Below are 57,671 nucleotides of genomic sequence, written 5' to 3'. Positions count from 1 at the left end.
GAGTGAACACTATGTCAACGCAAACAAACACTAAAGCGGATTTTAGCGAGCTGGATTGGGACAAACAGGATGGACTTATTCCTGCCGTGATCCAAAATCACTTATCGGGCAAGGTATTAATGCTCGGTTATATGGATAAGGCCGCGCTGGAAAAAACCTTAAGCACAGGTGATGTCACCTTTTTCAGCCGCTCAAAACAGCGTTTATGGACTAAGGGTGAAACCTCGGGCAATACCCTAAAGTTGGTGGCTATCGATAAGGACTGCGATAACGACAGCCTGTTAGTGCAAGTGATCCCTAATGGCCCAACCTGCCACAAAGGCACCGAAAGTTGCTGGTTAGATGACAATGCGCACCCATTTTTGAACAATCTCGCCAGCTTAATCACCTCGCGTAAAGGGCAAAGTGCCGATTCCAGCTATACAGCGTCTTTATTTGCGCGCGGCACTAAACGTATCGCCCAAAAGGTCGGGGAAGAAGGTCTTGAAACCGCCCTTGCCGCTGCGACACACGATAAGGAAGAACTGGTTAACGAAGCCTCAGATCTTATCTATCACTTGCTGGTATTGCTTGAAGATCAAAACTTAAGCCTCAGTGATATCACAGCAAACTTGCTGGCAAGACATGAAAAGGCGCTGCAGAGCAAAGCATAAACAGCTTACTGACTCTGATTTCATGCTAGTCACTGACATCTAGAAATGCCGCACACTTAAGCCAAGTCTGCGGCATTTTTTATCTTGCCATAAATCTAGCTAACTCCTCTTTACTTCCTCTCGTTGACCATAAACTCAGTGTGAGTTAGGCATGTCTTTAAGCTTAGTTACATGACAAAAAACAAACAAAATACTGTTGTAATGGTTGACAAGTACACCTCAACTCCCTATGGTAGCCTCCGTTGCCGTTAGGTTATTAAGGCAAGGCATGAAAACACTTATCCGTTTTTACTCAACACACGCTAAGGCAAGTTTTATGTGTTTCACAGCATTTTATACTCCCTATCTGTAGCCGCAATGGCATAGATAGGCACCTCGCCTGACCTTCCATTGTGGCCATATCCTTTCGGATCCGCTTAGCGCCACTGTCTCATTTGCTTAAATCATTTTGTGTTTGAATCGTTTCACATTGAATCGAATCAAAATATTTTAAGACAGTGACTTTCGGATCAAATCTTTAGCTCTTTTTCATCCGACACGCTTTTGAGATTATGTTATGACACAGAATAAAATTTTCGGCAGTTTGCTGCTTATCGCAGGCACCACAATTGGCGCGGGTATGCTGGCTTTGCCTATCGCATCGGCGGGACTTGGTTTTGGCACGTCCTCCGCCATCATGTTGATCCTGTGGGCGCTAATGGCCTACACGGCACTGCTTATGGTGGAAATCCATCAATTCGCCCCCAGCGATGCCAGTCTTAATCACTTAGCGCAACGCTTATTGGGCCGTAAAGGCCAGTTGATCGCCAATAGCGCCTTGATGTTTTTACTGTACGCCCTTTGCGCCGCCTACATTGCCGGTGGTGGTGAGCAAGTGAACCAAAAGCTGAGCACTTGGCTAGGGCTAAGTTTGCCACCACAGGCGGGCGCCATCCTGTTTACCCTGCTGATTGGGGCGATTGTGGGCATGGGAACTCACTGTGTGGACCTTATCAACCGCGGTTTGTTTGCCCTTAAGCTATTGGCATTACTGCTTATGTTGGCCTTGTTACTGCCGCAGGTAGAAAGCCCACATTTACTCGAACTCCCACTTAACCAAGGTTTAATTATCACGGCTATTCCGGTGATTTTTACCTCCTTTGGTTTCCACGGTTCGATTCCATCAGTGGTGCGCTACTTAGGCGTTGAGGTCAAATCCCTGCGCAGGATCATGCTGCTCGGCTCGGCCTTACCTCTGGTCATTTACCTTTTGTGGCAAATAGGTAGCCAAGGCGTACTGAGCCAAAGCCAATTGCTCGAAAACCAAAGTTTATCGAGCTTTATCAATCAACTGGCAAGCGTACTACACAGCGAATACTTAAGCAGCGCGATTAGTCTGTTTGCCGATCTCGCTCTTGCGACTTCGTTTTTAGGGGTGAGTTTAGGTTTGTTTGATTTTATGGCCTCAACCTTAAGACGAGAGGATAATTTTTCTGGTCGTAGCCTAACCGCTGCCATCACCTTTTTACCGCCCTTAGGTTTTGCCCTCTTCTACCCCCAAGGTTTTATCACAGCCCTAGGTTACGCGGCGATTGCGCTGGTGATCCTCGCCATCTTTTTACCTGTGGCCATGGTGTGGACACAGCGCCAGACGCGAGATGTGGCCAATATGCCGACGGGATATCGGGTCGCGGGCGGCAAGTTTGCCTTAATGCTCGCCACACTTTGCGGAATAGTGGTTATCGCAGCGCAGATGTTTAGCTAGCTCCAATTCACTAACCAAAAGTTAGTTAGCCCTATTCGCTAGCTCGAATAACAGATTAGGTACAAGAGCCTGTAAAGCTTCAACTATTGACAGCAGGCTCTTGTCTATTCGATGATCCTTTCACATTAGTCAGCTAAGCCCTTGGGTGTTAAACTGCCTCTGATGCTCGTGCACGCTGCGACAGCGGCTAAGAAGACGGCTCCTAGAGTCAGTGACTAAAGACGGTTACTAATGTCAGTTACTAAAGTCAGTTACTAAAGTCAGTTGCTAAAAAAGTACCTCAGCAAAAATGCCGATGCAAAGCAGGCGTGAGTGTATTTGTGCAATGCTAAGGCACGAGTTTGATCAGGGCTCAGTGAATAAGGAAAGAAGTCGAACCCAATGCCAATCCACAACAAGCCAAGCCGTAGCAGTGCTTCTGATAGCGAGACACCTCAACACGAGGCAACGGAGACTTCCGCTGGCCCTCCCAGTGGTGCTGCAGGTTCTGGAACGGATGCCACTGTAGCAACACAAAGCCGCCGTAAATTCCCCCTAAAAAAAACCTTATTGGCGACCAGCTTAACGGGCATCTTAGCGGGCGTGGCGTTAACTGTGTGGATTGTGAATACCCAGGCTGAAAAACTGATTATGCAGGCGGCAAACTTTGCCCTCGTAGGCATGGACAGCGAACTGATTGACATTGAATTAGGGAAAAGTCAGTTAGAACATTGGCGCATTACCTCTGCCAATCTTAGGGTGCATGACAGCCATATCACGCTTAATGATGTGAATATCAAGCTAAAACTTGACTGGCCGCAAAGTTTTGCCGAGCTGAAACAGTTCAGCCAAATCGCTTACCTCACTCAAAAAATCACCCAAATCTCCACAGGTGATATTGAAGTCGAGTTAGGGCAATCGCTATTATTACCCAATCGAAATGCCATCGATGAACAAGGCCCCGCCTTGGCCTTAGATATCAAATCATTACCCCTCATCGATATCGGTAAAACCAGCCTTATTCTCAAAGCTCACCATCTCGACACCCAAAACGATTTACCCGCCTATCGTTTGGTGATGGACAAGTTGAGCCTTAACGGCGCGGGGGAAATCAACAGCGAGTTTAGCCACGAAGGTGAAAGCATCGCCAAACTCAAAGCCACACTCGCAGCCCAACAGTGGCAACTGGCAAGTCAAATTGCACTCGCGCCGCTGCTTGCGAGCTTGCATCAAATCAGCCTGAGGCAAACACAAGACAGTGTGCTGAGCCCGTTAACTGAGCTTGATAAAGAGTGGCAAGCGTTAGCGATTGAGCTACAAGGTCAATTAGTGTCCGACAGCCGTATTACATTAACTTCGGGCGAGCTTATCAGCCAGCACCAGTTAATTGATCCTAAGCTGACTTTTAATCGGTTGGCGGCGCTAGAACTTGCGCCAAAACCTGCTCTCGAATTTCAAATTGCCGGACATTTAGCCGAACTTGACCTAAGCCTTGAACCCTTTACCTTAGCCTTGACGCCAAATGCCGCGCAGCAACAGCGATTGATGCAGCTGCTCGATGAGACGCTGGCTAAGCCTTTAACTCAGCCATTATCTCAACCTTTAACTGAGTCGGCAGCCAAGCCCGCTTCGGAGCAAGCGCCTGATCAGACAGCGGGTCAAATCGCTAAGCTTCTGTCAGGGCTCAAAAGCACAGATGCACCGATAGGATTATCACTGACATTGGCTGAAACCCTGCATTATCCGCTAACTCAAATCCAGCAGGATGCACAGAGCCAACCGCTTAAGAATGATCCACTTGAAAATGAGCCGCTTAGCTTTAAACTTCCCCGAATTGAGCTAAAAACCTTAGGCAGTAAGCTCGATACCCAAATCGATTTGGCCAATGTTGAAGTAGTCAAGTCCGCCGAAGCGCTCTCAATTAACACAGATTGGCACCTTAACGCTAAGCAAACCAGCTCACTACAGTTATCTGAATTGTGGGCGAATACTCCCCAAGATCTCAGCTGGAATAGTAGCCAGTTAACCACCGCGGGCAAATTGAGTTTTAATCAGACACTAAGCTCAACCAACTGGCAATTGATCACTGCGCCTATCGACGCTACAACCCAAACACAGCAAAATGCCTGCGACACGCTGCAGTTCACTGTCGGCGAGCTTAAACAGTTAAGCGCTCAAGATAACAATGCGGCTAAACACGCCGATGTGAGCCTTGGCAGTATCACAATAAACGCCCTTGCACCGCTTACCGTAAGCTCGCAGCGCAACTCAAATACCAGCTCAAGTATCAGCTCAGGACAAACTTCAGTGCCCGCGTCCGATACTGCAAACCAATTAACACTGGCCTTACCGCCTTTGACCTTGGCACTGGAGCAGCTGCATTTTTCGCAAACCACACAGACGGTTGTTAGTGAAACAGCAGCTGTTGATACAAAAAAAGCTGAAACGACTGCTGTTGAAACGAAAGTGGCAGAAGCTAGCGCTGAAAAAAGCACAAACACGAGCATCACAACTAAAACCGACATGAGCGCGGGCAGTTTCTCGATTGCATTACAAAAAGCCATGTCATTTGAGTTTAAGCCCGAGGTCGAAGCCCCACTCGACTCGCTGCTCACAGCCACTTGGCAAAATCAACTCGCATGGCAAGCCAATCAGCTCAATATCGAAAAGCAGCTCAGCAGCAAAGGTCGCAGCCGCAAAGAAACCGTACTCAAGCTGGACAAGTTAACGCTGGCACAAAGCTTAAATTGGAAAAATAACACGCTCTTTGGTGATGAGCACTGGCAAGTGGGCACGGTTGAGCTGCAAAGCCAACACAAGCTGAACCTTGCCACTGCGAGCAAACCTCTAGTACTGACGGGGCAATGGGTTGTCGACACTAGCATGACCGAGGCGCTGTCCTTGCTCAATCAAACCCAACCCTTGCCTGCTGAGCTTAATGTCACGGGTCATAACCAATTACAGGCACAGTTTAATTTAACCCAACAGCGCGATCAGACCCAATTTACCATGCAAATTACCCAGTCGATGACCGAACTTGAAGGTTTTTATAAGGACACCACCTTTGAGGGGGGGAAACTGCAGGCGCAATGTGAGTTTAGTTGGGGTCAATCTTATAAAAAAGAGTCTCATAAAAAGCCGCAGGATAAAGGCTATTTTAGCAGTCTCAGTAAGCTCAATTGTCCGCAGACACTGATGACCTTTAACCTGTTTGATCCTGGCTTTCCACTGACCGATATCGAAGTGGAAGCCGATATCGCCCTAGGTAAAGATGCCGAGAAGCTGCCCGACAATTGGATACAGCAACTCACAGGCTTAAGTGATACCGATGTTTCCATGACCGCCAAAGGTAAAGTACTCAGCGGCCAGTTCCTGCTACCAGAATTTAATCTGAAATTGCAGGATAAATCCCATGCGTATCTGCTGCTGCAGGCCATGAGTCTGGAAGAGGTTCTGCGCATTCAACCGCAAATTGGCGTCTATGCCGACGGCATATTCGATGGCGTATTACCCGTCGATTTAATCAACGGCAAAGTCTCGATCACAGGCGGTCAACTCGCCGCCCGCGCCCCCGGCGGCCTAATCGCCATTTCGGGTAATCCGGCGGTTGAACAGATGCGCCAATCCCAGCCATACCTCGATTTTGTCTTTTCGACGCTAGAACACTTACAATACAGTCAATTATCGAGCAGCTTTGACATGGACCAAGCCGGTGATGCTAAGCTACTCGTCGAAGTGAAAGGCCGCAGCCAAGGGGTTGAACGTCCTATTCACTTGAATTACTCTCATGAAGAGAACATGCTGCAATTATTTAGAAGTCTGCAAATTGGTAATGACTTGCAGGACAGAATCGAAAAATCAGTGAAGTAACAAGGAAACCTCAGTGAAGATAATTCAATTACAGCAAGTTAGCCTAGGTGCCCGCAGTGCGCTTGTCGCATTGTTCGCACTCGCCGCATTGCAGGGCTGTGCGCCCACAGTAAAAATAGAACCGCCGGATAAACCTATCGTTATCAATCTCAATGTGAAAATTGAACATGAGATACGGATCAAAGTGGATAAGGAATTAGATCAACTCCTGTCAGACGATAAGCTGTTCTAATTGATTAAGAATTGAGGAATCACCATGAAATCAATCCGACTAAAAACAAAGTTATTATTGCTATTAACCCTCAGCTTCTTAAGCCTAAGCGCCTTTGCCATGTCACTTCAAGACGCTAAATCACAGGGCTATTTAGGCGAACAAGCCAACGGCTACTTAGGATTAGTGCAAGCCAATCCCGAAGCCAAAGCCGTAATGGACGACGTAAATAACAAACGTCGCGCCCACTACGAAACCATTGCCAAGAAGAACAAACTCTCCCCCGCCGACGTCGCTAAACTCGCCGGCGAAAAAGCCATAGCCGCCACAGATAAAGGCAACTATGTACAAGATGCCAAAGGCAAATGGATTAAAAAGTAGTCCGCTATTTAAGACTCTAGCGCATAAAAGTAAAACGAATAGACATAAACAAAACGCCTGCAATAGCAGGCGTTTTTATTTGTACGATTAAACAAGTGACGTAACATGATATCCGAATATTTTACTCTTCTAGAACTGAAGTCTTTAGCTTGCTTTTCTTGGAGGAGAAACGATGTAGGGGATTATCGATTCACATAAAAAAATCCATTCAGACTTTAAATATTCATCAATATCATTAAAGTCAAATTTCTCTTTTTCAAGATATTTAACTGCACACTTCAATAAATCAGTACCTAAACCATCAATTAATGAACATTTACATGTTTTAATTGTTTGGCAATCATTAGATTGATTGCAAGCCTTTAACAAACCAGCCTTTATAAATGAATCACTCCAAAATTTATTAGTATCTTGACAGCTTGTTTTAATAGTTTTAAGCCGCATACCTTTTTTAAAGTCAATAAATTTTACAGGATTACGCTCATGATCATCAATTAATTGCTTTATTTTACTAACACTCTGCCTAATTAACTTATTTTCACTCGCAAAAAAATCAAGAATTATAGTTGGTATAATATTTTTCGCCTCTCTTGACTTTGTCGTAATATAACGCGCAAATGGGAAGTTTGGTATAATATCAATAACACCTTTAGCTGTGTCGCCATATTCACACCAAGGAGTTTTAAAATCACTATCCAATATGCATAATGAAACACCATTATTATTCTTAAAATGGCTACTTACAACGTCTTTGGTTGTATGCCCACCACCATTAACTTCATTATAACATAATCCAATAACTACTTTTCTATAATCTAAATATGATTTTGATATTCTAACGTAAAACTCGATATCAGTTAAATTCTCAGCAATCAGTGATGCTCTATCATCTAATTTATAAAAAAGAATATCCTTTAATGGTATTTGAAGAATCTCGACACTTCCTTCTGAATGAATAGAAACTTGCTGGCCGGAGCTAACAACTCTTACTCTAAAGTTAAATGAACTCAATAAATTCTTCCATTGAACTTGATCAGAATATACTTTTCTATATGTAGAAATAGCCAATGCACCTATATCATTCAACGAAATTAGAGCATGTAGTAAACTTTTGCTGGCAAGTATAAAATTATAACCTCTAGATCGTGAAAGTGCCAAACCAATAAGTGCACCATGTTCCTCATCTGTAAGGTTTTGTAAATCCAAAGCCAAAGAGTCACAAATTTCTATGATCATATGTCAAACTCCGGATCAAAAAAACCCCATGGCCAATCTCTTAAATTACCTTCAGAGTCATAACTAGAAAATGTAACACTTGTGGGCTTGCTAGCATTTGCTTTATCAAAGATAACAATAGAAACATCCTCTTTATCTATTGTACTTAAAATTTTAGATGTTTTATTTGATTCATTGTATCCATCTAATATCTCATCAATACTAATTGGTACCTGCCTAATTCTATGACCTATTTGATTTATTATAGTTTCACTGTGTGTCTCAATTATAATCTTCAAGTTTATACCATTGATATCAGACTTCAAAAGATTGATCATCTTTATAAAAACATCAACAATTTTCGCTTGTAGCCTTGGATGTAAATGTAACTCTGGCTGCTCAATTACCAAGTACTTAGTGTTGTGGAAAACTTTATTTATATCATGTGTTGTATTTGTATCTTTAATACTAGTAAACCACAACTGAGTAATAATAGGTAATATTTGAGAAAACCCAAAACCCATATCAGTTATATTAAATGATTGTTCGGAATTTTCATATGTAATTCTTAGCGAAAGATGACCTCCATCTGATATTACATCGATTGAAAACCCGAAATTAACTGATAACCATTGCTTATATTCCTTCTTCTTTGTATCACTCAAATTAAAAATAAACATAGCAAGATTTTTACCCTGAAAATCCACTTCATTAACACTAAGATCTTGATTACGGTAATATCTTTCAGCAGTTGCTCTCAATGGTGCAATATAATTTAAATTTTTAAACTCACCAGTAATGTACACATTAAGAATCAAGCAATACCAAGCAACTCTAGATGAAAAAATAGCAGCATGAATTTGCCTAATATTACTGGATTCCTGATGTAAAGATGATGTCTTTTTTTTCCAAGTATGTGTTGGAGAAATACCTGAAAACTTTTCAACAAAATCACTCAGTGACATAGTTTGTTGTCTAAGCATTCTTTGTGTAAGATCAGCTAAATTACTTTTACCATGAGCATATTCTGCGACACAGTTATTAATTAGTTCTTTTACATTAGGATTATCATAATCATTAAATCCTGCATAAGTAGAGCTGCCACTTGGAAACTTAATATGAGTAAATAAAGAGAATCTTGACTTTTCTTGCGCAACAATTACCGAACCAAAATAATCAGTTAAATTAATCCCATTACTGATGACACTAATTAACTTATCACCTTTACCATAAATTATTTCAATTTCATTTTCATTATGTTTAATTTGAACTGAACGTACGCGAGTTTGACCATTTCTACCATCATTAACAACTTTAAGCGTAGCCTCAATATCCCCTGATAAAATACCTGCTTTACTAGTAACTCTTTTTGGCGTTACACTTAAAATAGATTGAGATTTAATTTTAAAAGAGAAACTAATTGACTTATCATCGGAGTAATTTGAAAGAGCATCATCAAATGAACCGAAATCAACATACGATCCATACCATAATATAGGACCTCTTGTATGTGATTCAGTACTTTGCCTTAGAAGTGGAAAAGTCCTTAGGAAAGTACTTTTACCTGAACTGTTTTCACCAAGGAGTAAAGTTAATGGCTTAATATCAACAAAACCACTATTTTTAAGACTTCTTAATCCTTCAACTTTTATGCTTTCCATGATACCACTTCATACAATAGTAAATGTCATTTATTGTAGTCATTTAATGGTATTTAAATCAATGATTAGCGTGTTGTAACAGCATATTTTTAGCATGATTTTTGCTTATGCTAGGCAATGGACCACCCATATACTGAATATAATTATCTGTATTGGATGTCACAAAATTGAATGTTTAAATAAAAGTTCATTCAAGAATCATTAGAACAACGATTAAGTTATAAATTGCGTGAGTCGGAAAATGGATACCAAGCTAGCAATCACAGAAAATGATCTGGCATCCACAACTCTTCTTTACTTTTTAGAGAGCTACAAGCAACACTACAAAATCAGGGAAAATTATGCCAAATGCAAACTCTCACCTTTGAACCTACCACTACGCAAATGCCTGAAAGGTGTGCCATGGTGATTGGCGAGACGACCGTCCGCCCATGGACGGGGCGGTCGAGCATCCAAGGACGGACTCGCTGCGAGTCGACGAGTGAATACCATGGCAAACCAGACTGCGTAGTGAGTTTAATACTAAAAGCAGGGCCAAATAGAGAAAACTAAGACTCACGAATTATCGGCAAGTGGTTACAAAAACCAATGATGAGCTATGCCGCAACCACATGGCGCTGTGCACGCAGTGGGTGTAAGCGATTATGCATCACTTTGATGGTTTCAAACTGCACCATAGTTTTCGCGCCCGACAAAACACACTCGGGTGACAATAACATCACTAGCGCGGACTGTAGGGTATTTTCAACCACGAGGGCGAGCACTCTTTGCTTTTGGCATTTAAGCTCAAAGACTTTACCCACATCGCTATAAACACAGACATCACTGGTATCAAAAAACCATGATTTAGGCATTTGCGGCGTCAGCATAAAATGGGCAGCGGTGGCATTGAGGGCAATTTGCACAATTGCAGCATCGGACAAAGACAGGGTTTTAGGTAATCTATCGAGTAAGCTCATATAGAATTTGGCGTGCGCAATATTAAATTCCATGCTTGATAAGGCATCAGGAATGAGTAATTTTGCTTTATAAGACGTCAGAAATTCAATCTCGGAACCTAACGATACGCCTAAAACACCATACGAATCGTTATATTTCCATTGCCAATCTTTTTGTGGCATTAATAACATAACGGTGACCCAATATTTGAACACTGGGACATAATAGTAGATATTTTATCCAATATCAAAATAAAAATAATAAAATACAAATTATTTAACAGTTACTTAGTCGATCTAATATAGGATCTTAACAGCGATCTAAGGATCCTTTTAGATCGCTGTTAAAGAATAAGATCTTATTTTAGATCGTTATCTTGATCTTAAGATCATTATTTTAAGCGGTATGCATTCACTATTTCTTTAATTAACTTCGGACCTTGATAAATAAAACCCGAATAAATCTGCACCATAACGGCGCCCGCATCAAATTTGGCTAAGGCATCTTCGGCACTATTGATGCCGCCCACACCTATGATCGGGATCTGCCCTTTCAAGCATATCGCTAACTGCTTGATCACTTTAGTAGACAGCTCAGTTAAGGGTTTACCGCTTAAGCCGCCGCTTTCATTGGCGTTGGCAAGACCGCTAACACCATCACGCGTTAAAGTAGTATTAGTCGCAATTGCGCCATCAAATTTGTTTTTAATCAGCGCCTCTGCGATATTTTCAATTTCTTCGATGGTTAAATCTGGAGCAATTTTAAGCGCGATGGGCACGTATTTTTTATGCTTTTCGGCCAGCTCAAGTTGCTTAGTTTTAATTGCGCTCAATAACTCATCTAATAGATCGCCATATTGTAGCGATCGCAATCCTGGGGTATTGGGTGATGAAATATTAACCGCAATATAAGCTGCATGGAGATAAACTTTATCCATACAGATCAAATAATCGTCTTTACCTTGTTCTACTGGGGTGTCTTTATTTTTACCAATATTGACACCAACCATAATGTCGGTCTTTTTAGCGATCAAATTTTTGACCAGATTATCGACACCTTTATTATTAAACCCCATGCGATTAATAATGCCTTTAGCAGGCTTTAATCTAAATAGGCGGGGTAAATCATTACCAGGTTGTGGTCTTGGGGTCACAGTGCCCACTTCAACATGACCAAATCCCATCGCATGAAAGGCATCAATCGATTCGCCGTCCTTGTCCATACCCGCAGCGAGTCCCACTGGGTTAGGAAAAGTCAGTCCCATAACGCTCACGGGAGCCGGTGCAATCGTTTGTCCGTACAGACACGTTAACGGGCTATTGGCGGTCATTTTTAGACTGCCTATAGCAAGATGGTGAGCTCGCTCAGGATCCATCTGAAACATGACTTTCTGTGCGATTTTATAAAACATGTACTTTCCTCGACCTAAAAAAAGCCCCGGCGATCGCCAGGGCTTCTGATTGTTATAATAAGTTTACTTTTGGCCTTCGCAGTGAAGGATCAGAAGGTTAAGTTCACGTAGGGCGACAGAGAACTTAGCAAACTCATGGCTTTGCGACGTTTTGAAGTCAGCTAGCATGTGGAACCATCTTTCCAATAAGCCTTGATTGATCTCAATCCACTGAGAAATCACGCTTTCGGCATCACAGGTTGCACTGCAGGTTCTTAGTACCACTGAACTTAATGCACGTTGTTGCCAATCCAACTCTTCCCTAAAGGCGGCACGAGCCAGTGCTTGCCAATGGTTAGCCACAGGTTGAGCGCTGATCTGTTCTAAGAACCAGTGCAGCTCAACGCGGGCGCCGAGTTTGAAGTAAGTTTCAGCCACTAGCGCAACTGTCTTATCTTCTGTTTGGGCAATTTGGGCAATGTCTAAGGCAGAGAACAAGGTGCTCATGTTAGCCACAATGGTTGCCACAGCTTGTGGTACGTTTTCTTTGACCAAAGCATTGATCTCAGATTGGATACCTTTAGCTTCTTCTTCAACCAGATATAAATGAACATTATCTTTAATTTGTTCAAATACAGGTTTGAAGAAGGCAACTGTCTGTTCGATGCTACCAGTGCGGTTACGGTGACGGAGGAACCAGCGGCTAGCACGACGCATATTGCGGCGTAACTGATGCAGCATTTCACCTTGAACCACAGCAGGAACTATGCCGTTTAAGTCAGTGATCGATTTAGTTAATTCAGCTAAACCAAATACTTCGCGGGCCATAGTGTAGCAAATTGCCGCGTCAGCAACTGAGGCACCTGTCTCATCTTGCATACGTTGAACAAAATTCAAGCCCATGTCGTTAACGAGTTCATTGGCGAGTGAGGTCGCAATGATTTCGCCACGCAGTGGATGGGTTGCCATTTTGTCGCTGTATTTTTCCTGAAGTTTTTTCGGGAAATAGGCGATAAGCAATTGGCTTAACAGCGTATCTTCAGTGATTTCTGGCGTCACTAATTGCTCTTTCAGCACCATCTTCGCATAGGCAACCAGTACTGATAGCTCAGGACGTGTTAACGCACGACCACTGGCTAAACGCTCAGCCAATTCGTCGTCAGACGGTAAGAACTCTAAGGCTCTGTCTAACTTGCCTTCTTTTTCCAGATACTGGATAAAGCGGATCTGCTCTTTTAACTGCTCAGCACCACGCACTTGAGTCACAGAGATAGTACGCGTTTGATCTTTACAGTCTTGCAGTACGATGTGGCCGACTTCTTCAGTCATTTCTTCCAGTAAACGGTTACGCTGCTTAAGCGTCAGTTCACCTTCAGTCACCATAGCGTTCAGCAAAATCTTGATGTTCACTTCGTTATCTGAACAGTCCACACCACCCACGTTATCCACGAAGTCAGTGTTGATACGGCCGCCGTTAGACGCATATTCAATACGACCTAACTGAGTACAACCTAAGTTACCGCCCTCGCCGACTATCTTAGCGCGCAGTTCGCCACCGTTGACACGCAATGCATCGTTGGCGCGATCGCCGACTTCAGCATGGGTTTCGCGTGCAGATTTCACATAGGTACCGATACCACCGTTCCAGATCAAATCAACTGGCATTTTCAGCAGTTCTTTCATCAGCTCAGTTGGGGTCATAGAGGTTTTCTCTGTGGCCAACATTTGCTTAATTTCTGCCGATAACGGAATAGATTTAGATGAACGTAGGAAAATACCGCCACCTTTAGAAATCAACTTGCTGTTGTAATCTTCCCAGCTTGAACGTGGCAGAGCGAATAAACGCGCCCGTTCATCATAACTTAATGCCGTATCCGGATTTGGATCGATAAAGATATGCATGTGGTTAAAGGCTGCAACCAGTTTAGTGTGCTTAGACAACAACATACCGTTACCGAATACGTCGCCCGCCATGTCACCTATACCTAAACAGGTAAAGTCTGTGGTTTGGCAATCAATACCGACTTCGCGGAAATGACGCTTAACCGATTCCCAGCCGCCTTTAGCCGTGATACCCATTTTCTTATGGTCATAACCGTTACTGCCACCCGATGCGAATGCATCACCGAGCCAGAAGTTATATTCGAGAGAAATCGAGTTTGCGATATCAGAGAATGTCGCTGTGCCTTTATCGGCTGCAACCACAAGATATGGGTCATCTTCATCGTGACGAACCACATCCAATGGGTGGACGATTTCACCGTTCAAAATGTTATCGGTAATATCGAGCAAGGCACGGATAAAGATGCGGTAGCATTCTTGACCTTCAGTGAAGAAAGCTTCACGGCCGCCTTCGGTTGGCAATTGTTTACAAACAAAGCCACCTTTAGCACCCACAGGCACGATCACAGTGTTTTTCACTTGCTGTGCTTTTACCAGACCTAATACTTCAGTACGGAAGTCTTCACGACGATCTGACCAACGCAGACCACCACGGGCCACTTTACCGTAACGTAAATGCACACCTTCAACCCGAGGCGAATAAACGAAGATTTCGAATTTCGGCAGTGGGCGTGGCATTTCAGGGATCAGTGAAGGCATGAATTTAAACGAGATATAACTCTTAGATTCGCCTTTAGCATCCTGTTGGTAGAAGTTGGTACGCAGAGTAGCGTTAATCAGGTCTAAATAACGACGAATAATACGGTCATCATCTAAGCTAGACACTTCGTCTAAACGTAAATTGATTTGTTCCATAAACTTGCCCAGCGTACGGGTCTTGAGTTTTGGATTGAACTTACGGATAAACATCTTCACCAACAAATCAGCAATTTGTGGGTAACGACCGAAGGTTTCTTCGATATAAGACTGACTGAATGTCGCATCGATTTGACGCATGTATTTAGCATACGCGCGCAATACCGAGACTTCACGGCCCGTTAAGCCAGACGCTAGAATAATGCGGTTGAAACCGTCATCTTCTAACTTCTTTTGCCACACTTGTGACAGTGCGGTTTGGAATCTGTCTTGGCTATCGGCGATGTTGTCTGTGTTAACCACTTTGACAGTCATCAAGAAGTCTAAGATCCAGAAGGTAGAACCGTCTGAGGTCGTGACTTCATAGGGACGCTCGTTGATCACCCGCAGACCAAAGTTTTCCAGCATTGGCAGCACATCAGAAAGATGAATTGGCTCATCTTTATGGAATAGCTTTAAACGCACTTTATTGTCGTTCAGCGCCGCTTCCTGCGGTTGATAGAACAACATGCCGAGCTTGTGTTCGTCATCCAGCGCTTCGAGCTGTTGCATGTCAACGACGGCAGAGCTTGGCAATACGTCTTCTTTATAGCTTTGCTCAAACGCGTTGAAATAACGCTTAGTCAGATGAGTGCCGGCTTCTTCACCAAGTGCACTGTTAAGCGCAGTGCTTAACTTATCTTCCCACGAACGTGCCGCTTCTATTAAGTTGTTCTCTATGGCAGCCACATCTACATCCATATTATTGTTATCAACTTTGACTATGTAGTGAGTGCGGGCTAGCGTCGACTCGGAGAAATAAGTCGTAAACTCTACATCTTCTTTACTATTGAAATGCTGCGCCAGAATACGTTGGGTATCTTGGCGAAGTTTAGTGTTGTAACGATCCTTAGACACGTACACTAAACAGGATAAGAAACGGCCAAAGCCATCTTTGCGCACAAAGAGTTTTAGCTTGTCTCTGTCTTGCATTTCCAACACGCCATGTGCCGTGTGCGCTAAATCATCAACATTGGCTTGAATTAGCTCGTCACGAGGTAAATTCTCAAGAATGTTTAGCAGGGCTTTATAGTCGTGTGAACGTGGGGTTAAGCCTGAACGGTCTAACACACGCTGGACTTTTTCGTTCAGCAGTGGGATTTCACGTGGGCTGCGGTTATACACGTTTGACGCATACAAACCGATAAATCTATCTTCACCAACCACATTGCCTTTCTTATCGAAACGCTTGATACCGATATAATCGACATAAGCTGGGCGATGTACACGGCTCTTAGCACTGCTCTTAGTGAGGATCAGTAAGCTGTGATCTAAGGCTTCTTTGCGGGCGCTATCGGAGAAGCTAGATAATAACAAACCTTGCTCAGGTTGCGCTTTAGTGTGCTTGTTCATCAAACCTAAACTAGAGGCGATATTAGGCACGAGTTCAACGTCACCTTCGACACGATTCAAATCGTATTGGCGGTAACCTAACAGCGTAAAGTGATGATTATTCAAGTAAGTTAGGAAGTTAATCGCTTCTTCTAACTCTTGCTTATCGCCCGGGAACGGACGTTTTGGCAATTCTTTAATCGTATCACTCAACTTGGCCGACATGGCTTCCCAGTCGTTAACTGATGAAGCAACATCGGCAAGCACAGACTGAATTTCGCGCTCTAATGCTTTGATATCGACAGTGCTGCTTTGGCGGTCAATTTCAATCAAGAATACGGCGACATGTTCAGTACTTTCTGGGCTCTGATTAAGATAAGTGACATTAGTCACACCGCTATCTGAACGCTCAATGGCCAGCGGAGTGTGTAACATCATGTGAGCAGTAATACCCATACGATTCAATGCCATACCAACTGAATCTACCAAGAATGGCATGTCAGGTTGGATAACTTCAATGATCGAGTGGGTAGATTGCCAGCCGTGTTTGGCCTGGCTAGGGTTGAACACTCGTAGGTGAGTGTTACCTTTTGGCGTTTTGTTCAGGGCGTTCCATAAACTGAGAACCGCACCGTATAAATCACTGTCATTACGCGCATTGAGATCGTCTTTCGACATGTGGGCATAAAGGCAGGTGGCGAACTGTTCAACTTGCTTGGCTTGTGAATTAGGGACTTTAGCGTGAATTAAACTGACTACATTTTCAAGTAGTACTGAAGGCATTGCATCTTTCAAGGCCATGTTGCTGTTTCCTTAAGCGTCTATGGCAGCGCTTTTTTCATTATTTGGATGCTTCGGCTTAACGATCTCAGATAAATTAATGTGATCTGGATCATCGCGCGAAGTTTATTACTAAAACCGCTGTATTTCGAGGAAAATTTTAGTGGTACATCCTCTTGAAATCCAGTATTCGCGTAAACAATGAATGACAAATGACCAAACAATCGATAAAGCAGACTAAGTATTCAAAAACAAATGGGGAGCTAAGCTCCCCATTCGTAGACCCTACTTAGGTTGGCGCCAGAAAACGGCGGCCAATGCAGGAAGGATAATTATGGCACCGAGCATATTTACCACAAACATGAATGTTAACAATATTCCCATGTCCATTTGGAATTTAAGTGCCGAGAAGAACCAAGTACTGACACCAATCGCCAATGTGAGGCCAGTAAAGATCACCGCACTGCCCCGTTCGACCAACGCCTCATAGTATGCCTGTTGCACTGGCATACCGTTCGAGAGCTTAGACGACATAGTCGAGAGGATATAAATACCGTAATCCACACCGATACCGACACCCAGCGCAATAACAGGTAAGGTACTGACTGCTAAGCCAATATCCAGTTGCGTCATCAAGGCTTGCGCCAATGTCGACACTACATACAGCGGGATAATCACAGCCACAGTCGCTTTTAAGGATTTAAAGCTGATTAAACAGAGTACAAACACGGCACCATAGACGTATAACATCATAGGTAATTGCGCTTCAGCTACCGCTTCGTTGGTCGCAGCCATCACGCCTACAGGACCCGATGCCAGTTTAAACTGCAGCTTGTCGTTATCCATTTTCGCGGCGACGGCTTTCACCTTAGCGACCACAGTTTCTATGGTTTCTGCCTTATGATCTTTCATAAACAAATACACAGGCATGACAGAACAATCGCCATTTAACAAACCAGAGGTCGTCGGAATTTGGCCAATGGCCTGCACTAAACTCGCGGTCGTGCGCGGCAGCACTTCCCACCTTGGATTACCTTCGTTAAAGCCTGCGTTCACTTTTTTAGCAACCGACGCCAGACTCACAGTCGACTCGACCCCAGGCGTATTACGCACTAACCATTCAAACTCATCAATTTGAGTCAGCACATCGTGGTAAGTACAAGCCTCGGGCGCCGCCTCAACAATCACAGTCATCACGTCGGTAGTGATGGAGAAATGATCTGTGATGAAGAAGGTATCGAGGTTATAGCGCGAATCTTGGTGTAACGCTGGCGCCCCGCCCTGTAAGTCACCAATCTTCATCTGATTGGCTTGTTGCAGACCGGCAAAATACAACACCACAGTGGCAATAATCACCACCACAGCGTATTTAGGCGTCGCGAAACGTGCTAAGAAACGCCAAATCGCTTCAGTGCGGACTTCTTCAGCCGTCGGCTCTGCGGTTTTATTGACTTTGATTTCGGTAAAAGAAATCACCAAAGGCAACAGGATAAGGTTAGTGAAAATGATCACGCCCACACCGAGTGACGCCGAAATCGCAAGCTCGCGAATAATTCCGATATCAATCGACAACAGGGTAATAAAACCAACAGTATCAGACAGTAACGCGACACCGCCCGGTACTAATAAACTGCGAAATGCCGAAGCCGCCGCCGCTTTGGTGGTTTGTCCGTCCATCACGCGGCGCCTTACCGCGTTGATCATCTGCACCCCGTGGCTGACCCCGATGGCAAATACCAAAAACGGCACCAGAATCGACATGGGATCAAGACCAAAACCAATCACAGTCAATAAACCAAGCTGCCAAACCACAGCGGTTAAACTGCAGACGAGGGGTAAAACGGTCAGAATGATCGATTTAGAGAAGAGGTAAACCATGACGGCGGTGATTAAAATTGCGATCACAAAGAACAGTAATACACCCTTAGCACCATCGGCCACATCCCCGGCCATTTTGGCGAAACCTATGATGTGAATTTTAACCTTGTCAGTTTCAAACTTGCCCCTAAGCTCATTTTCGAGCTGCGCCGCAAAGGCAATGGTATCTAAGGGTTTACCTGTTTGTGGGTCAAAGTCCATTAACTGCGCCGACACCATGGCCGCACTGTAATCGTTGGCAATTAATCGGCCAACGATGCCCGCTTTTTCAATATTATCGCGCACGGTTTCGAGCCCAGATACTGAGGTCGAAAAATCCGCAGGAATAACGGGCCCGCCAGCAAAACCATCTTCAACGACTTCGGTAAAACGAGTGGAAGGCGAAAAAATCGATTTCACCTGCGCGCGATCAACCCCAGGTATAAAAAACAGCTGATCGTGCACATTTTTTAAGGTATCAAAATAGTTCGCATTAAAAATATTGCCGCTGGTGTCTTCCACCGCCACCATGATGCTGTTGGCGCCACCAAAATCTTTTTGGTGTTTCAGGTAGGTCTGCATATAACTGTGATGCAGTGGAATATTTTTGATGAAGGCCGCATCCATTTTGAGTTGACTGGCTTGAAAGCCTAAAAACAACGTCAAAAACACAAAAATGCCGACGACCCACGCACGATTGCGAAATAAAAATGACTCAAATCCGTTGACCAGTTTTTCTAACATCTTCTCGGCCCTGTTATTGTAGTTTTAAAATTTTATGGCTTAAGAATAAACAGCCCTTGGCTGCCGGATAACCACATATTCCCTTGATTATCCTTCGCAATAGAGACTAAGTTTTCCCCTTGGCGACGAGTGACAATACTGCTGGTATCATCCCCATTGAGCTTAATCACTATCCCTGCATTGCCCACGAGATAAACCGCATCGTCCGATACTGACATCGCCCCATTGATTGAAGATTGCACTGGAAGTTCGATTTCATTCCACTGGCTTAAACTCACGTCAGCTTTGAATATATGACCGCGAAGGCCCATCACATACACGGCATCTCTCGTTTCAATGGCATTAAACATAGAGCCATCGTAATCAAAACTGGTACGCGCAAACGTTTGGCCTTGATCGCTTGAAACGGCCACTAGACCTAACTCGCCGACCAGTAATAAACGTCCGTCAGTCAAGGTTAAAATACGATTAAAGTGCGGCAATAATGAAGCGCGTGCGCTCACATAGGCTGATTGATCGCTGCCTTTCAACTCCGCTAAATAGGACACATCTTCTTCGGCTAACAGCTCCTCATGGAACTCGTCGCTCCAATGGGCACCACCATCATTAGTACGATAAAACAAACCGTAAGCCCCAATGGCGAACCCCTTGTTTTCATCTAAAAAGACCACATCAAGGAATGGCTTTTCAATCTCGGGCGAATGCATCTGCTGCTGCCAAGTTTGACCGCCATCCTGAGTATGTAAAATGGTCGCATCATGGCCCACGGCCCAGCCGAGTTTGTCATTAAGGAAAAACACTTTGGTCAGCTGCGAGCTCACGGGTGTCGCCACTTGATGCCAACTGCCGTCATAAACCAGAACATGACCGCGTTCACCCACAGCCACTAACCCTTTGCCCACGTTGGCAATATCTAAAATCAGGGATGAAGCCGCAAGTGGTTGAATTTGAGAAAAAATCGGATCAGAGGGGGTTGCAGATAACGTAGAAGGGAAAAAAGCGCCACCGAAACTTAATGCAGCAACACACTGAAGGATGCGAAACGACATACAAACTTCCTTAAACTAATGAGGGGCGCAGAGCGCCCCTTTATTTGTGGCGTATTAACGGATACCTTCGCGACGCAATGCATCGGGGGTAAAGTTAGCTTCAGTCAGTTTGGCATCGAAGTTATACATACCACTTTGGTTGTCTAAACCCATGGCGAGATAACGACGGGATTGCAAATCATGGAAGACTTCCAGCGTGTCCCATTGAGTTGGCACTTCGTAGTAGTTCAAGCCATGTGCAACAGCCACACGATACAGCTGATCACGGTTATCGTAGAGATCGGCTATCGACACTTGCCATGAATCTTCGTCAAGGTACATATCGCGCACTTTGTAAATGTGGCGCATACCGTCTTTCAACGTCGCCTTCACTTGCCATACGCGGTGTTTTTCCCAACGAACATACTCAGGATTAACATGCCCAGGTTTTAAGATTTGGTCATATTTCAGCTTGTCTGAGTGCAGTTTGTAATCGTTGTACGGAATGTAAATTTCTTTCTTGCCAACCAGTTCCCAGTTATAACGCACTGGAGAGCCGTTAAACATGTCGAAATCATCCGTCGTACGCAGACCGTCAGACACTGTACCCGGTGTATCGAAAGCGACGTTTGGCGCTTTACGGACACGACGTTGTCCTGTGTTATAGGTCCAAGCTTGACGTGGCAACGCCTCTTGATCCATGGTCTCTTTCACCAATAACGCAGTTCCCGCTAAACGGGCTGGTTGAGTCACCACTTGCTTAAAGTAGAACAACGTATTGCTGGCTTTAAGCAGATCTAAGGTCATTTCTGGACGAGAATATTCGAAGCGAATTTCCTCTGAGGTTTCCACTAAGCTATAGCTACCATCGGCCGTTGGTGCAGCTTGGCTACGGGAAGTCTCGATATCGACCCCGCGAAAACGCAAAATGTGGTTCCAAATCGCTTCTAACCCATTTGCTGGGATCGGGAATGGAATACCAATAGCAGCGCCAGAAATACCATTGCCCTGTGCAATCAATTCTGCACGTGTCGCGTTAGCTTTGGTCGCATCATAGACAAACTGCGGCACTGATGCGCTACGGCGAGTCTTATACACATTCATCTTGTAAGTATCAGGATAAAGTTCGAACAACTTCATCTGACCCGGCGTTAAAAAGTCTTTATATTGCGCTTTGTTAGCATTGGTAATGGTGAATTCAATCTTATCCTCAGGGAAAGGATCTGGGTGATGCATCCCTTTGGTATAACCCGCTACAGGCTTAGTGATACCACCATCCCAAGCAGGAATAGAACCGTCAGCATTACCTGCTTTTTCAGCACCTAAAGGGGTGAGCTCATTGCCAAGTTTAGCCGCGTCAGCCTCTGATACCTTAGCCATAGCGACTGGCGCTACGAGTGCGAACATCACTGCACTCGCCAATATCGTCAGTTTCTTCATTGTTTGAGTCCTTTTAGATCGAATACTTGATATTGAATGAAACATAATCACGATCTGCCATCGCATTCGTCGTACCGACACCGCCAAAGAAATTGTTATAGGAGATATCTGCACCCCAACGGTTTTGATAGTCGAAGTTAACGCCTAGCGCGACAGACTTGCGTCCTTCCGTGAACAGGAACATAGGATCCGGAGTAATACCGTCAACGTCATGGGAGAAAATGACCCGTGGCGACATATTGACCCCAGCAAAGACGTTGTTGAAATCCGCTTTTGCCACTAAACGGTAGCCCCAAGCAAAGTCAGTTGGGAACGGGTTAGTTTCAGGACCATTGTGCAAGGCTTGAATGATGCCAGGCATATCTGGGTTGCCGCCAGAACGTGACGTACCGGGACCATTGAGACGTAACTCATCGAAACCTGGCATATCGTGGATCCACACACCGCCAACCTCGGCCAACATAGTTAAGTTATCTAAACCTAAGGTTGGGCCAAATAGATGGGTGAAAGTCATCTGCGCCTGTGTGGTATCCACGCGAATAAAGCCATCGACGGTTTCACCCGGTTGAACGTCTTTAATCTGTGAAATACCATCAAGATCGGGACGAAGCCCCGCATTGGCTAACTGTTGTGGCATACCGGCGAACAGCAATTCAACGTCATCAATCTGCAGTGGCTCATCTTGACGATGGGCAATCTCACCCGCGACAGACGTATCACCAATCAAGGTGTTGAAGCTGAAACCGTAGAGTTTAATATCCTCTGGATAGACGATTTGCGCCTTAGAGAAGCTCTTCAGACTAAGCAGCAATTCACGGTTGATGTTGCCCGAGTTTTGGCCTACCGTCGCCAAATCAGATAACAATGCACCCGTGCTAAAGTCGGCAGCAGTACCACTGATAAGTGGACGACGACTATGGTAATTCATGAAATAGAAACCAAATTCCGTTTCACCTAGCTCAGGCGCGTAATAACCCAGCTTGATACCGTATTGGCCATCATTGCTTGGTTCTTCTTCATCCTGCACTAGGGTCACTTTCGTTGGGTAGGCTAAAGCCATAGAAACCAATTGCTGCGTCGGAATAGATTGGCCGCTGGCGATCATGCCCGCTAAACGCTCATATTCTTGCATCACAAAATCTAAGTTGATGTCAGGGTTAGCGTTAAACCCAAGCTGAGCGTTTTGAGCATACCCCCCAAAACCAGCAAAATCGTTAGTCGCAAAAATGGAGCCCGGAGTTGGGACCCAAATAGGTTGCCAATCATATTGATAGAATGCTTCAACCGTTAGCGAATCTGTCAGGCCAAGGGATGCCCACACCATACCTTGCGGTCTAAACGCTTCTTTTAACTCAGCACCAGGTGCGTTAAGAATGTTCAAATCCACGGCGTTAATTTCACTGATCCCATGGGCAATCAGTGTACTTTCACCCCATGACACCACTTGATTACCAACACGAATAGATAATGGATTCGCACCCTCATTCAAATCGAAGTTGGCATAGACAAACGCATCTAATAAACGGATATCTTTACATTGTACTTCTGAAGCGCGGCTATCTTCGCAAGGGTCAAATTCTTTACCCGTGATCGGATCGTTGTAGTCATAATTGCCATCGTTCAGTTTACGATCATAAAAATACATACCGCGGGCGAACAAACCGTAGTTTTTGTATTTCAACGATAATTCATGCAAACCTTTGACGATCTCAGACGTAGTATCGCCTTGAGAATAAAGTAAGTTACTTAAGTCATTGTTACTGGAATACGACCCGGGCTGGGCCCAAATCTCAGCTGAAGTATATTTTGTATTGCCAAATGCGCTGTAATTAGACCAATCGAATTGGGGTTGATTCACCTTACCAATTTGACCTTCCCAATCGCGCGCGCCAACACGCCAGCTCGCACCAGCAGTCCAAGTTGAGTCAAATGTCCCCTCAACCTCTCCCCAATCAAAAGATATTGCATTAACGCTTGGGATCATTAACAAACTCAATGCCGACGCCACCCCCAAAGCAAGCGCCGATTTGTTAAAACTATTTTTAACAATTTTCATTTTAGCTCTCCGTACCCTGCTGGATTCTTTGTTTTAGGAATTACAACCAACATCTTGTTAGCTCACAGGTAACATCATTGTTACAGCAATTAATCCCCTTGGGCAAGGCGCAGTTAGAGAAAATTTTCTAAAGAATTAAGCATGTAGACACATTTGTGCCAGCAGTTGAAAAGGTGGGATTTAAATTAGAGAAAAGCAGGATAGAAATGAAGCGGAAAAAGATATCAAAAAATCATATAATTCATTAACATATTTAAAAAATAAATATCACAAACCGAGCCTGATAATCAGCCGACCGTTTAAAGTAATTACTCTAAGCGCAAATAAACAAATTCAGACTAGACTCGATTTAATGAAACAAATTGTCCCTTGTCATCTAAAACCAATTTGAAATAGCCTTGAATGCCATTTTCGGTTAAAAAACGTCTGAAATGACGGCCATTAATCCACAAAATACGTCCTTGCGTTTCGCGGACCTCAATTTTATCAGCAAGCCCTTGATAGTAGGGTAAGAAATCTCGATAGCTGATCGTTAGTTTGAAATACAATTCCATAATATAAGGGCGGCATCGATTGCCGCCCTCCTCCTACAAACCGCTATTTTGCCAATGCCTTAGAGACTTTTTCGTACATATCCTTAGATAAGTCAGGTAAAGCCAAAAGTTGCCCTAAACAGGCTTTTATTAAGGTTTGACGGCCTAAGTCGAATTTATTGAACTGGATCAATGGCGTCACCATGCGTGCCGCGACCTGCGGATTGAGCTTATTAAGGGTCATTAAGCATTCGGTTAAGAAAGCATAACCCTTACCGTCTTGACGGTGGAATTGGTAAATATTCCCCGCCGCAAAACTGCCCACTAACGCGCGCACTCGGTTTGGATTACTCATACTAAAACGCTTGTGCTGCTGTAATTGACGCAGACATTCAATCACATCTTGCGCATTACGAGTCGCTTGCAACATAAACCATTTATCCATTACCAATGGCGTGTCCTGCCAACGCAACTCAAATGCGGTCATCAACTCATCGCGACAAGGCAAATCACCCACGTTCGCCGCAGTCAGTGCGCCGAGGGAATCAGTCATATTGCTGGCTTTATCAAACTGAGCAATCACTAACGCTTCTGCCTCATCCGACACCCGTGCTAACCAAGTTAAACACTGATTTTTAAGCGCTCTTGCCTGCGTGCTATCGACTGATACCAAAGAGCGATAGAGCGCGATCAATTCATCTTCAGAGTGTGAAGCAAGCTCTGTTAACACAAATTCACGGGCTAAGGCTAACGCATCGAGATCAACGCTGTCAGTTTGCTCAATCAAAGCAGATGCCGTAGGTATGGCTAAGATTTCGGCAATCAATGCTGGGTCAAGTTCAGTGTCTAACAACACGCCTTTAAAACTATCGCGCACGCGGGGATCGAGTGTCATGGCTTGTTGCTGCTGTAAACTCGCAACATTCTGCCAAATCGCTTGGCTCACTAAGGTCACTGAGGCTTCCCAGCGCGCCACTTCGCTGCTAGCAAAACGCATCAAGTGAACCAGTTGATCCACATTGAATCGATATTGCAATTTAACGGGCGAGGAGAAGTTTTGTAGTAACGAAACCACCGGTTTATGACTTAATCCCTCAAAACTAAACACTTGTTCAGCCTGAGTAAAGTCGAGAACTTCATTCACTAAAGAGTGGCCCTTGGCATCTAAGAGTTCGATGCTAAACGGGATATGCAAGGGTGATGCACAGTTCGCTAAACTTTGTTTAAGGGTTAATTGGTAAATGCCCGTTAGCGCATCGAAACTGTCCATCGCAGTCACAATCGGCGTGCCCGCTTGGCTATACCATAAACGGAATTGGGTTAAATCCACGCCACTGGCATCTTCCATTGCCGCCACAAAATCATCGCAGGTGACCGCTTGGCCATCGTGGCGATTAAAATACAGTTTCATCCCCGCTTGAAACTTTTCTTCGCCGAGCAAAGTGTGCATCATGCGGATCACTTCAGCGCCCTTGTTATACACAGTGACTGTATAGAAATTATTCATCTCAATCACAGATTCTGGACGAATGGGATGGGACATTGGGCCAGAATCTTCGGCAAATTGCTGATTCTTGATCACTTTGATTGCGTGAATTCGATTCACAGCGCGTGAGCCTAAATCGGAGCTGAATTCTTGATCGCGAAAAACCGTTAAGCCTTCTTTTAAACTTAGCTGGAACCAATCACGGCACGTCACGCGGTTTCCGGTCCAATTATGGAAATACTCATGGCCTACCACCGATTCAATACCGTGATAATCCTCGTCGGTAGCCGTTAACGTATCTGCAAGCACATATTTAGTGTTGAAGATATTTAAGCCTTTGTTTTCCATCGCTCCCATATTGAAAAAGTCGACGGCAACTATCATGTAAATATCTAAATCGTACTCGAGGTCAAAACGACTCTCATCCCATGCCATGGATTTTTTCAGCGATGCCATCGCATGGTGTGCTTTATGTAAATTACCTTTATCGACGAACACTTGCAGGATCACTTTACGGCGACTGCGGGTAATGAACTCATCTTGCAACAGATCAAAATCGCCAGCGACTAAGGCAAACAAGTAAGCCGGTTTTGGAAACGGATCTTGCCAGCAAACATAATGGCGACCGCCCTCTAATTCGCCTTGATCAATCAAATTCCCGTTACTCAGTAAAAACGGGAATGCGGCTCTATCGGCTTCGATGCGCACAGTATATTTGGCTAATACATCGGGACGGTCGAGGAAATAAGTGATCCGTCTAAAGCCCTCAGCCTCACATTGCGTGCAGTAGGCACCATCGGACATATACAGGCCTTCAAGGCTCGAATTGGCCTCGGGTTCGAGCTTAGTGACGATGTTCAGCTCAAACTCATCAAGCGCCGTTTCTAAGACTAATTGACCCGCGCTAACATGGTAAGGCACTGCTTCACCGTCAACCGTCAACGAGACGACAGTTAAGTCTTCGCCATCCAATACTAAAGCTTGGGCATGCTTAGAAGCGCGTTTTACCCGACTTATCGCCTCCACATGAGTCTCATTGCCCGCCAGATTAAAGGCTAAGTCGATCGTGTCTATCGTGAAGAGTGGCGCTTGATAATCTTTTAAGTATTTTGCTTGAGCTTGTGTCATTTCGATCCCTTTAACGCTGATCTAAATAAGAAAAAACGCGCCATAAGCGCGTTTTGATATTGGATAAATCGACTCGACTAGCGCCTACTTAGCACTAGTTTTAGCCAGTTTTTGCGCATCAGCCATATCTAAAGTGATATAAGCCGTTTCATCTAAAAATGCGTCTGGCAATTCGGCGTCGTCTTTAATGTCTTCCATGGATTTAACCGATGCTAAACCATTGGCGACTCGGCGCTCGTTCGTTCTATCGAGGACTTTCTTCTCATCGGCTTCGCGGGAGGCAATGCGCTCACTTTCAACCAGAGAAACTGTCTTCTCTTTGTGGTGCTTTTTAAAGTCGGCAATATCTTGATTGATATAAGCAAACTCTACACTGCTTTTGATGCGGTTAAGGTGCTTGGCCTCAAGGCTAGTCACTAACTCAGGCGTCACATCATTGAGCGTGCCATATTGTGCCATTGGCACTTTATCCCAAGGCAAGGCATTTTTCTCTTCAGCTTCGCCGTACTCACCTGGCTCTAACGCACTTGGGTAAGCAATGTTTGGTGTCACACCTTTAAGCTGAGTGCTGCCGCCATTGATCCGATAGAACTTTTGAATCGTGTATTGCACATGACCAATTGGCTTTTCATACATGTCGTAGATACGGCCTAAGCTCTTATGCTGCTGCACTGTACCTTTACCAAAGCTAGATTCACCAACAATCAGCGCGCGGTCATAATCTTGCAATGCGGCAGCAAAAATCTCAGAGGCTGAAGCACTGTAACGGTCAACCATCACAGTCAACGGGCCCGCATAACTGGTTTTGCCATCGTTATCACGGTGCGCAGACACACGGCCATCAGCATCACGAATTTGCACCACAGGGCCCATATCGATAAAGAGTCCCGTCAGCAACACGGCTTCTGTTAATGCACCACCACCGTTACCTCTAAGGTCGATGACTATGCCTTCAACTTTGGCTTCGTTTAACTTCACTAGCTCTTTTTCAACGTCCTGTGACAGGTTCATGTAGAAACCAGGAATATGGATCACGCCGACTTTGCGATTAGCGTACTCGCCGTCTTTAGGTTCAATCACCTTAGAGGTTGCCGCTCTGTCTTCAAGACGAATTTTATCGCGTACTAAGGTAACGTCGAATGGCTTAGCATTCGAACCGCCTTTCTTCGGTAAAATTTGCAGTACGACTTTACTGCCCTTAGGCCCCTTTATCAGATCAACCACGTCGTCTAAACGCCAGCCGATCACATCAACAATTTCACCGCCTTCTTGACCGACGCCGACAATCTTGTCTTCCGGCGACAGTTTTTCGCTGCCAGCCGCAGGGCCGCCAGCAATTAAGCTTTTAATAACAGTGTAATCGTCTTCAAGTTGCAGTTGAGCACCAATCCCTTCAAGGCTTAAATTCATTTCCATTTGGAAACGTTCAGCATTGCGTGGTGACAGGTAACTCGTATGCGGCTCAATGCTGCGTGAGAAGGCATTCATCACGCCTTGGAACACGTCTTCACTGTTGGTTTGAGTCAAACGTTTGATGGCGTTGTTGTAACGCTTTTGCAGGATCTCAACAATCTCAGGCCATTTTTTACCTGTGAGTTTTAGATTTAGCGCATCGTATTTAACACGTTGACGCCATAACTCGTTGATCTCGGATTGATCTTTTGGCCATGCCGCATCGTCACGGTCGTACTCATAGGCATCGCCAGGGGCGGAGAAGTCCATCTCTTTATCCAGTAGGGATAAAGCATAGACAAAGCCTTCATAACGACGCTTTTGGACGATATCAAACATTTTATAGGCAGGCTCAAGTTCACCAGAACTGAGCATGTCATCGAATTGGGTAGCATAAGGTTTAAAACTATCGACATCCGCTTGGGTTAACACATTGCGGCGATAGTCTAACTGCTGTAGATAACGGTCAAAAATTTGCGTAGAAAAGGCATCATCAAGATTAAATCTATGATAGTGCGAACGAGTGTATAAGTCCGTTACCCTTTTGCTCGCGACCTTATGTTGCGCTTCCTGCTGGAGAGTGGGTAACTCGCTGATTTGAATCGTGGGTGGTACGGCCCAAGCCGAGAATCCGACAAAAACAGTGGCGATCGAGGTAGCCAAAGTGAGTTTTCGCATCAACAAGTTACTCCGTTTTAAAAAATGATTACAGCAGGATATGTTCTGCTCTAACTTTAATCGTTAGGCCACTATCAAGCTGAACATGAATATCTTCCTTGTTAATATCAGTAATCACACCGGCTACGGGTGTCATACCTAACTTAACATTGACGCGTTGTTTTTTCGTTAAATCAGTCAATTGTGCTTGGACATAATTTACGACTGGCGCTGCAGCTTTAGGCGCAGGCTTAGCAGGACGCTCAGTTTTAGCACGTTGAGGAACAGCCACCTTTTTAGGTGCTTTCTTCGCCGCAGGCTTAGGTGCGAGTGCTGCACGTTTCGCTTTCGCTTTATCCTGACTCTCTTTCAACATGGCTTGAGCATGGTCAATGTGCTCTTGCTCTAACTCGCCGCAAGGTTCGCCATCCAGATTAACGCGTTGTGCGCCCGCTTTAACGCACTTTAAATAGCGCCAGCTGCTGGTGTAACGTCTTAAGGCAACTCTGAGCTGAGTTTTACTGACTTTAGAATCATCAGCCAACCTTTCAGCCAAATCTTGAAACAATCCGATTTTTAATGGCTTAGTTTCACCTTCAGCAATAAAGCACAAAGGAAATGTTTCATACAAATACGCCAAAATTGCATTGGTGTCGGTCAACTTTTCTGTTGATTCCATCATTACTTCCACAGTCAAAAAGGGACATCGATTCGAGGTGATATATATCAACTTCTTACGTGTCGTTTATCTTCGTTAAACTCAATATTGAGTCAACGTACAAATTAGCATCCTAGCCGCGTTTACTAAAGTTAAAAAAAATATACCTTAACAAATTTTTACAGCTCAAAACACTAAGCTTATTCATTGCATGCCAATCAAACCAGCTTAATGCGTGCAGGCGCATATTATAAGGCGCACGCCACCGATTGCGACTATGAATTATGCGTTATTGTACGCAAATTAATCAAATAGGCAGTTTTCAAAACTTTTAACCAGTAATTCCAGCCCCTTTTGGTCTTCTTCGTCGAAACGATCGAAGATTGGGCTGTCAATATCGAGCACGGCAACCACGTTACCTTGAGCACAAACTGGCACAACGATTTCAGAATTACTGGCAGAATCACAGGCAATATGGCCATCAAATTGATGAACATCGGCCACTCGCTGGGTTTGATTGGTGAATGCCGCCGTACCACACACGCCTTTTCCTAACGGAATACGTGTACAAGCCACTTTACCTTGAAATGGGCCTAATACGAGTTGTTCGCCACGCATAACGTAGAATCCCACCCAGTTCAGCTCAGTTAAATTATCATTGAGTAAGGCTGAAAAATTCGCCATTGCCGCAACAAGGTCGTCTTCCCCTTCCAACAAAGCCAAAGCTTGACGGTTAAGTGACTCATAAAATTTCGATTTCATTACATTTCCTAACAATTTTATTCTGCTGCTTCGGTCTTTTTAGCCGTTTTTTTCGCAGCAGGTGGATTCGTTGGCGTACTATTAACCTGAACGACACCTTTAAGCAAGTTCGTCAGCTCATCTTTATTGTTAGCAAAATAGAATGCGAGCTTTTCGCCCACGCTTTCATCTATACCTAAATCAGCTTTTTGAATGAAGGGGATCAGGTTATCGGCGATATCGAGCATCTTATCGTAGGCATCAGCCTCCTTCTTAGATGTGAATGTCATCTTTTCAACCCCTTCTCTGACCACGACAAACTGTGTTATTACTGCCATGACTGCCCTCGCACTGTTTTTATATACAGTAACTAGAGTGACATAGATTGAACTTGTGATGCAAGTGTTCTGATTAATCTGATATTATTAGCGTACTTTCGTTGCCAAGATTATAAAGCGCTAGACTGTGCAGAACGGCTGATTAGCACTACACTTTGCACCGATCTCGCTGTTATTACTCCTATTTAGGCTAATATATATTTTTATATGCATGAAAACGCAGCAGAAAATTCAGTAATCCTTTGCCGTTCCTGCGATTTAGCAGTCCGCAAACGTGCCTTGCCAAGCGGTGTCAGAGCCCTTTGTCCCCGTTGCAGCACTGCACTTTATGACACTCCCTACTGCTCTGTAAATGGCATGCTCGCCCTATGTATCTCAGCATTAGTGTTTTATTTTCCTGCCAATTTTTTACCCGTACTCGAAATTCACTTTTTCGGCAGCATTCGCACCACCACGGTTTTTCAGGGCGCGTTTGCGGTTTTTGACCAAGGTTATTGGGTCGTTGGTTTAGCCGTGCTTGCCGCCGCTGTGATTGGTCCAGGCTTATTACTGTTATCGATACTGACGCAGATTTTGATTGTAAAATGGGGACTGAGTCGTCTTTTTTGGCGTAACTCATTAAAGCAATTATTGAAGTTTCATGGCGTATTGTCGCAGCTCACTATGCTAGAAATTTATGTGATCAGCTTTTTGGTTTCATCATTCCAGCTTTCTGATTTTTCGGATATTTATTTTGGTATGGGCACATTTTGCTTCACTATGTTGTTTCTCGTGACTTTGTTTCTGCAAAGAGAGTACGACTTAGAGCACATGTGGACGTTATTGGAAGGTCATCGCTGATATGAAGCAACAAGGTAAAGATATCGGCCTGTGTCTGTGTAAGGTCTGCTGCCAGCTCAATAGTAGTGACCTCAGCCACTGTCAGCGCTGTGAAGCTGAGTTGCAGGTCAGGGACTATTCCAGCCTGCAAAAAAGTTGGGCTTTGTTGATTACCGCTGCCATCTTGCTGGTGCCTGCCAACATTTACCCTATCACTATGCTGACCAACCAAGGGCAAGTGCGGCACGACACCATTTTTTCGGGCATTTTGCATCTAGTGCATTCAGATATGTTGCCCATTGCCGTGATAGTTTTTACTGCCAGTATTTTAGTGCCATGGATTAAAATCATCGGCTTATCCATTTATCTGTGTGCGATCAGCTTTGATATTCCGATTTCAAAAAAGAAATTGATGGTGGGTTTTCACATCATCGAATGGATTGGTCGTTGGTCTATGCTCGATTTATTTGTCATCTCAATCACAGTGGCATTAGTGAATATGGGACAACTACTCGACGCTAAACCCGCGCCTGCAGCGACCGCATTTGCCTTGGTTATTCTGTTAACTCAGTTAGCCGCAAAAGTGTTAGACACTCGTTTACTCTGGGATCGATTGGAACCTCAAGATGACACAAATTGAATCGCCGAAAGTTGTAAAGAAAAAACTCTTTTCGCCCATTTGGCTGCTGCCTATTGTCGCGTTGGCATTGGGTGCGTGGCTGGGCATTAAGAGTATTAAAGAATCGGGCGTTGAAATTCAAATTCACTTTCCGAGTGCAACTGGGATTGATGTAGGTAAAACCTTAGTCAAATACCAAGGCTTGACTGTCGGTAAAGTCAAAGACATAGGAATAGATGAAGATCTCAAGGGCGTAAACGTTAAAGTCATGATGGACTACCGTGCTAAGCCTTTCTTAAATAAAGAGACCCTCTTCTGGCTTGTCACCCCTAAGGCCAGTATCACAGGTGTTGAAGGTTTAGATGCGTTGTTCTCAGGTAACTACATTGCGATTCAACCGGGTAAAGGCAATGCGTCAACCTTCTTCGAGGCTGAGCGCCAACCGCCGCCGATGCAAATCGGCTCAGAAGGTGTGATGGTCGAACTGACCTCAGACAAACTCGGTTCGTTGGATGTTGGCTCGCCAATATTTTTCCGCCAAATCCCTGTGGGAAGTGTGGTCAGCTATCGTTTAGATGGCAATCAAAGGGTCATCATCAGTGCCTTCATTCAAGAGCAATACGCGCGATTAGTGAAGAAAAACTCCCACTTTTGGAATGTCTCCGGCGTCAAAATTGATGCATCACTGACTGGGGTTAAAGTCAGCTCTGAGAGTTTGGCATCCATTCTGGCTGGCGGCGTGAGCTTTAGCTCTGATGATAAAGCGGATATTGCCAAAAACGGTGACATTTTTTCGCTTTATGATTCAGAAACCACAGCCCTTGGCGGCATAGAAATAAACCTGACCATGGCTGATGCTAACGGTGTCGACAAAGGCACTCGCATTGTTTATCGCGGCATCAATATCGGCAGCATTTTAAGCAAGCAACTCACCGCGAATGGCGTAATAGCCGTGGCTAAGTTTGAACCTCAATACGGTTCGCTGTTAACTAACGACGGCGTGTTCTGGCTTGAAGGTGCCGATATTTCCCTCTCGGGCATTAAAAATCCAGAGCGTTTACTAACGGGCAGCGTGATCAACTTCCTGCCTGGCATGAATACAAAAACGGCGATGCCAAGCAGTTTTGCCTTACAAGCCAAAGCGCCTGATTTACTGCAATCGAAGAAGCGTTTCTTGACCTTAACCTCAGCCGAAAACATGGGCATTTCAGCGGGCGCCGAAGTTCGCTTTAAGCAAATCCCCATTGGCTCAGTGCTTGCGGTTAAGTTAACCAAAGATTTATCAGCGGTAGAATATCAACTCGAGCTACAACCTGAGTTTGCAGGCCTTATTCGCAGTGACAGCTATTTTGTGCCTGAGTCAGCATTAACGGTAAACGCATCGTTAGATGGTGTCTCAGTCAAAGCAAGGGATTTTACAACGCTCACTCAAGGTGCAGTTAGCTTGATCCAAGGTCATAGCGACACACCTTTAGCTGCCAACAGCGCCCTCACCTTGTTTAGCTCAGTGGATGCCGCGACAGCCTTTTATGATCGCCAGCAACAAGTGCATCTGACCTTAATCAGTCAAGATGGCGCCGATGTCAGCCAAGGCTCACCGATTTACTATAAAAAGATGCAAATTGGCACAGTTGACTCAGTGAACTGGCAAAGTAAGACCGAAGACTTTGCTATCAAGCTCGCTATCGACAAACAGTTCCAGCCCTTGCTGAAAAAGCCGAATGTGTTCTGGCGTAACAGCGCAGTGGATATTAGCGCCAGTCTTGCGGGCATTGATGTTGCGGTCGCGCCGCTTCAAGGAGCATTAAAGGGCAGCATCAGTCTGGGATTGCTTGATAGCAATGACAAAGCCAGCAATGCAGCTAACTTAAAACTCTATGAGAGCAAGCAGCTGGCATTAACGCAGGCGCAGGCAATTCGCCTCACCTTACCCGCTTCAAGTAAACTGACGGCCAAAGCAGCGATTCGCTATCAAGGTCATCAAGTGGGTGAAGTGTCGCAGGTGAAGCTCAATGCCGATCTCAATACTCTCACTGCAACGGCCTATCTCTACGGCGAATACGCCGAACATTTCAGTCGCAGCGACTGTGAATATCATCTAGTGGATGCGCAAATTTCTCTAGCAGGAATTAAAGCGCCAGAAACCTTGTTAACTGGCCCTTATATCGGTGTACTGCCGGGTACAAGCAGTCAAAAAGCGACCCAGTTTGTTGCCAACCTCTCTGCCAGCAGTTATGCCAACGTTGACGAAGATGCGCTTAAATTCGTCTTAGAAGATAACAACTTAGGCTCGATGAAGGTCGGCACACCTATCTTCTTCCGTGGTATCAAAGTCGGTCAAATCGATGGTTATCACCTGTCGACACAGGGCAATAGCGTGCTGATGCAAGCCCATATTGAGCCGCAGTACAGTCACTTAGTGAATCAAAGCAGTCAGTTCTGGGATGCTTCTGGAATTAAAGTCGATGTTGGCCTCTTTTCAGGTGCTCAAATCGAAGCGGGCTCGCTGGAAACCTTACTCGCTGGCGGTATTAATGTCGCGACTAAGGACACGACTCAAGAAGGTAATCGTTTAGCAGCAGGAACAGTATTAAGATTGCAACACAAAGCCGAAAACGAATGGCAGGAATGGGCACCGGCCCAGTAATTCTTTTCATCAAAATACTTACACCAACGCACGAATATTAAAGCTCTTACAAATAAATCAGGCGCATAATGCGCCTGATTTATTTTTAGCTTCTCGAAATGTCATTGACACATTCTAGGGCGCTCAAGACCCTTACCATCCTTAACCATAGAACCAATAACAGACAGCAATCGCAGCGCTGCTCCCCGCAAAATCCGCGGTTAATCCACAGGCTAAGGCGTGGCGGCCATGGCGAATACCCACAGAACCAAAATACACGGCGAGAACATAAAAAGTAGTTTCAGTGCTGCCCTGAAAAATCGCCGCTAGCCGGCCAGCAAAAGAATCGACGCCGTGATGATCCATTGTCTCGAGCATCATGGCTCTGGCGCCTGAACCACTAAAAGGCTTCATCAGCGCGGTCGGCATAGCATCGACAAAACGCGTATCAAAACCCAATATCCGCACGCCACTGGCAATCAAGTGCAACAGATAATCCAAGGCGCCGGATGCGCGCAGTAAACCGATCGCTAATAGCATGGCGAGCAAATAAGGGATCAGTTGGATAGATTGGGCAAAACCCGCCTTCGCCCCTTCAATAAACTCATCATAAACCGCCACCTTACGGATGCCCGCAACAATGACGAAGGTAAACACTAATAACAATAAAATGCCGTTACCCATTGCCGTCGACACTGTGCCAATGGCTTCAGCACTTAAGGTCATCAGATAAAAACCACTCGCCACTAGGCCAGAGAGCATCAAGGCGCCATAACCGAGCACCACAGAGTTTAATAACGAAATCCGCTGCACTAACGCCACAACCAATAAACCCGCCAATGTCGAGGCCGAGGTTGCCAGTAAAATCGGCAGGAAAATATCCGCAGGCGCGGCTGCACCTTGCTGGGCACGGTAAAGGAATACCGTCACAGGCACTAAGGTCACAGAGGAAGTATTGAGCACTAAGAACAAGATTTGCGCATTAGTCGCCACGGTTTTTAGCGGATTTAGACTCTGCAAATCATGCATCGCCCTTAAACCAAGCGGCGTGGCGGCATTATCTAAACCAAAAATATTCGCCGTTAAATTCATCGTGATACTGCCAAAGGCGGGATGGCCCTTGGGCACTTCTGGCATCAAGCGGCGCAGTAAGGGCTCAAACACAAAGGCGATAGCGCTGACCACTCCGGCCTTCTCGCACACCTGCATCAATCCCATCCACAGAGAAAGTACACCAATCAGCCCAAGGGAAATTTCAGCGGCAAGCTTAGCGCTAGCAAATAATGCGGCGACCGAAGCCGATAGGACTTCTATGTGCCCATTGAACAGTTGCACCGCTATTGCCAGCAATGCCGTAACAAAGAAAGCTAACCACACGCGATTCAGCACGCTAATCCCCTTATTTTTATTTGTTTTTATTCTATTAGCTCATGACTACTGAGTGCTAGCTTTATGGCAACTCATTCTAATATTGCGGCAATCGTCTGTGCATAAACCTCAAATAACCATAACGGCTGAGGCACTTGGGATAAAATCTCAGACCCAATAAGGGATTATGATATACTCGCGCCAGTTGATACACAGTCTATTTTCCTATGGTTCAATGAAATCAATGGTTCAATTAAATCAAAATTTTATCGATACAATCACCCAAGAACTCCCCGCCCATTTATCCATGGACGAGTTTATTGCCGCTTGCGACAGGCCGCTTAGACGTTCAATTCGGGTCAATACCTTAAAAATCAGCAGCGACGACTTTAAGACTCTGATGCAACCTAAGGGCTGGACGTTTGATCCTATTCCTTGGTGTGAAGACGGATTTTGGATCAGCTACGATGAAGAAGAACAACTCGGCAATGCCTTAGAGCACATTCAGGGCTTATTCTACATTCAAGAAGCCAGCTCTATGTTGCCGCCGACCGCACTTTTTACGCCTAGTGCATTTACGACTAGTGCAAAGTGGCAGTGCGTACTCGATCTCGCCTCTGCGCCGGGTTCAAAAACCACGCAAATGGCCGCATTGATGCAAAACCAAGGTTTATTGGTAGCGAATGAGTATTCGGCGAGCCGCGTGAAAGTATTGCACGCCAATGTGCTGCGCATGGGCGCAAGTCACTGTGCTCTCACCCATTTCGATGGCCGTGTGTTTGGCGAATACCTGTACGAAAGTTTCGATGCAGTGCTCATTGATGCGCCCTGTGGCGGCGAAGGCACAGTGCGTAAAGATGCCGATGCGCTAAAACACTGGAGCCTTGACGATGTGTTGGCCATTAGTGAAACCCAAAAAGCCTTAATCGAATCAGCGTTTCTCGCCCTGAAACCCGGCGGCAGTTTGGTCTACTCAACCTGCACCTTAAACCGCCTCGAAAACCAAGGCGTGTGCGAGTATTTAAAGCAAGTCTACGGCGATGCCGTGCAATTTGAATCCTTAAGTGATTTATTTGATGGCGCTGATCGAGCCACGACAGCCGAAGGCTTCTTGCATGTCTGGCCGCAGATTTACGACAGTGAAGGTTTCTTTGTCGCTAAATTGACAAAAACTGCCTCTGTGCCGCGATTACTGCCTGAGCCTAAACTGCAGAAAAACTTCCCCTTCACGACCGCATCAGCGAAACAAGCTCAAGGGATCAAAGACTATTTTCAGCAGGATTTAGGTATCAGCTTACCGGACGAACTCATCATGGTTCGCGATGATGAATTCTGGCTATTTCCTCATGAATTCAACGCTTTTATCGGCCGTATGCGCTTTCAGCGTATTGGCATTAAACTCGCCGATAACAGTAAGCACGGGTTTAAAGTCCGCCATGAAGCGATTATTGCTTTAGCGGGAAAACAACTTAGCCCAACGGCAAAAACGGTCGATGTGAGCGATGTTGAAGCTAAAGAGTATTTAATGGGGCGAGATATTCCCTTAGCCACCGCAGGCAAAGCCCAAGGTGAAGTGATCGTCTGTTATGGCGGCGCGCCATTAGGCATGGCGAAACATTTAGGCAATAAGTTAAAAAACAACCTGCCCAGAGACTTAGTGAAAGATAAAGTGTTATTGCTACCAGAACAGACAAAATCGTTATAGTTCTGCTGTTTTTTAGCGATAAATAACCTAAAAAAGGGGAAGGTGAACGCGACTCTAGGGCAAAAGCTCAACTACACTGAGTCTATTGTAAAGCGCACTGCATGGCGCTTTCACCTGTAGCGCACGGCTCTTCAACGAGCCATTCCCCTAGGCCCAAACAGCTTTCATCGTTTTGGGCCTTTTTTTATGCCTGCACGCTAACAATCACGCAATCGCATAACATGGGTCAAAGCACTTGAGGCTAACGGCCGACTAAACGCGCCGCATCTTTGAATAAATTAAAGAAGTTATTACTGGTGTACTCAGCAAGATCTTCGTAGCGCTCACCTCTAAGCTCGGCCACAAACTCAGCAACATCACGCACATAGGCGGGCTGGTTTTCTTGTCCACGGTGCGGAATAGGCGCCAAATAAGGCGAGTCTGTTTCAACCAGCAGGCGATCCTGTGGCACTTTACGGATAACGGTGCGCAGTTCACCGGCATTTTTAAAGGTGACTATGCCTGATACTGAAATGTAAAAACCAAGATCAATCGCCGCTTTCGCCATTTCCCAATTCTCAGTAAAGCAATGCAGTACGCCGCCAACTTTATCCGCGTTGCCCTGCTTAAGCATAGTGATCGTGTCTTCACGCGCATCGCGAGTATGGACAATCAAAGGTTTATTCACTTCGACCGCAAGGGCGATCTGCTGCTCAAAACATTGTTGTTGCAGCAATTTAGTTTCGTCGGCATAAAAATAATCTAGGCCAGTTTCACCAATCGCGACCACTTTAGGATCGGTGGCAAAGCGGCGAATTTGCTCAACATCAAGCCCTTCTTTAACGTCTAATGGATGCACGCCCGATGATAAAAATACCTGATCGAAGGCTGCAACTTTATCTCGCATCGATTCAAATCCCTGCTGACGCACGTTGACGCATAGCATATAGTCCACGCCACGGGCTTTCGCGCTGGCCAGAATATGTTCTAGGGTTTGTTGATCAGGCGCCGCTTTAAGGCGATCGAGATGGCAGTGTGAATCAATAAGCACAGGGATTTCCAAGCTGAATAACAAAAGGACGACAAGGATACCCAGCCAAGGGATCGAGGTCAAATTCCGCGAAGGTGAAGAGTCAGTTTAGAGTGCGGGCCAATGTTAAAACTAGAACAGTTAAACGAGAGTAACGCTTAAAGCAGAGCGTTTAAACCTAAGTAACATTTAAACCTAAGTAACCTTCAAACCAGAGCAATAATGCGGGCCAACCTACATAGTGCAGGTTAGATCGCCGGAGGCAAGTTCGCGGGACAGTAATTTTTCGATGTGGTGTTTATGGCTATCGGGCTCAGAAACAATTTTAATGCCAATGCCTACAGGACGGCCGCCCGAAGCACCTAAGGGATTGATCCATACCACAACACCGCGAAATTCATTCGTTATGGTCGCGCCCGGTAAGCGATACGCAATCGTCAGCGGCTGGCCAAGGTAATGCCCTTCACTGGTGGCTATGAATAATCCTGCCGGCTTAATAAAAGGCATATAGGCACGATATAGCTGATGTAAGGTATCAAAATTAACGACGAGATCTACCATGGCATATTACTTATTTGTTATCTCTCTATATTCTAAGACATAACTTTGACACAAGGCCAGATAATTGACGCTCGGCATTGTACTTAAGCTATGACACATTCCCATGATCTTGGCCGCCAAGTTCCCGAGCTGCGCATGGATAAACGCATCTTGGTGGCTATTTTTCAGTAACACCTGTCGTATAAGCAGGTATAAAACCTTAAGAACATCAATTATTTGTTGTTCACTTATACTTAACAAACTAGCACACAGATGACCAGACGACAAACTTTGGGCCCAATCTTTGCGAAACTGTAGCAAGGATTGATAACGGCTCTGTTGACTACCTTCAGACTGCAAGCTCTCTGCCAACTTTAGCGGTCCACCCACCACACTCAGGCACCAAGTGACATCCTCTTGGATATCACATTGCTGCGCTAACCAGTTTTTGATGGTCTCTCGGCTTGGCACAACGAAGGGAATGCGTTGGCAGCGGCTGCTGACCGTCGCCATCAGACGTGCAGGCGTATCCGACTGCAATATCAGTAAAGTATCTTTACCTGGCTCCTCAAGGGTTTTAAGGAGTGCGTTGGCGGCAGCGGAGTTAAGTCGCTCGCTATGGTGAATAATCGCCACCCGCATACCGCTTTGCTGGGCAGTCGCCGTCAGACGTGTGCAAAGCTCACGAATTTGATCGACTTTAATTTGATTGCCATCGGCGGCAATATGGTAAAAATCGGGATGATTGCCCGCATCAAAGAGCTGACAAGACTTACAAAAACCGCAGGCCCCCGCAGATGTTGGCTGCAAACACATGGCCGCACGCGCCATAAATACGCTCAGCAGCTCACCACCATAGGCAGAATCAATGCCGACAAGCTGTGCATGGGGCATTTTTTGCCGCGTGAGTTGCGCTAAAAATGCCTGCCTTGGCCCTTCGAGCCAAGGCAATTGTGCAGCCGTAAATCCTGACTCAACTACCATGCCATCGCCTGTAGCACGGCTAAGATATCTTTATGCACTTCGGCCATGGTTTGACTCGCATCGATAACCACTATGCTGTCATCTTCGCTGGCAAGTTTAAGGTAAGTCGCGCGAGCTCGTTCAAAGAAATCAATCGCTTGTTGCTCGATTCTATCAAGCTCACCGCGTTTAGCTGCGCGGGTTAGCCCAAGCTTGGGATCTAAATCTAAGTATAAGGTGAGATCGGGTTTAAAGCCTTTAAGGGTTGCAGTGCTCACCGCTTCCACTAACGGCATTAAGCCCCTGCCACCACCTTGATAGGCCAGTGACGATAAATTGTGTCTGTCACCCAATACCCATTGACCCTGCGCAAGCGCGGGCTTAATGACATTGGCAACCAACTGGGCTCTGGCGGCATAGATGAGTAAACACTCGGCCTCGTCACACAGGGGATCGGTCGCATCGGCAATTTTGACTAAGTCACGGATACGTTCGGCCAGTGGCGTGCCACCCGGCTCGCGGGTGCAGATCGGCGCTTTACCCGTATGTTTTTCAATAAAGTCGCGAATAAGGTTAATCGCACTCGACTTACCCGCGCCTTCTAAACCTTCAATAACGATAAATTTTGCAAAAACTGACATTGGATTTTCTTTCTCTGCATTTTTACTTTGGTGATTTTTCTGGCGTCGCCGGTTTTTTCTTACGCTGATACACATCTACAGCTTGGTTGTGTGCTTCAAGTGTGCTTGAAAACACATGGGTACCATCGTTGCGTGACACGAAATAGAGATAACTCACACTAGCAGGTTTAGACACGGCCATCAGTGAGGCTTTACTCGGTGCTGCAATCGGCGTTGGCGGTAATCCAAAAATACGGTAAGTGTTAAAAGGTGTCTCTTCGACTAAATCTTTACGGGTGATATTGCCCTTATAGCGTTCGCCCATGCCATAAATAACCGTCGGGTCGGTTTGCAGACGCATGCCTTGATTAAGACGATTAACAAATACTCCGGCAATTTGGTCACGCTCATGGGCTTGGCCGGTTTCCTTCTCCACTATCGATGCCAAGATCAGCATTTCATAGGGGGATTTTAACGGCAAATTCGGCGCCCGATCTGCCCACGCTTTAGCAAGCTCTTGCTCCATCATCTTATAGCTTTGAGTCAGCAGGACTTTAACATCCGCCTCAGCAGTATAATGATAGGTGTCGGGGAAGAATTTACCCTCTGGCAAACCTGAATCATCGCCCTGCGCCATCAACACGGCGGCAAACACCTCTGGTGACATCTGTAAATGCGGCGCACTGGCAAGTTGTTGTTCCCATTCAACGATGGTTTTACCTTCAACTAAGGTCAAACTGAAGGTTTTCACTTTTCCGGCAATCAAATCATTCAGCAAATCGGTAATGGTTTGTGAAGGTGAGATTTCGTAAAGGCCCGAGCGGATCTTAGCAAGCTCAGGGCGGAACTTAAGTAGCCACTTGAGTTTCCACGTGTCTTGAATCACGCCATCGTCGGCAAGTTGCTGCGCAAGCTGGTTGACGCTGGTACCGCGTTCAACGGTCAGCTCTTTAGGCTCGCTGAGACTCAGCGGCGTTTGGCTATATTCAATAACAGTTTGATAGCCCCAAAAGGCGCCCAAACAGACTAATGTCAGCAAGGTCAACAGGGTTGAACTGGCGATAAGAATGAGTTTTTTCATAGGGTGAGTGAAAGTGTCTGTCTAAGTTGCGCGGTAATCGGAGCACGGCTGAACTTAAGCGAGTCTATCGCCAGCACATCCACAATTCCTAAAACGCTGTTAGTGATAAACGCTGAGTCAAATTCAATTAAACGCTCGGCGCCAACGGGCAAACATTCGATATTCATGTTCTGTTCAAGCAAGGCTATCATAACCTGTTCGCGCATCACACCCGCCACGCCGCACTGGGCTAATGAAGGGGTTATAACGCGATTGCCTTTGATAAAAAACACATTCGCCATCGAAGATTCAATCACATTGTCTTCGATATCGTTAACTAACCAGTCATCAAACCCCTGAGGTAAAGGGTGGGATTTTATTAAGACTTGTTCGAGTCGATTTAAATGCTTCATCCCAGCCAACAAGGGCTGCAAACCCAATCGTATCGACGAGGTTTTAAGGCAAATGCCCGCTTGCTGCCACTTTGCATAATGGCTTGGGATAGCATGAACTGAGACGATTTCGGTAGGATTAACCGTTTCTGGTGGTGTGTAACCACGGCCACCGACACCACGGGTAACGATTAACTTAATACAATGATGAGGATATTCAATGGCTAAGGCATGAAGCTGCTGTTGCAGTGCTTCACTCATTTGCCATTGAAACCCAAGCCTTGCGGCGCCTGCGGTTAAACGAGCTTGATGGGCGTTGAAAAACAAAATCCCCTCAGCGCCTGTCCGCATAGTCGCAAACAGGCCATCACCGTAGGCAAGCCCTCGATCGGAAGGGTCGACACTCGCCTGCGATGCGCCATTCACCCAAAACACTTGTCTTAGTCCTGACTGATACGGCTGGCAACCGCTTCTTGCTGATCTTTGTATTTGGCACTTTTACGGGTGTTATAAGGACGTGCAACCGCATGATTTAGGCGTTCAAAGTTAAGCGCGCCTATGGTCATACGTGGACGCAGGGCCAAAGGTAACTTGCCGCTGTTATAGAACTCGAGCACGATTTTACCCTGCCAACCCGGATCGATACGGTGCGCCGTCACGTGCACCATCAGGCCTAAACGCGCCAATGATGAACGACCATCGAGCCAACCGACGATATCGGCGGGCAGCGTCACGCTCTCGTAAGTCACCGCCAAGGCCAATTCGCCAGGATGCAGGAAAAACGCTTCGCCATCAGGGATTTCGATAATTTCACTCATCACCCGATCAAGCGCAGCTTGCATCTCGACGCTTGGGCCACTCAAGTCGATATAAGGCGCAGTATGATCTTTAAAGACGCGAAACTGTCCACCTAAGCGCACATCAACACTGACGCCTGAAATAGCTTCTATGCCTGGGCGAGGTTCTATTACGATAGTGCCGTTATCAAGGGCCTGTTCAATTTCGATATCGGTTAAGCGCATCTTGCCTATTACTCCTTGAGTTTTTATGTCGTTATTTTGCCAGTAAATGTTGGATACGAGTTTTTAAAATATCGGTCGCAATACGATTCTTACCGCCGCGGGGAACGATAATATCGGCGTATTGTTTCGACGGTTCGATAAACTGTAAGAACATAGGACGCACGGTTTTCTTGTACTGAGAAATCACAGATTCCATCGTACGGCCGCGTTCTGCCACATCACGGGTTAAGCGACGTAGGAAACAAATGTCCAGCGGCGTGTCCATAAACACACTCGCGTCCATCAGCGCACGTAACTTAGGATCAGTCAGCAGTAAGATACCTTCTAAAATGATCACCTTTTTCGGTGTCATCGTCAGGGTTTCTGCTATACGAGTGTGTTCTGTGTAGCTATAACAAGGGATATCAACAGCTTCGCCAGACTTCAGCAACTGTAAATGGGTGCACAACAGTTGATGGTCCAACGCTTTTGGATGATCGTAATTCGTTAATACCCGTTCATCCATGGATAAATGACTCTGATCGCGATAGTACGCGTCTTCATTAATTACCCCAATTTGATCTGTGCCTAAATCGCGGCGTAATTCGTCAAAAATCGTTTTGGCAATTAAACTTTTGCCCGATGCTGACGCGCCAGCAATTGCAATAATGACACACTGCTGAGAATTCATACCCTTAAACCTTACTCGTCATCTGAAACACTAATAGAAACTGTTTTCTGGCTTTGCTTTAAAGCCAATTCTGCGCCCACTTTACGGGCAATTTCCCGATAAAGTGCGGCTACTTCACTGTCTGGATCGGCAACGACGGTCGGTGCACCGTTATCCATGGCTTCACGGATATTGATGTGCAGCGGCAAGGCGCCTAACAGTGGAACTTGATAACGCTCGGCGATTTTACTGCCACCGTGTGTTCCAAATGGATGTTCTTTATGACCACACTCGGGACATAAATGGAAACTCATGTTTTCGACGATACCCAGCACAGGAATGTTCACTTTCTGGAACATATTGATGCCCTTCTTGGCATCGGCCAGCGCGATATCCTGCGGCGTAGTCACGATAACAGCACCGCTCACTGGCACTTTTTGCGACAGGGTTAATTGGATATCACCGGTGCCCGGCGGCATATCGACGACTAAATAATCCAGCTCTGGCCATTGGGTTTCATTGAGCAGTTGCGCTAGCGCGCCCGCTGCCATTGGGCCACGCCACACGGCGGCTTCATCACCGCTGAGCATAAACCCAATCGATTGCGCGGCAATGCCATGGGCACTGGCGGCAGTCATATGTTTGCCATCGGGGGAAAGCGGTCTGAAATTAGGAATACCTAGCATCATAGGCACTGACGGGCCGTAAATATCCGCATCAAGAATACCCACCTGCGCGCCTTCAGCCGCGAGGGCCAAAGCTAAGTTCACCGCTGTGGTTGACTTACCCACGCCGCCCTTACCTGAGGCTACGGCAATCACTTGCTTCACATTGGCAATCGGTGCGATAGAAGATAACGCTGAGTAGGCTTTAGGTTGAAAATCGATTTCACATTCGACTTCATCAATAGCATCGAGCACCGCTAACTTATTCGTCAGCGCCATAACAGTGTCGCGATACTGAGTCATACAAGGGTATGGATAGACTAAGCCAAGCTGCAAACGCTTACCTTCCAACGCCAGTTTATTTACGCATCCTGCGCTCACTAACCCTTTCGCGAGATATGGGTCAATAAATGAATCGAGAATAGCCAGAACTGGCCCGAGAAGATCGTCATTTAGACGATAATCAGTTTGAGTTGAAGACAAAAGAATTACCCCCACCAATAAATTTGCCCAAGTGTACCAGATAATGCAGAAAACATTAGCGCAGATTTAGCTCAATCGGCTCAGCTTTTGATGAAAATCATCCTGTAATCGGTTAGTATCTCTACCAATATTTTTGGCCCACCACGATATTTGAGACAAGATGGCAACTTCACAACGTAAAATTCTCGTGACCAGCGCACTTCCCTACGCAAACGGACCGATACATTTAGGTCACATGTTGGAATACATCCAGACAGATATCTGGTCGCGTTATCAAAAGCTTCGTGGACATGAGTGCCACTATATTTGTGCCGATGATGCCCATGGCACGCCGATCATGCTTAAAGCCCAGCAATTAGGCATAGCGCCTGAAGATATGATCGCCCAAGTTAACAAAGAACATCAGCAGGATTTTGCCGATTTTAATGTCGCTTTCGATAACTATCACAGCACCCATAGCGAAGAAAACCGTCTCATGGCGAGCGATATTTATCTCAAGCTAAGGGACAACGGCTATATCAAGAGCAAGAGCATTTCTCAGTTATTCGATCCTGAAAAATCCATGTTCCTGCCCGACCGCTTCGTAAAAGGCACTTGCCCTAAATGTAAGTCACCTGATCAATATGGCGATAACTGTGATTCTTGCGGCGCGACTTACAGCCCAACTGAACTGATCAATCCAAAATCAGCGGTATCGGGTGCAACGCCAGTGATGAAAGACACTGAGCACTTTTTCTTCGACCTGCCCGCCTTCGAAGGCATGCTAAAAGAGTGGACTCGCTCTGGCGCACTGCAAGTCGAAATGGCCAATAAACTCGACGAATGGTTTGAGCAAGGTCTGCAGCAATGGGACATCACCCGTGATGCACCGTATTTTGGTTTCGAAATCCCCGATGCACCGGGCAAGTATTTCTACGTGTGGTTAGATGCGCCTATCGGCTACATGGGTTCATTCAAAAACCTGTGTGCAAAACGTCCTGAGTTGAGCTTCGATGAATTCTGGGGCAAAGATTCAACTGCTGAGGTTTATCACTTCATCGGTAAAGACATAGTCTACTTCCATAGCCTCTTCTGGCCAGCCATGCTGCACGGCTCAGGTTATCGTCAGCCAAACAGCGTTTATGCCCACGGTTATGTGACGGTCAACGGCGCAAAAATGTCTAAATCGAAAGGCACCTTCATTAAGGCGCGTACCTATTTAGATCATTTAGATCCTGAATATTTACGTTACTACTACGCCGCTAAACTCAGCAGCCGTATCGACGATTTAGATTTAAATCTAGAAGATTTCGCCCAGCGCGTGAACTCAGATTTAGTCGGTAAACTAGTGAACTTAGCCTCGCGCACCGCAGGTTTTATCACTAAACGCTTCGATGGCAAGCTCGCGAAAATTGCTGATACTACGCTGACCGAAGCGTTTTTAGCCAAACAAGACGTGATTGCCGATTTTTACGAGTCGCGCGAATACGGCAAAGCGATGCGTGAAATCATGGCATTAGCGGACATCGCCAACGGGTTTGTAGCCGATGCTGCGCCTTGGCAAATGGTTAAACATGACGATCAACAGGAAGCAGCCCATCAAGTGTGTTCAAACGCCTTGAATCTGTTCCGTATTCTCGTGACGTATCTAAAACCTGTATTGCCACGTTTAGCCCAAGATGTAGAAGCCTTCTTCCAATTGCCACTCACTTGGGATGCATTGAGCCAAGATTTAGCCGGTCATGAAATCGCCCCATTTAAGGCAATGATGCAACGTGTTGAGCTAGATAAAGTCAATGCCATGGTTGCTGATTCCAAGGATAACCTGCAAGTCACGGCCGATGCACCAAAGACGGCTGCGCCTGAAAAAACCGCTGAAGCTTCATCGGTTAGCAGTGAACCGCTGGTTGACGATCCGATCAGTGAGACCATCAACTTTGATGATTTTGCGAAAATCGACCTGCGTATCGCTCGCATCGTCAAAGCAGAGCATGTTGCTGACGCTGACAAGTTACTCAAGTTACAACTCGACATCGGTGGTGAAACGCGCCAAGTGTTTGCCGGGATCAAATCGGCCTATTCGCCAGAAGATCTCGAAGGCAAGTTGACTGTGATGGTGGCGAACTTAGCGCCACGTAAGATGCGTTTTGGCATGTCAGAAGGCATGGTGTTGGCCGCAGGACCTGGTGGTAGCGACCTGTGGATTTTAGAACCCCATGAAGGCGCACAGCCTGGCATGCGGGTTAAGTAATCTGCGCTAGCTAACGCTCGAAAAATCAATAAGGCCGCATTTATGTGGCCTTATTTGTTGGTATCGATTGTTTGAGCCTATTTGTAGCTTCGAGTGTCAATTTGTCTTTTAAAAGACTGAGTTTACGCCACTAGGTTTAGCAGACAGGTTTAAGCGACTAGTTTAACTGACAGGTTTCAGAGATCGAGTTAATGCTCGTATTTCTATCGACAAGGCATTTGCTGCAGTGTGATATTCATATCTGTGACAGGTCTAAAATCGACGCAGTGTTCAGTGAATCATTCGAGGAGTAGTTATGGGAAATATCGTTGAGCAGTTGCTGTTTTCTGCCTCGATTACGGGTCCAATCTGTTTGATGTTAGCGCTCGGTGTGATCCTAAAACGCACCCAAATCATCAATGAAAACTTTATTGATGTCGCATCAAAATTAGTCTTTAACGTGACGCTGCCAGCCTTGCTGTTCCTAAGCATTATTAGCTCAAATCACGATCTCGCCTCCAGTGCGCCCTTAATTGGCTATGGTTTAGCGGCCAATCTGCTGTTTTTTATACTCTCCACCTATGCAACTGGGCGGCTATTTCCCAAGCACAAAGACCAAGGCGTGATCATTCAAGGGGGATTCAGGGCCAATACCGCGATTATTGGCTTAGCTTATGTTTCCAACGCCTACGGCAGTTCTGGTGTTGCTTTAGCTGCGGTTTATGTCGCCTCGATGACGCTGCTCTACAATATTCAAGCGGTTATTTGCCTAAGCCCTAAAGGCGAAGAATCCAGCCAACGCGCATTTGGCGTGATTATTAAAACCATTACTAAAAACCCGCTGATCATTGCCATTATGGTCGGCATGTTGTTCTATTTACTTGCTATTCCAGTACCGAAAATGGTGCTCGATGCGGGCCAATACTTTGCCAATATGACCCTGCCACTAGCGCTACTGTGCACTGGCGGTTCGCTCGATATTGGTTCACTCAAACATGAAAAGTATTCAACTTGGTTCTCGACCGCATTAAAACTGATCTTTGCCCCGCTTTTTCTTACGATTGGGGCCTTGCTGTTGGGCTATCGAGGGATTGAGTTAGCGCTGGTCTTTTTAATGAGTTCTGCGCCCACCGCAGCCGCAAGCTATGTGATGGCACGCGCCATGGGTGGCAACGCCCCCCTTGCGGCCAATATTATCGCGCTGACCACAGTCTGCTCGCTGATCACGTGCACCTTAGGCATCTTTGTATTGTCCACTTTGGAGCTAATCTAGTTTCAGTTAAAAGCTAAGAGCTGCTTGCTCAAACGCTAGAGGAACGAGTTTGAGTGCTGATAAGTCACCATAACTCACAGTAAAAAGGCGAGCCGTTCACTTAAGAGTGAACGGCATTTTTGTTTGCTTTAACCGGAAATTATTTTTGCTTATTTTATGAACTCTTGGATAAACACTTTCCCATTTAACATCCAACTTAAATTGCCGTGCATTTCGTTCTATATCCAATACGTATCTGGGGACATTGCGCGGTGTTTATGATGGCAGTTGTGTCAACTTGAAGATGATATAACTCGCTGCATCACGAAAAATCAGTTGATTGCAATGGACTGATTGCAAGCTTCTAGCTATTGGTAACATATTGTATTTAATGACATTAAAACCCATAAGCACACCCCGCAGCTCTTGAGTCACCCGCTCATATTGAGTTCCTTTCTTCATTGGCGCTGCGAGCAACATAATCTACCTGAACTCGATGTATGGACTCCACCAAACTACAGTCGTAAGTTGGTGTCGACCAAAACAAAAGGAGTCCATACATGAGTAAGCCTACAATAATCTCTCTCGACCTTGCAAAAAAAGTCATTCAAGTTTGTAAAGTGAATCCATATGGTGAGTTGTTATTCAATAAAGCCATGTCACCACAAAAAACGAGAGACTTTCTGGCCAACTCTCCTCCTTGTGTAGTTGCTATGGAAGGCTGTGCTAGCTTTCACTACTGGGCTCGAGTCGCACAATCATTTGGATATGAAGTCAGAGGGATGACACCTAAAAAAGTAAAACCCTATATCAGCAATCAAAAAACAGACGCTAATGATGCTATCGGCATTGCCATCGCATCAACACAGTTAGGAATGACTTTCTGCCAGGTTAAAGACCTATCACAACAGAACATTCAAGCGATTCAAATCAGCAGAAAATGGTTCGACCGAACAATCACATCACTGGGTAACCACATACGAGCGTTGTGTTTTGAATATGGCGCTATCATCACGTTAGGTAAAAAGTCATTAAGGCAAGCCATCACTCACTTTATTTCGCCAGAATCAACTGACTTACCTGAGCAAATCAAACCATTGCTCATGATTTTATGGCAACAATATCAAACAACAGAAGAGCACTACAAAGCGGTAACGTTACAGTTAAAGCAGTGGGTCACTCAATCAGAACCTTGTAAACGCTTGATTAAACTCGAAGGCGTTAGTCATATTGGTGCAGCCGGCTTACTGGCTTGCTTAGGTGACGGTCAAGGTTTTAAGAATGGCCGGCATGCTGCTGCCTTCGTTGGTGTTACCCCTAAACAACACAGCAGTGGAGGTAAGGTTGTTATGATTGGAATAGATAAGCATGGTGGCGATAAATACCTGCGTTCAATCTTCTATCAACCTGTTTATCCCGATAGCGTTATCAACGCTACAATCTCGATAAGGACAGAGTGTGCGAATAGATCATTGGTTAGAAGATAGCTTCTTCAATAAAAAACCGTATACACGTGCGCATCTAATCTTTTGTCAAAGCAATTGCTAAACAGGTAGAGTCCATATACGGGATAAGAAATGTTGAACTAATGGTCCTCCAAATGATCGGATCTTTCGACCAAGAGAAACCCCATCGCAACGAAGAGCCTATGCATAAATTAGTGGAAGTGTTTTGCGATGTCGATGATTTTTTGCGCTGCTTTGATTCCTGAATGGGAAAAAAACCTGTTAACCGATGGTACACGCAAGCGTCAACGCGCTGGCCGTATTACGATGAGCGAAGTGATGACCATCATCATACTTTTTCAGATATCCAACCATCGTGATTTCAAGAACGTCTACATCGGCTATCTCCGTGCGTGAAAAATGTCCCTCGTTCAGATTGACTCGCAATTTCATTTGCAGAGCAATTTATGAAAACAGGGCAGATTTCCATGGCACAGACCTAAGTAAGATTTGAAAGGCCAATTAACTGTTCTTCCCTTCATATTAGCTAAGCAACATTTCAGTTGTTTTCACCCCATCAAATAATTCTAGAAATTATCGAACTAACATAGATGATTTTTTACACACCTACACTTGATAACATACCAACTGCCTGTATGCCTAAGATGGGTAGATAAATGCTGAATGAGTGAAAGAATATCACTAAGGTAAAACCGGCAAAATGATTGGAAGGGAGATTTTAGACTAAACAACTATATTAAAATCCACATTTGGATCCCAAATAGTTACCAAAACAAAAACAGCGACTCGTAAGTCGCTGTTTTTGTTTAATAATTTGGCGGTGAGAGAGGGAGTCGAACCCTCGATACGTTACCGTATACACACTTTCCAGGCGTGCTCCTTCGGCCACTCGGACACCTCACCATATGTCGATTTATGTTAGCGTGGTTAATCTTTCACGTTTAACAATCGCTAGCGATTTCATATAGCCTTGCCGAGAGGCTTTCATCGTTAACGGAGCGGTACTGTACGCAAAAGCCTAAAGGGGGTCAAGTAAAAAAGACTCAGTTTCAGGCGGTTGCGCAATTGCTAAACAAACCGCAGTCATTTCCTGAATCTTTTCACCTTTTTATACCGTTAATTGACGGTAAATTTGTGTACTTCTTTTGACATTAAATTTGCGTCAAACGTTAGGGCTTTGGTCAGTTCCCTAAGCTCATCGGAGATCCTTTGGGTATTGAGGTAAATCTCACTGATCTTCAATGCATTACGGTTTACGTCTTCGGATACGGCCGATTGCTCGTGGGTTGCGGTGGCAATTTGCTCGTTCATGCGGTCAATAATGTCGACTTGCTCCACAATCCGTTTCAGTTCAACGCCAGCTTGCTCGGCTTCATGAACACTGTTATTCGCCTGCGCCAAGCCTCTGTCCATGGCTTTTACCGCAATGCTCGCCCCAGCCTTCAATCTATCTGTCATGTTTTTAATATCAGAGGTCGAGGTTTGTGAGCGCTGTGCCAAACTGCGGACTTCATCGGCAACAACGGCAAAGCCGCGGCCCATTTCCCCTGCTCGCGCGGCTTCAATCGCGGCATTGAGTGCGAGTAGATTGGTTTGCTCTGCAATACTGCTGATCACCTCAAGCACAACCACTATGCCATGAATTTCACGGTCTAAGTCATTGATGGCTTTAGAAGCCCCACTGATATCATCGGCTAAGGCTTTGATCGCTTTGCTGGTTCGGCCGACTTCGAGGTTACCTTCTTTAGCCTCTATATTGGCGGCGGAGGACGCTTCGGATGCCTGCACGGCATTGCTGGCAATCTCGGCCACTGTCGCACTCATTTCAGTCATCGCCGAAGCCACTTGCTCTGCCTCGCTGTGACCCGCCATTACATCTTGTTCCATGGCGTGGGTACAAAGGTCCATTTGGGCTACCGCTTGCTGTAGCTTCGCGCCGCTAGCACGCACATGTAGGATAACCTTTTCAAAATCACTCATCATGTCGTTAAAGGCGATGGCAAGTTCACCAAACTCATCCGAGCTTGTTTGAGTCAAACGCACACTCAAATCATAATGTTTACGGGCTTGTGTAATAGTCGAATACAAATGATGCACACTGTCGTGCAAGTAGCGGATCACAGATAAACTCAGTATCAAGACTATCGCTAATACTGAGATTAAGGTCGTGAGTACTAAGAACATTTTCTCATTTGCTGAGGATAATCTCTCATGGGTGATCTTGAGTAAATCAGCTGAAACCTGTTGCTCATACTCACGTAATAACTCAATCCGCGCGGTTGATTTACTAAACCAATCTTCTGGGCTTTGTTGTTGAATTTTTTGATTATCTTGCTCAAACGCAATTTGACGTAACAGTTCAACGTCATGCATTGCAGCTGAACTCTGTAAACGGTTAAATGCAGCGGATAAATCCATTGAGGCTAAGGCTAAAAACCTTTCTTGGTAGGTATTTTGCTCCGAGACTAAAGTGATAAATTTTGCATAAACCTTAGGCTTAAATCCGGCTTGACCAAAGGTTGAGCTGAGTACTGCCCTTTCAATCCCCGCCCTCTCCTTCAATTGCAAAAAGGCACTAAAGGCTGCGGCTTTGATAGCGATTTCTTGGTTGGCGCCAGTTTTAGCGGTTTCATCGACTATCGCCAGTAATATCTTATTTAATTCTGTGTAATAGGCGACTTCGTCGGCAACGCTGATACTTAAACTGTCCACCTGTGAGCGAATTGAATTTAATCGCCCTAACTGTGAATTAAGCTCCTTAAGTTTAGGAGCAAATATTGCTGGCAGCTGATTTTGAGTGATAAATTGCTGATAGAGACTAAGCTGCGTATCCGTTAACTGTCTTTGGCTTGGTATTTTACCACCGAAGGCTTTTCCTGCTGAGCCGATAAATCCTGCACTCATTCCGCGCTCTTTTTGTAATTCGTGCACTAAGTTACTGTTTGTTACAGCCAACTCACTCAGTTGCACCACTAAGGTTAAATCTTGTTTATATTCATACTTTTCAATGAGGTAAAGGGTTCCGCAGAGGAAACAAGCTAATAAGGGAGGTAAGACAACCATTAATAATTTTTGTTTTAGACTGAGATTACCAATCCATTGCCATTTCATAGAAATATCCTTTTAAACTTAGTGTTAGACCAAATAACCAAACACTAGGTATAGCATATGATTAACCATATAACGACTAAGGCTTATGGGAAAACTCAGGTTAATCCTCTAATAAACGAGGATTTACTTCATGTCTCATCAATAGCGTTAGATTTGGCTTTTCGGGTAAGGTGAACCGCGGGATAAACATCAAAACGAGTCACTGATAAAAACAAAAAACGCATAGGATAAACTCCAATGCGTTTCGTAAAAAGAAGGAAAAACTCAATTCTGCGGGGTAATACGACTCTAGCTAAAGAGCTGCGGGAATAATCCCTTTACACCTGCCGCAATCACTTCAATACCTATAGATAGCATCAACAGCCCCATAAGACGAGTAATGACGTTAATCCCCGTCTTACCCAAAATCTTATAGATGATGGATGCCATTCTAAACAGGCCAAAACTCACTAAACCAAACACAATCACAGTAATAAACATCGCAATGATGTTCGACAATGAATTATGCTCGGCGGCAAAGACGATCACCGAACTGATCGCACCAGGTCCCGCCATCAGTGGCAAAGCCAAAGGCACAACCGCCACCGACTCCATCGCCGAGGATTCGCGGTCTTCCTCTTGGTTACGCTTCACTTCGCCTAACTTACCTTGCAACATCGACATCGCAATAATGGCGATCAAGCTACCACCCGCGATCCTAAAGGCTGATAAAGAAATGCTGAACATATTCAGAATGTGCTGCCCCGCCACAATCGTGACTAAGAGGATCACCACAACCGCAAAGTTAGCCACTTTACCCGTGTGATTCCGCTCAGCTTCAGTTTGATGGCTGGTTAAGCTCACAAACACAGGCAACAACCCGACTGGGTTGATGATGGCAACGAGGCCAAGAAAAAATTTAACGTAAAGAGTTAACTCCAAGTTGCTATCCTTATGTGCGTGTCACGCCGTCTTCATCAAAATTTGCTTGAGGGCAAGTATAGTATCTCAAGCGCTATTGACTGAAAAATGAGATTTTTGAGGTTAAATCACAACTTCGAATAATATTTAGTTATCGAAGTCGATGCATTTTCAACGCAATTTTAAACAAACAAGTTACCCTAAGTGTAGTTTTATTACATAAAAGCCCGATATTGTCGGTGATGTCACACTTTCAATGCGGCTTTAGGTGTAATTTTCTACCATAAAGAGGATTTAGTGAATGCCTTGATTCACTAAATCTTTTTAGGAGTATTAATCATGACAGTGACCAATGCACAAGAACTGGATCTCATGGTCGAGCGTGTAGCGAAAGCACAAGCCGAATATGCGACATTCAGCCAAGCGCAAGTCGATAAAATTTTCCGCGCAGCAGCCCTTGCCGCTGCCGATGCGCGTATCTCGCTGGCGAAAATGGCCGCCGCAGAAACCCGCATGGGTGTCGTTGAAGACAAAGTGATTAAAAACCACTTTGCCTCTGAGTATATTTATAACAAATACAAAGATGAAAAAACCTGCGGGATTTTATCTGAAGACGTCACCTTCGGTACTATCACCATTGCCGAACCTGTGGGCATCATTTGTGGCATAGTACCGACCACTAACCCCACATCGACCGCGATATTTAAGGCCTTAATCAGCCTTAAAACCCGTAACGCAATTATCTTCTCGCCCCACCCAAGGGCCAAAGTTTCAACCACAACTGCGGCAAAGTTAGTGCTTGATGCAGCCATTGCTGCTGGCGCGCCTAAAGACATTATTGGCTGGATTGATGAACCAAGCGTTGCACTGTCGAATCAATTGATGACTCACCCTAAGGTCAACTTGATCCTCGCAACTGGTGGCCCAGGCATGGTGAAAGCCGCCTACTCTTCCGGTAAACCCGCGATTGGCGTAGGTGCGGGTAACACGCCTATTGTTATCGATGAAACCGCCGACATCAAACGCGCAGTCAGTTCGATTCTCATGTCAAAAACCTTCGATAACGGCGTGGTCTGTGCCTCAGAACAAGCTGTGATTGTGGTTGACAGTATTTATGAGCAAGTAAAAGAGCGCTTTATCTCTCACGGTGGCTTCATGCTATCGAAGGATGAAACCGCGGCGATGCAGCAGGTCATTTTAAAAAATGGCGGTTTGAATGCCGATATCGTTGGCCAAAGCGCCGTCAGTATCGCGCAAATGGCCGGCTTTGAAGTGCCGCACTGGACCAAAGTGTTGATTGGTGAAGTCACCGACATTTGCGACAGCGAAGCCTTCGCCCATGAAAAATTATCGCCACTGCTTGGCATGTACCGCGCCATCGACTTTAACGATGCCATGGATAAAGCCGAAGCCTTAGTCGCACTTGGCGGCATTGGTCACACTTCAGGGCTTTATACCGACCAAGATACCCAAACTGAACGTGTGCATGCCTTTGGTTTTAGAATGAAAACAGCACGTATCTTGATCAACACCCCTGCCTCACAGGGCGGGATTGGCGATCTGTACAACTTCAAACTAGCGCCTTCGCTGACGTTAGGCTGTGGTTCTTGGGGTGGCAACTCGATTTCAGAAAACGTTGGCCCGAGCCATCTGATCAACAAAAAAACCGTCGCTAAGAGGGCCGAAAACATGTTGTGGCACAAGCTTCCTGCATCCATCTATTTCCGCCGCGGCAGTTTACCCATCGCACTAGAAGAACTGAGCGATAAAAAACGCGCGCTGATCATCACCGACAGATTTTTGTTTAACCACGGTTATTGCGACGAAACCATGCGGATTTTAAAGGCCCAAGGCCTTGAAACCGAAATCTTTTACGATGTTGAAGCCGATCCCACTTTAGCCATAGTCCGTCAAGGCGCTAAGGTGGCCCAAAGCTTTAAACCCGATGTGATTATTGCGCTCGGCGGCGGCTCTCCAATGGATGCGGCGAAGATTATTTGGGTGATGTACGAGCATCCAGATGTGGATTTTGCCGATTTGGCGCTGCGCTTTATGGACATTCGTAAACGTATCTACAAATTCCCTAAAATGGGCACCAAGGCCATGATGGTGGCAATTCCAACCACTTCAGGCACAGGCTCAGAAGTCACGCCTTTTGCGGTAGTGACAGACGAAATTACCGGTAAAAAATACCCGATTGCCGATTATCAACTCACGCCCAACATGGCGATTGTTGATCCAAATCTAGTGATGGACATGCCTAAATCTCTGACCGCCTTTGGTGGCATAGATGCGGTGACCCATGCTCTTGAAGCCTATGTCAGCGTGATGGCAAACGAATATAGCGACGGCCAAGCACTGCAAGCCCTCGACTTACTGTGCAAATATTTACCCGATGCGTACAACTTGGGCTCACAGTCACCTGTCGCCCGTGAAAAAGTCCACAATGGCGCCACCATCGCAGGTATCGCCTTTGCTAACGCTTTCCTCGGGATTTGCCACTCAATGGCGCACAAACTGGGCGCTGAGTTCCATCTCGCCCACGGTTTAGCCAATGCGCTGCTGATCAATAACGTAATACGCTTTAACGCAACGGATCTGCCCACTAAGCAAGCGGCCTTTAGCCAATACGACAGGCCAAAAGCCCTGTGCCGTTATGCTGCCATCGCAGATCACTTGAAACTAGGCGGAAAAACGGATGAAGAAAAAGTCGAAAAATTGCTTGAGAAAATCACACACCTCAAGAAGACGATTGGCATTCCTGCTTCTATCCAAGAAGCCGGCGTCAACGAAGCCGACTTCCTCGCCAAGTTAGATGAATTAGCCGAAGATGCGTTCGATGATCAATGTACCGGTGCCAACCCACGTTACCCATTGATTAACGAGCTGAAACAACTGTTCCTCGATAGCTATTATGGCCGTGACTATAGCGATAACAACTAGGCAATCGCCTAACGATGCTAAGCGCATGCTAAATAAACGTAGCGCGACATAAATGAAAAAGCCCTCGAATGAGGGCTTTTTACTGTGTGATGTTCAGTGAATGATCTAATTAAGGAGTCGATGCATTAATCGATCGCACGCAAAATCACTTCACTAGCCGCTAGCTCAACTTACGAGCACT

General features: G+C 45.5%; 40 protein-coding genes, 1 tRNA gene and 2 pseudogenes. 14 read left to right on the top strand and 29 right to left on the bottom strand.

Going from position 1 to position 57,671, the window contains the following annotated elements; genetic code table 11:
* Nucleotides 1-11 precede the first annotated feature (11 nt).
* From hisIE to Q4Q46_RS11280, 5 genes are all read left to right on the top strand, one after another.
* The gene (gene hisIE, locus Q4Q46_RS11300; RefSeq protein ID WP_259561207.1) at nt 12-653 is read left to right on the top strand and encodes a bifunctional phosphoribosyl-AMP cyclohydrolase/phosphoribosyl-ATP diphosphatase HisIE; all 642 of its coding nucleotides are present in this window, start codon (nt 12-14) and stop codon (nt 651-653) included.
* Nucleotides 654-1,209: 556 nt separating this feature from the next.
* The gene (locus tag Q4Q46_RS11295) at nt 1,210-2,397 is read left to right on the top strand and encodes an aromatic amino acid transport family protein (protein ID WP_311890223.1); all 1,188 of its coding nucleotides are present in this window, start codon (nt 1,210-1,212) and stop codon (nt 2,395-2,397) included.
* Between the two features lie 381 nt (nt 2,398-2,778).
* On the top strand, nt 2,779-6,246 hold the full coding sequence (locus tag Q4Q46_RS11290; protein WP_311905978.1) for an intermembrane phospholipid transport YdbH family protein: 3,468 nt from the start codon (nt 2,779-2,781) through the stop codon (nt 6,244-6,246).
* 13 nt (nt 6,247-6,259) lie between these two features.
* On the top strand, nt 6,260-6,478 hold the full coding sequence (locus tag Q4Q46_RS11285) for a YnbE family lipoprotein (protein WP_006081898.1): 219 nt from the start codon (nt 6,260-6,262) through the stop codon (nt 6,476-6,478).
* Between the two features lie 24 nt (nt 6,479-6,502).
* Nucleotides 6,503-6,838, top strand: coding sequence for a YdbL family probable chaperone protein (locus tag Q4Q46_RS11280; protein WP_259562897.1), 336 nt, complete (start codon nt 6,503-6,505; stop codon nt 6,836-6,838).
* Between the two features lie 144 nt (nt 6,839-6,982).
* On the opposite strand, the gene Q4Q46_RS11275 is transcribed toward Q4Q46_RS11280, so the two are convergent.
* The 15 genes from Q4Q46_RS11275 to Q4Q46_RS11205 all read right to left on the bottom strand — a co-directional run bounded on the left by Q4Q46_RS11275 (nt 6,983) and on the right by Q4Q46_RS11205 (nt 31,069).
* Entirely contained in the window at nt 6,983-8,074 is a 1,092-nt protein-coding gene (locus Q4Q46_RS11275) for a hypothetical protein (RefSeq protein WP_311905977.1), read from the bottom strand.
* On the bottom strand, nt 8,071-9,714 hold the full coding sequence (locus tag Q4Q46_RS11270) for an AAA family ATPase (protein ID WP_311905976.1): 1,644 nt from the start codon (nt 9,712-9,714) through the stop codon (nt 8,071-8,073). The genes Q4Q46_RS11275 and Q4Q46_RS11270 overlap by 4 nt, the downstream gene beginning before the upstream one ends.
* 596 nt (nt 9,715-10,310) lie before the next feature.
* Entirely contained in the window at nt 10,311-10,844 is a 534-nt protein-coding gene (locus Q4Q46_RS11265; RefSeq protein WP_006081901.1) for a cell division protein ZapC, read from the bottom strand.
* 200 nt (nt 10,845-11,044) lie between these two features.
* Nucleotides 11,045-12,064 (bottom strand): quinone-dependent dihydroorotate dehydrogenase, encoded by a 1,020-nt coding sequence (gene pyrD, locus Q4Q46_RS11260; RefSeq protein WP_311905975.1) that lies wholly within the window; start codon nt 12,062-12,064, stop codon nt 11,045-11,047.
* A 63-nt stretch (nt 12,065-12,127) separates the two neighbouring features.
* Nucleotides 12,128-16,972: an NAD-glutamate dehydrogenase gene (locus tag Q4Q46_RS11255; RefSeq protein ID WP_311905974.1), complete on the bottom strand. Its 4,845-nt coding sequence runs from the start codon at nt 16,970-16,972 to the stop codon at nt 12,128-12,130.
* A 264-nt stretch (nt 16,973-17,236) separates the two neighbouring features.
* On the bottom strand, nt 17,237-19,552 hold the full coding sequence (locus Q4Q46_RS11250) for an efflux RND transporter permease subunit (protein ID WP_006081904.1): 2,316 nt from the start codon (nt 19,550-19,552) through the stop codon (nt 17,237-17,239).
* A 32-nt stretch (nt 19,553-19,584) separates the two neighbouring features.
* On the bottom strand, nt 19,585-20,601 hold the full coding sequence (locus Q4Q46_RS11245; protein WP_006081905.1) for a YCF48-related protein: 1,017 nt from the start codon (nt 20,599-20,601) through the stop codon (nt 19,585-19,587).
* A gap of 54 nt (nt 20,602-20,655) precedes the next feature.
* Nucleotides 20,656-22,020, bottom strand: a complete 1,365-nt coding sequence (locus Q4Q46_RS11240; RefSeq protein ID WP_006081906.1) for a DUF1329 domain-containing protein — start codon at nt 22,018-22,020, stop codon at nt 20,656-20,658.
* A 13-nt stretch (nt 22,021-22,033) separates the two neighbouring features.
* Complete coding sequence (locus tag Q4Q46_RS11235; protein ID WP_006086279.1) at nt 22,034-24,076, bottom strand: DUF1302 domain-containing protein; 2,043 nt, start codon at nt 24,074-24,076, stop codon at nt 22,034-22,036.
* A gap of 338 nt (nt 24,077-24,414) precedes the next feature.
* Nucleotides 24,415-24,630 (bottom strand): DUF2835 domain-containing protein, encoded by a 216-nt coding sequence (locus Q4Q46_RS11230; protein WP_006086278.1) that lies wholly within the window; start codon nt 24,628-24,630, stop codon nt 24,415-24,417.
* A gap of 43 nt (nt 24,631-24,673) precedes the next feature.
* Nucleotides 24,674-27,223: an aminopeptidase N gene (gene pepN / locus Q4Q46_RS11225; protein WP_311905973.1), complete on the bottom strand. Its 2,550-nt coding sequence runs from the start codon at nt 27,221-27,223 to the stop codon at nt 24,674-24,676.
* 84 nt (nt 27,224-27,307) lie between these two features.
* Entirely contained in the window at nt 27,308-29,353 is a 2,046-nt protein-coding gene (gene prc, locus Q4Q46_RS11220) for a carboxy terminal-processing peptidase (protein ID WP_311905972.1), read from the bottom strand.
* A gap of 28 nt (nt 29,354-29,381) precedes the next feature.
* Entirely contained in the window at nt 29,382-30,011 is a 630-nt protein-coding gene (gene proQ, locus Q4Q46_RS11215) for an RNA chaperone ProQ (RefSeq protein WP_006081911.1), read from the bottom strand.
* Nucleotides 30,012-30,293: 282 nt separating this feature from the next.
* Entirely contained in the window at nt 30,294-30,752 is a 459-nt protein-coding gene (gene msrC / locus Q4Q46_RS11210) for a free L-methionine (R)-S-oxide reductase MsrC (RefSeq protein ID WP_006081912.1), read from the bottom strand.
* Between the two features lie 17 nt (nt 30,753-30,769).
* Nucleotides 30,770-31,069 (bottom strand): YebG family protein, encoded by a 300-nt coding sequence (locus Q4Q46_RS11205; RefSeq protein ID WP_311905971.1) that lies wholly within the window; start codon nt 31,067-31,069, stop codon nt 30,770-30,772.
* A gap of 207 nt (nt 31,070-31,276) precedes the next feature.
* On the opposite strand from Q4Q46_RS11205, the gene Q4Q46_RS11200 reads away from it, so the two are divergent.
* From Q4Q46_RS11200 to Q4Q46_RS11190, 3 genes are read left to right on the top strand one after another with little or no spacing between them, the layout of a single operon-like run.
* Nucleotides 31,277-31,909 carry a paraquat-inducible protein A gene (locus tag Q4Q46_RS11200; protein WP_006081914.1) on the top strand — a complete coding sequence of 211 codons (633 nt, stop codon included), beginning with the start codon at nt 31,277-31,279 and terminating at the stop codon, nt 31,907-31,909.
* Nucleotide 31,910: 1 nt separating this feature from the next.
* Nucleotides 31,911-32,528 (top strand): paraquat-inducible protein A, encoded by a 618-nt coding sequence (locus tag Q4Q46_RS11195; protein WP_006081915.1) that lies wholly within the window; start codon nt 31,911-31,913, stop codon nt 32,526-32,528.
* Entirely contained in the window at nt 32,515-35,154 is a 2,640-nt protein-coding gene (locus tag Q4Q46_RS11190; protein ID WP_311905970.1) for a PqiB family protein, read from the top strand. The genes Q4Q46_RS11195 and Q4Q46_RS11190 overlap by 14 nt, the downstream gene beginning before the upstream one ends.
* Nucleotides 35,155-35,295: 141 nt before the next feature.
* On the opposite strand, the gene Q4Q46_RS11185 is transcribed toward Q4Q46_RS11190, so the two are convergent.
* On the bottom strand, nt 35,296-36,522 hold the full coding sequence (locus Q4Q46_RS11185) for a spore maturation protein (protein ID WP_311905969.1): 1,227 nt from the start codon (nt 36,520-36,522) through the stop codon (nt 35,296-35,298).
* Nucleotides 36,523-36,745: 223 nt separating this feature from the next.
* Between Q4Q46_RS11185 and rsmF the strand changes: the two genes are divergently transcribed.
* Nucleotides 36,746-38,206, top strand: coding sequence for a 16S rRNA (cytosine(1407)-C(5))-methyltransferase RsmF (gene rsmF / locus Q4Q46_RS11180; RefSeq protein ID WP_115334473.1), 1,461 nt, complete (start codon nt 36,746-36,748; stop codon nt 38,204-38,206).
* 241 nt (nt 38,207-38,447) lie between these two features.
* On the opposite strand, the gene Q4Q46_RS11175 is transcribed toward rsmF, so the two are convergent.
* The 9 genes from Q4Q46_RS11175 to apbC form a co-directional block, all read right to left on the bottom strand.
* Complete coding sequence (locus Q4Q46_RS11175; RefSeq protein WP_006086270.1) at nt 38,448-39,236, bottom strand: TatD family hydrolase; 789 nt, start codon at nt 39,234-39,236, stop codon at nt 38,448-38,450.
* A 213-nt stretch (nt 39,237-39,449) separates the two neighbouring features.
* Nucleotides 39,450-39,776, bottom strand: coding sequence for a PilZ domain-containing protein (locus Q4Q46_RS11170; RefSeq protein ID WP_006081920.1), 327 nt, complete (start codon nt 39,774-39,776; stop codon nt 39,450-39,452).
* A 6-nt stretch (nt 39,777-39,782) separates the two neighbouring features.
* On the bottom strand, nt 39,783-40,739 hold the full coding sequence (gene holB, locus Q4Q46_RS11165) for a DNA polymerase III subunit delta' (RefSeq protein WP_311905968.1): 957 nt from the start codon (nt 40,737-40,739) through the stop codon (nt 39,783-39,785).
* Nucleotides 40,733-41,359: a dTMP kinase gene (gene tmk, locus Q4Q46_RS11160; RefSeq protein ID WP_006081922.1), complete on the bottom strand. Its 627-nt coding sequence runs from the start codon at nt 41,357-41,359 to the stop codon at nt 40,733-40,735. The genes holB and tmk overlap by 7 nt, the downstream gene beginning before the upstream one ends.
* Before the next feature lie 22 nt (nt 41,360-41,381).
* Nucleotides 41,382-42,419, bottom strand: coding sequence for an endolytic transglycosylase MltG (gene mltG, locus Q4Q46_RS11155; RefSeq protein ID WP_311905967.1), 1,038 nt, complete (start codon nt 42,417-42,419; stop codon nt 41,382-41,384).
* Nucleotides 42,416-43,225: an aminodeoxychorismate lyase gene (pabC, locus tag Q4Q46_RS11150; protein ID WP_012089388.1), complete on the bottom strand. Its 810-nt coding sequence runs from the start codon at nt 43,223-43,225 to the stop codon at nt 42,416-42,418. The genes mltG and pabC overlap by 4 nt, the downstream gene beginning before the upstream one ends.
* A 5-nt stretch (nt 43,226-43,230) precedes the next feature.
* Nucleotides 43,231-43,812 carry a dCTP deaminase gene (gene dcd, locus Q4Q46_RS11145; RefSeq protein WP_006081925.1) on the bottom strand — a complete coding sequence of 194 codons (582 nt, stop codon included), beginning with the start codon at nt 43,810-43,812 and terminating at the stop codon, nt 43,231-43,233.
* Between the two features lie 31 nt (nt 43,813-43,843).
* Nucleotides 43,844-44,482 (bottom strand): uridine kinase, encoded by a 639-nt coding sequence (gene udk, locus Q4Q46_RS11140; protein ID WP_006081926.1) that lies wholly within the window; start codon nt 44,480-44,482, stop codon nt 43,844-43,846.
* Between the two features lie 11 nt (nt 44,483-44,493).
* The gene (gene apbC, locus Q4Q46_RS11135) at nt 44,494-45,609 is read right to left on the bottom strand and encodes an iron-sulfur cluster carrier protein ApbC (protein WP_012089389.1); all 1,116 of its coding nucleotides are present in this window, start codon (nt 45,607-45,609) and stop codon (nt 44,494-44,496) included.
* A 160-nt stretch (nt 45,610-45,769) separates the two neighbouring features.
* Here apbC and metG point away from each other — a divergent pair, with 160 nt between their 5' ends.
* Both metG and Q4Q46_RS11125 read left to right on the top strand, forming a co-directional pair.
* Nucleotides 45,770-47,839, top strand: a complete 2,070-nt coding sequence (metG, locus tag Q4Q46_RS11130; RefSeq protein WP_259514203.1) for a methionine--tRNA ligase — start codon at nt 45,770-45,772, stop codon at nt 47,837-47,839.
* Between the two features lie 295 nt (nt 47,840-48,134).
* Nucleotides 48,135-49,091 (top strand): AEC family transporter, encoded by a 957-nt coding sequence (locus Q4Q46_RS11125; protein ID WP_311905966.1) that lies wholly within the window; start codon nt 48,135-48,137, stop codon nt 49,089-49,091.
* A 100-nt stretch (nt 49,092-49,191) separates the two neighbouring features.
* Here the strand turns inward: Q4Q46_RS11125 and Q4Q46_RS11120 are convergent.
* Nucleotides 49,192-49,511: pseudogene (locus Q4Q46_RS11120) on the bottom strand (IS4 family transposase); the annotation flags it as partial.
* Between the two features lie 119 nt (nt 49,512-49,630).
* Between Q4Q46_RS11120 and Q4Q46_RS11115 the strand changes: the two are divergent.
* Together Q4Q46_RS11115 and Q4Q46_RS11110 are read left to right on the top strand one after the other, a co-directional pair.
* Nucleotides 49,631-50,557 carry an IS110 family RNA-guided transposase gene (locus Q4Q46_RS11115; RefSeq protein WP_311905965.1) on the top strand — a complete coding sequence of 309 codons (927 nt, stop codon included), beginning with the start codon at nt 49,631-49,633 and terminating at the stop codon, nt 50,555-50,557.
* A gap of 161 nt (nt 50,558-50,718) precedes the next feature.
* A pseudogene (locus Q4Q46_RS11110) lies at nt 50,719-50,923 on the top strand (IS982 family transposase); the annotation flags it as partial.
* Between the two features lie 428 nt (nt 50,924-51,351).
* On the opposite strand, the gene Q4Q46_RS11105 reads toward Q4Q46_RS11110, so the two are convergent.
* The 3 genes from Q4Q46_RS11105 to Q4Q46_RS11095 form a co-directional block, all read right to left on the bottom strand.
* Nucleotides 51,352-51,439 (bottom strand) — tRNA-Ser (locus Q4Q46_RS11105).
* A gap of 213 nt (nt 51,440-51,652) precedes the next feature.
* Complete coding sequence (locus Q4Q46_RS11100) at nt 51,653-53,647, bottom strand: methyl-accepting chemotaxis protein (RefSeq protein WP_311905964.1); 1,995 nt, start codon at nt 53,645-53,647, stop codon at nt 51,653-51,655.
* Nucleotides 53,648-53,935: 288 nt separating this feature from the next.
* On the bottom strand, nt 53,936-54,568 hold the full coding sequence (locus Q4Q46_RS11095) for a YchE family NAAT transporter (protein ID WP_006081420.1): 633 nt from the start codon (nt 54,566-54,568) through the stop codon (nt 53,936-53,938).
* Between the two features lie 318 nt (nt 54,569-54,886).
* Here Q4Q46_RS11095 and adhE point away from each other — a divergent pair, with 318 nt between their 5' ends.
* Nucleotides 54,887-57,490, top strand: coding sequence for a bifunctional acetaldehyde-CoA/alcohol dehydrogenase (gene adhE, locus Q4Q46_RS11090; protein WP_311905963.1), 2,604 nt, complete (start codon nt 54,887-54,889; stop codon nt 57,488-57,490).
* Nucleotides 57,491-57,671 lie beyond the last annotated feature (181 nt).

Source organism: Shewanella vaxholmensis, assembly GCF_031932135.1.
Lineage (GTDB): Bacteria > Pseudomonadota > Gammaproteobacteria > Enterobacterales > Shewanellaceae > Shewanella > Shewanella hafniensis.
The sequence above is the reverse complement of the archived record's forward strand: the minus strand, read 5'-3'. Positions and strand labels throughout refer to the sequence as shown.

Excerpts from the sequence above, each read along its gene's own strand:
- rsmF (WP_115334473.1), top strand. The coding sequence starts at position 36,746 with ATGGTTCAATTAAATCAAAATTTTATCGATACAATCACCCAAGAACTC.
- holB (WP_311905968.1), bottom strand. The coding sequence starts at position 40,739 with ATGGTAGTTGAGTCAGGATTTACGGCTGCACAATTGCCTTGGCTCGAA.
- Q4Q46_RS11290 (WP_311905978.1), top strand. The coding sequence starts at position 2,779 with ATGCCAATCCACAACAAGCCAAGCCGTAGCAGTGCTTCTGATAGCGAG.
- Q4Q46_RS11195 (WP_006081915.1), top strand. The coding sequence starts at position 31,911 with ATGAAGCAACAAGGTAAAGATATCGGCCTGTGTCTGTGTAAGGTCTGC.
- proQ (WP_006081911.1), bottom strand. The coding sequence starts at position 30,011 with ATGGAATCAACAGAAAAGTTGACCGACACCAATGCAATTTTGGCGTAT.
- Q4Q46_RS11200 (WP_006081914.1), top strand. The coding sequence starts at position 31,277 with ATGCATGAAAACGCAGCAGAAAATTCAGTAATCCTTTGCCGTTCCTGC.
- Q4Q46_RS11235 (WP_006086279.1), bottom strand. The coding sequence starts at position 24,076 with ATGAAAATTGTTAAAAATAGTTTTAACAAATCGGCGCTTGCTTTGGGG.
- prc (WP_311905972.1), bottom strand. The coding sequence starts at position 29,353 with ATGCGAAAACTCACTTTGGCTACCTCGATCGCCACTGTTTTTGTCGGA.
- Q4Q46_RS11230 (WP_006086278.1), bottom strand. The coding sequence starts at position 24,630 with ATGGAATTGTATTTCAAACTAACGATCAGCTATCGAGATTTCTTACCC.
- metG (WP_259514203.1), top strand. The coding sequence starts at position 45,770 with ATGGCAACTTCACAACGTAAAATTCTCGTGACCAGCGCACTTCCCTAC.
- Q4Q46_RS11250 (WP_006081904.1), bottom strand. The coding sequence starts at position 19,552 with ATGTTAGAAAAACTGGTCAACGGATTTGAGTCATTTTTATTTCGCAAT.
- Q4Q46_RS11170 (WP_006081920.1), bottom strand. The coding sequence starts at position 39,776 with ATGGTAGATCTCGTCGTTAATTTTGATACCTTACATCAGCTATATCGT.
- Q4Q46_RS11125 (WP_311905966.1), top strand. The coding sequence starts at position 48,135 with ATGGGAAATATCGTTGAGCAGTTGCTGTTTTCTGCCTCGATTACGGGT.
- Q4Q46_RS11270 (WP_311905976.1), bottom strand. The coding sequence starts at position 9,714 with ATGGAAAGCATAAAAGTTGAAGGATTAAGAAGTCTTAAAAATAGTGGT.
- Q4Q46_RS11275 (WP_311905977.1), bottom strand. The coding sequence starts at position 8,074 with ATGATCATAGAAATTTGTGACTCTTTGGCTTTGGATTTACAAAACCTT.
- tmk (WP_006081922.1), bottom strand. The coding sequence starts at position 41,359 with ATGTCAGTTTTTGCAAAATTTATCGTTATTGAAGGTTTAGAAGGCGCG.
- msrC (WP_006081912.1), bottom strand. The coding sequence starts at position 30,752 with ATGAAATCGAAATTTTATGAGTCACTTAACCGTCAAGCTTTGGCTTTG.
- adhE (WP_311905963.1), top strand. The coding sequence starts at position 54,887 with ATGACAGTGACCAATGCACAAGAACTGGATCTCATGGTCGAGCGTGTA.
- Q4Q46_RS11205 (WP_311905971.1), bottom strand. The coding sequence starts at position 31,069 with ATGGCAGTAATAACACAGTTTGTCGTGGTCAGAGAAGGGGTTGAAAAG.
- Q4Q46_RS11265 (WP_006081901.1), bottom strand. The coding sequence starts at position 10,844 with ATGTTATTAATGCCACAAAAAGATTGGCAATGGAAATATAACGATTCG.
- Q4Q46_RS11115 (WP_311905965.1), top strand. The coding sequence starts at position 49,631 with ATGAGTAAGCCTACAATAATCTCTCTCGACCTTGCAAAAAAAGTCATT.
- Q4Q46_RS11100 (WP_311905964.1), bottom strand. The coding sequence starts at position 53,647 with ATGAAATGGCAATGGATTGGTAATCTCAGTCTAAAACAAAAATTATTA.
- Q4Q46_RS11190 (WP_311905970.1), top strand. The coding sequence starts at position 32,515 with ATGACACAAATTGAATCGCCGAAAGTTGTAAAGAAAAAACTCTTTTCG.
- hisIE (WP_259561207.1), top strand. The coding sequence starts at position 12 with ATGTCAACGCAAACAAACACTAAAGCGGATTTTAGCGAGCTGGATTGG.
- Q4Q46_RS11295 (WP_311890223.1), top strand. The coding sequence starts at position 1,210 with ATGACACAGAATAAAATTTTCGGCAGTTTGCTGCTTATCGCAGGCACC.
- udk (WP_006081926.1), bottom strand. The coding sequence starts at position 44,482 with ATGAATTCTCAGCAGTGTGTCATTATTGCAATTGCTGGCGCGTCAGCA.
- pyrD (WP_311905975.1), bottom strand. The coding sequence starts at position 12,064 with ATGTTTTATAAAATCGCACAGAAAGTCATGTTTCAGATGGATCCTGAG.
- Q4Q46_RS11240 (WP_006081906.1), bottom strand. The coding sequence starts at position 22,020 with ATGAAGAAACTGACGATATTGGCGAGTGCAGTGATGTTCGCACTCGTA.
- Q4Q46_RS11255 (WP_311905974.1), bottom strand. The coding sequence starts at position 16,972 with ATGGCCTTGAAAGATGCAATGCCTTCAGTACTACTTGAAAATGTAGTC.
- mltG (WP_311905967.1), bottom strand. The coding sequence starts at position 42,419 with ATGAAAAAACTCATTCTTATCGCCAGTTCAACCCTGTTGACCTTGCTG.
- Q4Q46_RS11245 (WP_006081905.1), bottom strand. The coding sequence starts at position 20,601 with ATGTCGTTTCGCATCCTTCAGTGTGTTGCTGCATTAAGTTTCGGTGGC.
- dcd (WP_006081925.1), bottom strand. The coding sequence starts at position 43,812 with ATGCGCTTAACCGATATCGAAATTGAACAGGCCCTTGATAACGGCACT.
- pepN (WP_311905973.1), bottom strand. The coding sequence starts at position 27,223 with ATGACACAAGCTCAAGCAAAATACTTAAAAGATTATCAAGCGCCACTC.
- Q4Q46_RS11280 (WP_259562897.1), top strand. The coding sequence starts at position 6,503 with ATGAAATCAATCCGACTAAAAACAAAGTTATTATTGCTATTAACCCTC.